A 57,000-nucleotide genomic window follows, 5' to 3' on the forward strand; every position below is an offset into this window, starting at 1 on the left:
TCGCCGCGCTTTTTTTAATATTCCGGCTTAGCTCAGTTGGTAGAGCGCGTGACTGTTAATCACGATGTCGTCAGTTCGAGTCTGACAGCCGGAGTAAGGAAGAGAGAGTCAAGCAAGGAGCTTGGCTCTTTTTGTTTTTACCAGAGGCTAATCATAGAACTTTGAGGCCAGCTTTGTTAAAATATTGCTAATAACGATTTTGATGAGGAGCTGATGATTATTAATTACTGGAATTGGTTATTGCACGCTTGGAAGAAACCGGGAGAATATGTCCACGGTAAGTCTTGGTATGGAATTTTAACTTTATTTATTGAAAATCTCTTAGTGCTTTTGGGGCTAGCCATCGGCTTAACAGGTATTGTTAATAAGTATTACAACATCAACGATATGAATTCAACTATGAACATGATGTACAGCAGTTCAGTCCTCAGAATTCATAGTCTACTAATTTATGTGATGTTATATCTGTGTTTTGCTGATTTTCTGATTATTGGCGCAGCCTATTTAGGGTACCGGTATAGTCACAATAGCGAAATAAAATTTTCTAATTACGTCAATCGGGTAGCGCAATATAGTAGTTACAACCTTTTTATCAGTTTGGTACTATTTTTATCCTTTTTAGGTATGGGATCCTTAACCTTACTGGTAGCAGTATGTTTGTGTTTATCAATATTGTTGTTAATAGTGAGTGCAAATGCTCCCATCTTGATGGATAGTGTGGGCGTGGTTCAAGATCGCTTAATTGGGACAATCTTTAGCACTACAGCAGCGGCTTTAGTGATAGTTTTGACAGTTGGCCTGGTTTTTAGCACTGCCTACAGTCAAATGTGGGGCTTTATTTCACAAATCTTAAATAGTCTGTTTGGATAGAAAAATAGCGTAAAACTAACTTGATGTAGTTTTACGCTTTTCCTTTTAGTCACAGTAATTTGGATTGATTAGTAAAGTAATTCACGACATAATCTTTAAAGGCTTTGACCTGAACTAATTGGGAACTTTCTTGGTTTTCACTGATAAAAGTACTCCTTTCAAATTTGGTGCCATCTTTAAAAGTAAGTGGTGTTTTATACCCAGAAAAATTATTTAAACAGATCTCCGGTAAAATAGACCACCCAATACCAGCTTCGACTAAATCAGCTACAGTTATAATGTTGTCAATGGTCAAATCAGTATGGATCTTAGACAAAAGATGATGTTCACTCAGCCAGCGATCTTGTTCGCTTTCTAATAGTTTATCAGTATGGTGGACGATATATGGTTGAGCGGGCAGGTCGGTCAAGGTGGTTTCCTGTCTGCATGCGAGGTAAACCGGCTCTGTCATTAGCAAAGTCCGATTTTTATTGCCCGAGTAGCGACCACGAGAAATAACCAGATCTAATTTCTCGGAATGCAGGTCATCCGCAAATCTAGGACTGTTGGCAGTTTGAACCGAGATTGCCACCTTGGGATATTTTTTTCTTAAAGCCCGCTAGAACCTGCGAAAATTGATAGCGGGCAAAATTATAAGAAACCCCAATTTTTAAACTGCCGGTAACTTCATGAGTGATTTCAGTCAACTCGCTTTGCATCAAGCCAAATTGCTGGTGAATTTGGTGAATTCGTTTCAATACAATTTCTCCAGCAGGAGTAAATTGCACACCATGGCGGGAGCGGAGCACTATTTGTACCTGTAGCTCAGCTTCGAGCGCATTTAGCCGCTTAGATAAAGCCGATTGGGTAATAAAAAAATTCTCACTAGTTGCGGTAATGTTTTTGGTTTGCTCTAAAGAAAGCAGTAATTCGATGTCTCGTTGATTCATGATATCTACCTCATAATCATTATAGTTATGGAAAACTAAATTTACCATTCCTCCGAGGAATACTTTTCAAGAAAGAAAATGCCTTTTACATCAATGATGTAAGGGCTTTAAATTGAGGTAGACAAGGAGGACGTTAACATGAGCCAAGGTAAAAAGGTTAGATTTTCTTACGAACAGTTAAATGCTTTGTGTATGGACGCATTTCAGAAATTTGGTTTTAGCGAGCATGACGCAGCAACGATTACCGACGTTTTGCTGACTGCCGATTTGTACGGTATTCAAAGCCATGGTATGCAGCGTTTGGTGCGCTACTATAAGGGGATTCAAAAGGGTACGATGAAAGTCGATGCCAAGCCTGAAATAGTATTTGAAACCCCAGTATCTGCAGTTGTTGATGGTCATGATGGCATGGGCCAACTGAATGGCGTGTTTGCAATGAATTTAGCCATCAAAAAAGCTAAAAAGAGTGGCGTCGGCATTGTTTCAGTGCGCAACTCCAATCACTATGGGATCGCCGGCTATTACGCAAAAATGGCTGCCCGCCAAAACATGATTGGTTTTTCTTCGACCAACAGTGAGGCAATCATGGTTCCAACTTATGCCAGCAAAGCCATGATCGGTTCGAACCCGCAAGCTTGGTGTGTACCGGCTGATCCCTATGATTTCTTTTTTGATGCAGCTACCTCAGTGGTAACTCGCGGAAAACTTGAAATGTACAATAAGCTGGGCGAAAAGCTGCCGGATGGCTGGGCCCTTGATGCAGAAGGCCAACCAACAAATGACGCTGGTGCCGTTTTAGCTAATATTGCTGCTCATCGCGGCGGCGGCATTATGCCGTTAGGTGGTTCAACTGAACAATTGGGCTCGCATAAAGGCTACGGCAATGGCATGGTTTCTGAATTATTTAGTTCTATCTTATCCCAAGGCTTAACCAGTAATGAGACGATGAAAGCTGGAAAAAGCGGGATCTGCCACGGCTTTATGGCAATTAATTTGGTTGCTTTTGGTGATCCTGCTGCAATTAAGGCTCATTTGTCCAATTATTTACAGTCTTTGCGTGATGCACCAAAAGCTAGTGGGCAAAGTCGAATTTATACTCATGGTGAAAAAGAAGCAGCTTTCGTCAAGGATCGTAAAGAAAATGGGATTCCCGTCATTGATAAAACCATGACTGAAGTTTATGATCTTTGCGACTACTTGCATTTGGATCCACATAAATATTTTGGTGATTATGAACCGCCAAAGGCAGGAAAAATGTTTACCGGAAATTATTAATGCAACTTTTTAGCGGCAGCGTGTAAGCGCTGCTTTTTTCTTGCTGAAAAAAACAAAAGTTAGTATTCAACTTCACAAGTTTTTGAATGAAAGCGCATATAATCAGCCATTACTTAAAATAAGTTAAATGATTAGCCCATTTTTGTTGAAAATTCAAAATATTTTAGATTTGTAAATGCTTGTTAATTGTTTCATTTGTTTGAAAAAAAGTCTGTCTATTCCAATCCATTTATTGTAAAATTAAAAGCGGATACATTTTTATCTAGAGGGGGAAAAAACATGGTAGGAATTGTATTAGCCAGCCATGGTGGTTTTGCTGACGGCATTGCAGAATCTGCACAAATGCTGTTTGGTGAACAAGAGAACTTCGCTCATGTTATCTTGAAGCCTGAAGAAGGGCCAGATGACATCCGTGGCAAGATGGAAAAAGCAATTGCTTCGTTTGATAATCAAGACGAAGTATTGTTTATTGTTGACCTCTGGGGCGGAACGCCTTTCAACCAAGCAAATGGTTTAGTTGAAAAGCACGCCGACAAGTGGGCTATTGTTAGTGGTATGAACTTACCAATGGTGGTTGAAGCACTGACTCAAAGAATGTCAGTTGATTCAGCACACAAGATTGCAACTGCAATTGTGCAACCAGCTAAGGACGGTATCAAGACCAAGCCTGAAGACTTAATGCCTAAGTCAGAAGTTAAGGCTGCCGTTCAAGGCAATAATGCACCAGCCAAGTCAATCCCAGAAGGGACTGTAATTGGTGATGGACACATCAAGTATGTTTTGGCCAGAATCGACTCTCGGTTATTGCATGGTCAAGTTGCTACTGGTTGGATTCCACAATTGAAGCCAGATCGGGTTATCGTTGTTTCTGACAAGGTAGCCAAAGATGAATTGCGTAAGGGCATGATTCGTGATGCTGCGCCTGCAGGCGTTAAGGCTCACGCTGTGCCTTTGAAGAAGATGGAACAAATCATGAAGGACCCAAGATTTGGGAATACTCATGCCATGCTTCTGTTTGAAAACCCTGAAGACTTTTTGAAGATGATTGACGCCGGACTTGATGTCAAGACACTTAATGTCGGCTCAATGTCTTACTCTGAAGGTGACGTAAACGCCAATAACGTTTTATCAATGAACCAAGAAGACGTTGATACTTTCCGTGAACTTGAAAAGAAGGGTATCAAGTTTGACGTTCGTAAAGTTCCTTCAGACAATAAGGGCGACATGGATGCCATTTTAAAGAAGGCACAACGGTTGCTCGACGAAAAGAACAAATAAAATTAGGAGTATAGAAATGAACGCTATTCAAATGATTTTGGTAGTGGTTGTTGCCTTCTTAGCTGGTATGGAAGGTATCCTTGATGAATGGGAATTTCACCAACCACTAGTTGCATGTACTTTAATCGGCCTGGTATCAGGTCACTTGTCCTTAGGCGTAATGCTGGGCGGTTCTTTACAAATGATCGCCATGGGTTGGGCTAATATCGGTGCGGCTGTTGCGCCAGACGCCGCATTAGCAGCTGTTGCTTCAGCTATCATCTTGGTTCAAGGTGGTCAAGGCGTTAGCGGTATCGGTACTGCTACCGGTATTGCCATTCCTTTGGCTGTTGCCGGCTTGTTCTTAACCATGATTGTTCGTACGATTTCAACTGCTATCGTCCACATTATGGATTCATACGCAAAGAAGGGTAACTGGCGGATGATCAATGTTTGGCAATGGATTGCTGTTTGCTTGCAAGGTTTGCGGATTGCCATCCCAGCTGCTGCATTGTTAGCTATTCCTTCTTCTGCTGTTCGTGCAGCCTTAAGCTCAATGCCATCATGGTTAACCGAAGGTATGACTATCGGTGGTGGTATGGTTGTTGCCGTAGGTTACGCTATGGTTATTAACATGATGGCTTCACGTGAAGTTTGGCCATTCTTCGCCATTGGTTTTGCTTTAGCCGCAATTAACGACTTGACTTTGATCGCCTTAGGTGCAATTGGCTTGTCATTAGCCTTAATGTACTTGGCTCTTGAAGACAAGGCTGGCAAGGGCGGTTCATCAAATAACGCAGCAAGCGGTACAGGTGATCCACTCGGCGACATTATTGATGACTATTAAAATAAGCGCTAGAGGAGGATTTTAAAATGGCTGATAAGAAAATTAGTTTAACAAAAGCCGACCGCTTCAATGTTATGTGGCACTCACAATTCCTTCAAGGTTCTTGGAACTATGAAAGAATGCAGAACGGTGGTTGGGCTTACTCATTAATCCCTGCATTGAGAAAGCTGTACTCAAACAAAGACGATATGTCAGCAGCTTTGCAAAGACACTTGGTATTCTTTAACACCCACCCATACTTGGCTTCACCAATCATTGGTGTTACCTTGGCCTTGGAAGAAGATAAGGCAAACGGTGCGCCGGTTGAAGATGAAGCTATCCAAGGTGTTAAGGTTGGTATGATGGGGCCTTTGGCCGGTGTTGGTGACCCTGTGTTCTGGTACACCGTACGTCCTATTTTAGGTGCCTTAGGTGCTTCAATGGCAATTAGCGGCAACGTTATGGGCCCAATTCTGTTCTTTGTACTTTGGAACTTAATCCGGATCGGCTTCTTGTGGTACACGCAAGAATTAGGTTACAAGGCTGGTTCTGCTATCACCAAGGACATGTCAGGTGGTCTTTTGCAAAAGGTTACCCGTGGTGCTTCAATGATGGGTATGTTCGTTTTGGGTGCCCTGATTGAACGTTGGGTATCAATTAACTTTGTACCTGTTGTTTCTAAGACTCCTATCCAAAAGGGCGGTTACATTGAATGGAGCAAGTTGCCTGATGGTGCTGCTGGTATTAAGCAAGCTTTGATCCAATACAACAATGGTAATGGCTTGTCACTTACTAAGTACAAGACTACTACTTTGCAAAATAACTTGGACCAATTGATTCCAGGTTTGGCAGCTTTGCTGTTAACTTTCCTTTGCATGTGGTTGCTTAAGAAGAAAGTTTCTCCAATTTGGATCATCATCGGTATCTTTGTTGTTGGTGTATTATTCCACTTATGGGGAATTCTTTAATCAAAAATGCCTAAATCAATTAATACCCGAGTCGATTTTGCATCCGATGCAACTTGGTTTCGTGGGATATCATCCTATGGAAAATGCATGATCGGCGATAAAGCATTTGAATTTTACAATGAACGAAACGTCGAAGATTATGTACAAATTCCTTGGACAGAAGTCACTTATGTCGTAGCTGATGTTCATTTTAAAGGTAAGTACATTCCTCGTTTTGAACTTCGTACAAAATCAAACGGATCCTTTATTTTTGCTACTAAGACGCCTAAAAAGGCACTTAGGGCAATTAGAAATTACGTTCCAGCTGATCACATGCGTAAGGCATTGACCATCGGACAAAAAATCAAACGTTTCTTCACGCGTAAAAAATAAAGGATACCAAAAAGGACGACTCGTTTGAGTCGTCCTTTTACTTTAGCTTTTTTATTAAACGAGCAAGATTAGCACTAGTTAAACTTAAATTGCTTGCAGCATGGTTAATTGCTTCCGTCAGACTGCTTGGCCCTTGCTCTACAGCAAAACAAGCATCAAGATAATCGTAAAGTTGATCCACCTGGCCCAGCTTTCCTGAAATTGCAATTACGGTAATTTTAGGATTAAGCTTTTTCGCTAGTTTTGCGGCTGCATATGGTGCCTTTCCAAATTTGGTCTGATTATCAGTTGCTCCCTCGCCAACGATTAAGAAATCAGCTGATGCAATAGCACTGGCAAAATTGATAGTATCCAGCACCACTTCAGCACCAGCTTTCATTTCAGCACCAAGAAATGCCCGGAGGGCAAAACCGCATCCTCCAGCTGCACCAGTGCCAGGTTGGGTTGAATAATCTGTCTTCAGATAATCGGCTGCTATATTGGCAAAGTTGTGCAAATTTTGGTCAAGGATTGGTAAATCCGCGGGTTTTGCTCCTTTTTGAAGACCAAAGACGTAACTGGCACCATTTTTTCCTAGGAGAGGATTGGTGACGTCAGAAGCAATAATAATTTTAACTTTGTTAATCCGTTCATCTAGCTGACCCGTGATCTGGGTTAAGTTGGCTAAGGCTGCGTTTCCTTGAGGGATGTCCTGTCTGTTTTGGTCAAGTAGGTGTAAACCAAGGGCTTGCAAGATTCCTGCCCCACCATCGTTAGTTCCGCTGCCGCCAAGAGCCACGATTATTTTGCTTACGCCTTGATTTAGGGCGGCTTTTATTAATTCACCTGTCCCATAGCTGCTGGCTGCAAAAGGTGCTCCTGAGCCGACATATTGCAAGCCACTAGCTTGTGCCATTTCAATCACTGCGGTTTTTCCCTGATCTAGTATGCCGTATTCAGCCTTGACGCTGTTTCCTAGTGGGTCGTGAACTTGGACTTGAATTCTTTGACTAGGTTGGGCTTGCAGCATAACGTCCATTGTGCCTTCGCCACCATCAGCAATCGGTAAGAGGGTATATTTCCCGGGTAATATTGGGGCCATACCGTGGTGGATTGCTTGGGCGACGGCTTGGGCTGACAGACTGCCTTTGAAGGAGTCCGGAGCAATTACGATTTTCAAAATGATCACTTCTTTCTGACTATATTCTAACTGAAATTTAGTTAGCAGCGCTTCGGAAAACGGATTCAAAATTATTAGTGCAGTGTTTCACATTATGGTAAAATATAATTATATAGATGGAGGAAGTTACAATGTTTGCTACTATTTTTTATTGGATTATTGTTGCAGCTGCAGCGCTCTGGGGAATTTGGTCCTTAGTCTGGTCAATTATCTATCTAGCTCATGGAGAAAATGGAAATTTGTGGATTTTTGCCATTATCAATGCGTTAGGTACACTTGCTTTAGGAATCTTAACGATCATCTATGGAAGCCAAGATAATCAGTGGTACTGGTTTGCCTCAAAGATTAGCAATATTGCATGGATAGTATATAGTTTCTACGGCTATATTGTATTAACCGTCTTACAATTTATTTTTGGTTTTAGCAAAAAGGCAAAGGCACAAAATTAGTAAAATAAAAAGGCCGCTCAATTCTAGCTTGGGCGGCTTTTTTTAATAGTTGCGATTTGAAATTTTATCCATAAATTTTGTTAGATTTTGATAATTTGGCAAAGAGGAAAATTCACTGAGGGATGCACGGGTCCGATTCTCGTATTCCTTTGCGAGCTGATGAGCTTGTGTCAGCCCACCCAATTTAACAACCAGCTCCCTAATCTTGTATAGGTCAACTGGCTTTAGATTACACCCTTTCCTTACCAAGTCATGCAGCACGTTGCTAGTATCTTTTTGGAGAGCAAAGATTAATGGGGCTGAATAAACGCCATCTTGAACATCCAACAAAACTGGCTTGCGAAAGTCTTCAGTTGTCGAGGCGTAATCAAGGAGATCGTCTTGAATTTGAAAAAGCATCCCTAAATTTTCGCCAAATTCTTTTGCCTGATTAGCAATTTTGTTGCCCCAATTACCTTCAAGTGCTCCTAGATTGGCGGAATATCCAAAGAGAAGGGCAGTTTTGCCTTTAATTTGTTCAAGATATTCTTCGATTGTAATGTCAAGATTATAATTCTGCCCAAATTGTGCAACTTCCCCTTGTAAAATTCCTGACATAGCTTTGCTATTTAGTTGCAGGTTTGTTAGTTTGCTGGCATTTTTACTTAATAAATTTAATGACAAAGCAAAAAGCAGATCCCCGGTGTAGACGGCCGTATGTTTGCCATATTTAGCATAAATGCTCGGCTTGCCGTGACGAATGGGAGAGTTATCGACAATATCATCGTGAATTAAAGTAGCGTTGTGCAGCATTTCAATTGATGCCGCCAAACGATAGCCTTTATTTAACGAATGTTTTTTATTTTTACCACTAAAAAAGAGTAAGAATAAGGCCGGACGGAGCATTTTGCCTTTTGCTTGAAAATGCTCACGTACGGCAATGCCCAACTGTCCAGAAACATCTTGTAGTTCTGTTTGAATGACCTGATCAACTTTATCAAGAGCGGATGCAAGCTCAGGTATGTCACTCCAAAAAGAGTCGGTGTTCATTAATAATTTTACCTTTCAAATGAAATTTGATGATCTTTGATGAATTCAGAATCGTTTAGATGACTTAAAAGCACTTTTCCGCCAAGACCTACTAGCAGTCCTGCGAGCAAACCACTGAGTGCCAAAAATGGTAAATAAAGCAGGACGCTCTTGGCACCAGATATCCAGTAGGCTACTAAAATTTGCCCAAAATTGTGGGTGATTCCACCAATCATAGAAACGCCTAAAATACTGAAAACACGGGGAGACATTTTACTAGCAAGTTTCATCATAAAGAGGCTTAAAAAGGCTCCTGCAAATGAATATATGAAAGTGGCAGCTCCACCAGTAATCAGTGATGTTAATATTAGACGCAAAAATGTTAATAATATGCAGTCGGAAAAAGGTAGGGTGAATAGTGCCATTAGGGTAATAACATTCGTTAAACCAATCTTTGCTCCGGGTAAAACGGCAATTAGCGCAGGGAACATTTGCTCAACAACGCCTAAAATAATTCCTTGGCTGCATAAAATACCTATCCAAACGTTTCTTTGCAAGTTGTGAGTATTTGTCATGGATTTACAAGTGTGTGATCAAAAGTTTTTTGGCTCTTTTTAGTGGGCTTGTCAGACACAAGTTCGATGCTAACTTTATGAGGAAGACAAATGATGCTCTCGCCAGCTTTACTTTTAAAGCCTTCCTTTACACAAACTTGGTCTCGACAATTTGCATCGTTAATTGCAATTTTATGATTTCTAATAACGATGGTATTGTACTTGTTGGCTTGTTTGATGGTATATGACAAATCCTTAGATTTGGTCAAATCAAATGTTTTAACCTTTTTACTATCGACTTTAACTATTGCATAAATATCATTGCCTTTTTTAGCTTGGGTATCTTGAATCAGATAGAAGTATGGCAATAGGCTGATAGCCAATAAGACAAAAACCGCAAAAAAATCGCCAAATTTAAATTTAAATAATTTATCGTTTGTATTCATAGTTACATTTAAAAAGGTCTTATAGCTTTTTGCCATAAGACCTTTTAATATTAATTCTTATGCCCGTTATGATCAACTAGATAAAATGGTTTTAATATCCCATAACGCCACTTGCCCAGCTTCTTTTCAAGCCATGGAACGAACCACATATCCAGGCCGAATGCTCGCCCAGAGCCGTTCATTACAGCAATTGCGGCAAAAAACATCCACACATTAACCCAGTAATTCATTCCGCTTAAACAGAAGATTGCGGTAAAGATTGCACTCATTGCACCTGCAAACCAAGTGCAGAGACCAATGACCAATAAAATACCTAAGGCAATTTCAAACACGGTCATAAATTTTTGAGCAGCCAAGGCAGCATCGTTGTTAGGGATGAGCACTTTAGTTATACTTTGCATCCAATCCGGCATCTGGTTAAACACAGGCATTGGTGAATGACCATAGTCAAAGTTCAAAGAAAAGCGGACAGCAGAGGCAGCAGAAGAAGAGCTGTTGGCAGCATTGGTAGCAGCCGAAGTGGCAGCTCCTGCTTTTTGGCTAGCTCCGGAAGTAGCAGCTTGCATTAACCATGGAAACTGCAATTGCAACTTGTTGCCAAACCATGAACCACTTCCTTGGACCTTGTACCAACAATCGATTAGCCACATCATTCCTAAATATATTCGAAGAGGTACCGTCCAAAGAACATTGCCATACCGGTTGAGATTTCCACGCCAGAGAGTCGGACGTTTGATTCGGAACCATTCATCCATAATGTAATGGAAAAGATAGTAACCAGAATAGATCTGGATGAAGTAGATCATGTCGACCAAGTCTTTCATCAAGATTGCAAAAAAGCCACTCAAATGAAAGGTGTTCATTAAACTAGCTACGCCCCAACTCGGCCCTAAAGAAACCATGAAGCCAGAGTAGGTACCCTTAAATTTGACGGGTTCGCTATTATTGATTTGAGCTAGGATATTTTTAAAAGCACATTTTCCGGCTGATTCGGCACCTTGAACAACTTGCGGTTCACCGCGTCCAGATCCATTTTCATCGTAAAAGGCAACGTCACCAATAACGTAGACGTGTGGATCTTCAGGGAGCTGCGAATATTCGTTAACAACGATTCTACCAGCCCTAGCCTGTTTGAAACCAAAGTTAGCAGCCGAGTCCTTGGCCTTAACGCCAGCAGTCCAAATTAAAGTTTTAGTTGGGAAAGTCGAACCGTCTTTTAAATCAACGTAATCTTCATGGACGCCAACAACTCCGGTGTTGGTTTTGATCACAACTCCATGTTTCTTGAAGTAGCGTTCTGCTTTTGCGGCATCTGGACGATCAAGCATATTCATAACCGTTGGTGCCATTTCCATCATGGTGATTTTTATTTCAGATGGATCAAGATTATAACGTTTAGCTAGTTCTGGTCGCCAAGAATTTAATTCTCCCGCCATTTCAGTCCCAGTAAAACCAGTACCAACGACAACAAAATTAAGATATTGAGCCCGCTTCTCTGGATCGCGCTCCCTGCTCCCCATATGAACCATTAAGTCAATGTGATCGCGCAGTACTTCTGCTTGTTCAAGACTGCCAAGCATGAAGCCATGCTCTTTTACACCAGGGGTGCCGAAGTCATTTGGTTCACTACCAATTGCAAGTACAACGTAATCATAAGGGTAGGTTCCATACTTACCGATTACTTCGTGCTTATCACGATCAATTTTGGAAATTTCATCAGTTACAACGTCAACGTTTTTACGTCGTGAAAATAGCCGTTGCAAATCGTATTGTAGACTAGTAGCATCAACCCGATTACCAGCAACTTCATGCAAGGAAGTCATCATGGTCATGTAGGGATTTTTGTCTATTAAAGTAATCTTGACATCGTTCCGCTTTTTTAACTTCTTGGCAAGGTGCTTAGTGGTATATAATCCTCCAAAGCCGCCCCCAATAACAACAATATTAGTTTTTGACATTGGGAAAACCTCTATCTATTCATGCAATATTTCACTGCTATTATACAAAAAGTAATAATGAAAGTCTATTTTTTCACAAAATGAACGCTTATAAAGCAATATTGCAAAACTAATCGAAAAATATTCTCAAATTACCAATGCAAGCGGTTTTTATATTTGTAATTGTAACATTTGTAAGGTAGATGTATAATACATTTGTGTGAATTAGATCACATTTGGAAGGAATAGAGAGAGGAATAATTATGAAGAAATCGATTTTGTGTGCTAGTGCTGCTGTACTTTCGGCGTTTTTATTGGCAGGCTGTTCAACAACTGCTTCAAATTCAAGCAACAGTTCGTCAACTTCATCTAGCAAGGTAGCTAAGTCATCATCATCTTCTTCAAGTAAGAAAGCAACTAAACAAACTGCTGGTGCTAAGATGAAGGATGGAACTTATAAATTAGTAGAAGATAATTATGATCATGGGTACAAAGTAGAAGTGTCGATCACTGTCAAGAACAACAAGATTACCAATTCTAGTTATGACCAAGTAAATAAGAAAGGCGTTTCTAAGACTAAGAATGCAGCTTACGAGAAGCAAATGAAAAAGATAAGCGGTATTGGGCCTAAAGAATACATCCCTAAGTTGGCCAAGGAATTGTCCTCAACTCAAGCTGATGCTTCTGGAATTCAAGTTGTTTCAGGGGCAACTCACTCCTCAAACACGCTGAGAAACTACTTCAACCAATTGATTCAAGCAGCTCAGAAAGGTGATACTGCCACAATTCATATCAACAATAATGGCAAGCTTAAGGACGGCACCTACAAGTTAGAGCAAACCAATTATGACCACGGCTATCGTCAAGTCTTTACGCTAACTGTAAAGAATAATAAGATTTCACATTTGGATTATGACCAAGTAAATAAGAAGGGCGTTTCAAAGGCCAAAGATGCAGCCTACGAAAAGCAAATGAAGAAGGTAAACGGCATTGGGCCGAAGGAATATATTGCGAAATTGAATAAAGAATTTAATAAATCCAAGGATGCAAATGTTCAAGTAGTTTCAGGCGCAACCCATTCTTCAAACTCATTTACAGCTTATGTTGGTCAATTGATCAATGCCGCTGAAAACGGTAATACCAAGACCATTAAAGTTGACAACATTATCTATTCTGAATAAAACAAAAGTGTTTAATTTAATTAAACCCCGAAGCTGAATAGTTTCGGGGTTTGCTTTTACAAGAAAATTAAGAGAGCAAATGAAAAAAAGACGTTTTTTATTACCATTATTATTAGGCTTGACCCTGCTGACCTTATCAGCTTGTGCTACTAAAAGCCAACCGGAACATAAAAATACCACGGCGATAACAACTACGGCTACAGAGGATACGAAGTTTTTGATGGGAACAGTTTGTACCATCAAGGTCTACAACAAGCACAAACAGCAAGCAGTTAAAGATGGTTTTGCCCGGATCAAGGAACTAGCCAAAAAGATAACGGTCAATCAAAAAGGCAGCGAAATCGATAAGGTTAATAAATATGCTGGAGTGAAACCAGTCAAGGCTTCCCGGGATATCTACCGCTTATGTAAGGAGGCCTACCACTATAGTGCTAATTCTGATGAATCATTTGATATGGCAATTGGGCCGATTACTCAGCTATGGCGGATTGGCTTTCCTGATGCACATGTACCGAAACAAAGCCAGATTACCAAGAGACTAAAATTAGTTAATTACCGTAATGTTCAATTTGACGACGTTAAGCAGACGGTGTATTTGACTAAAAAAGGGATGCAGCTTGATCTTGGCGGCATTGCCAAGGGATTTATTACCGATGAGGTAAAAAAAGTGCTAAGAAAAGATGGCGTTACTAGCGCTATTATCGATTTGGGTGGAAATGTTTATGTGCTTGGAGAGTCACCTACAAATCATTCAACTTGGACGGTGGGGGTACAAGACCCTAAACGTAGTCGTGGGGTTGCCATCGGATCAATGCCTGAAAAAAATAAGTCGATCGTCACTAGCGGAATCTATGAACGGTATTTGAAGGTTGGCAAGAAGACATATTCTCATTTGATGGACCCTAAGACAGGCTATCCGTTCCAGAATAACTTGATGGGAGTGACGATTGTAAGCTCACGTTCTACCGATGGCGATGCTTTGTCGACCGCCACATTTGATAAAGGACTTAAGGATGGCTATGCCTACATTGAAAAGAAAAAAAGAGTAGATGCAATCTTTATCACCAAAGATAAGAAAGTGTATGTCACAAGTGGCTTGCAAAAAAAGTTTAAACTGTTTAAAGATAGTGGCTACAAGTTAGCTTCAATTAAGTCAGTTGAATAATATTGCTTTTTTTGTTAAAATAGCGGGAGTTTGGAAGTGAGATTTATGGCAGTGAAAAAAGCAGCTTTAGCCTGCACTGTTTGTGGGTCGCGAAACTACTCAATCACCGCAAGCAGTAACCGGACGCAACGTTTAGAATTAAAGAAGTTTTGTAAGCATTGCGGAACACAAACTTTACACAAAGAAACGAGGTAAGAAGTTATGATCAAATTTTTCAAGAGTGTCGGGCATGAAATGAAGTTGGTGCACTGGCCAAGCTTTAAAGAAAATCGTCGCGACACTTCAATTGTCGTAACTTTTTCGATTCTTTTTGGTTTGTACCTCGGTGGTATCGACTATTTGCTTAGCTGGTTAATAGGGATGCTCTAAGATACTAGGCAACTCGAGGTCGAGCATGGTATAATACACCTAACTAGAAGAAACCTCTGTCAGAGGTTTTTTTGTTTGCCAAAAAATAAGGAGACTCATTATGGTTGAAACATCAAAGAAGCAATGGTACGTATTGCATACTTACTCTGGATACGAAGACAAGGTTAAATCAGACCTGCTTTCACGTGCTCAAAGCATGGGCATGCAAGACTATATTTTTCGGGTAGTCGTTCCAGAAGAATCAAAAGTAGAAACGGTTCGGGGGAAGAAAGAAGAAGTTGAAGAAAAAGTTTTCCCTGGATATGTTTTGGTTGAAATGGTCATGACTGACGAAAGCTGGTTCATTGTGCGGAACACCCCTAATGTTACTGGTTTTGTGGGCAGCCACGGTGGTGGTTCAAAGCCTTCACCATTATTAGATGAAGAAATTGAACGCATTTTAGCGCAACAAGGCGAACCAGCCAAGAAGCCGACTGAAAACTATGAGTTGGGTGAAGAAGTGAAGATCAGTGAAGGTGCCTTTGCCGGCATGATTGGAAAAATCACCGATATTCAACCTGATAAATACAAATTGTATGTCTCAGTTGATATGTTTGGTCGTCAAACCACCGCAGAACTTGACTATGACCAAGTTGAAAAAGTCTCTGACTAATTAAATATCTTAGTTGTATTACTTGCCCCTAGGTGGTAAGATATTTAGGTATGTTTATATTGTGGGAGGAAAAGAAAGTATCTTTTCCATTTTAACCGCATCACGGAATCAAGGAGGTATTGACCGTGGCAAAGAAAGTTCATACTGTAGTTAAATTACAAATCCCAGCTGGTGCTGCAACACCTGCACCTCCAGTTGGTCCTGCTTTAGGTCAAGCTGGTATCAACATCGTTGGTTTCACTAAGGAATTCAACGCTAGAACCGCTGATCAAAAGGGCATGATTATTCCTGTAGTCATCACGGTATATGAAGACCGTTCATTCGAATTCATTACCAAGACTCCACCAGCACCAGTATTGCTTAAGCAAGCTGCTAAGATCAAGAAGGCTTCTGGTGAACCTAACACTAACAAGGTTGGTAAGGTTACCAAGGCACAAGTTAAGGAAATCGCTGAAACTAAGATGAAGGACCTTAACGCTGCTGATATTGAAGCTGCTATGCGTATGGTAGAAGGTACCGCACGCAGCATGGGCATCGAAGTCGTTGACTAATCCCGTTATTAACTAATAACGCTAGGTGGGAGAGCAATAGAGAGGCTCGTTTGACCACATACACAAGGAGGAAAGCACATGCCTAAGCATGGTAAGAAATATTTAGAAGCTGCTAAGAAAGTTGATTCAAGCAAGTTTTACTCAGTTGCAGAAGCAATGAAACTTGTTAAGGAAACTTCATACGCAAACTTTGACGCTTCAGTTGAAGTATCATACAACTTAAGCGTTGACCCAAAGCAAGCTGACCAACAAATTCGTGGTTCACTTGTTTTGCCAAACGGTACTGGTAAGACCCAAAAGGTTATTGTTTTTGCTGAAGGCCCACAAGCTGAAGCAGCAAAGGCAGCCGGTGCTGACGAAGTTGGTTCAGATGAATTAGTTGAAAAAGTTCAAAATGGTTACCTTGACTTTGACGTTGTCGTAGCTACCCCTATGATGATGGCTAAGGTAGGTCGTTTGGGTCGGATTCTTGGGCCTAAGGGCTTAATGCCAAACCCTAAGACTGGTACTGTAACCATGGATATTGAAAAGGCTGTTAAGAACGTTAAGGCTGGTCAAGTTGAATACCGTGTTGACCGTCAAGCTGCTATCCACGCTGCTATCGGTAAGGTATCATTCACTGAAGACCAATTAGTTGAAAACTTCAACGCTTTACGTGACGCAATTGTTCGTGCACGTCCAGCAGCAGCTAAGGGTCAATACATCAAGAGCGTTGCTGTAGCTGCAACCTTTGGCCCTGGGATTAAGCTTAACCCATTAGACTTGATGTAATTCAATGATAATTAAAGGAATCGCGACTTGGTCGCGATTTTTTTTGTTTTGAGAGAATTTCTTCTTTACAAGTTAAGGGGATTCTGTTAGTATAGTTCAAGTGATAAATTCTACCTAAGACTCGGGTGATCATCACGGATCTCAATAACCCGCCGAGGCCAGAAGATTATGAAGACGATTAACGCTCCATGTCTCTTGGCATGGAGTTTTTTAGGCCTAAATAGGATTTATTATTAATTTTTATGGAGGTGAATCGATTGAGTAAAGCTGCTATTGCTGAAAAGGAAAAGCTTGTTGATGCTTTTGCTGAAGAACTTAAGGCTGCTAAAGCGATCTTGATCATCAACTACCTTGGTTTGACTGTTGAAGAAGTTACTGCTATGCGTAAGGAACTTCGTGACAACGATGTTAAGATGAAGGTTATCAAGAACACTTACTTGCGCCGCGCTGCTGCAAAGGCTGGCATCGAAGGTTTGGAAGACACTTTTGTTGGTCCAACTGCTGTTATCTACACTGACAACGCTGACGATGTTACTGAACCAGCACGTATCGTTTCTGAATATGCAGACAAGCACGAAGTAATCGAAATCAAGGGTGGTATGCTGGAAGGCAAACTTACCTCAAAGGAAGAAATCAAGGAACTCGCAGCCATTCCTGGTCGCGAAGGCTTGCTTTCAATGCTTGTTTCTGTATTGCAAGCTCCTGTACGTAACGTTGCTTACGCTGTTAAGGCTGTTGCTGATTCTAAGGACGAAGGCTCAGCTGAATAATTTTATTGTAATTTCTAATATCTAAATTTCGGAGGATACTTAAATGGCTTTAGATACTGAAAAGATTATTGAAGACTTGAAGGGTGCTACTATCCTTGAATTGAACGACTTGGTAAAGGCTATCGAAGACGAATTTGGCGTTACTGCTGCTGCTCCAGTTGCTGCTGCAGGTGCTGCTGACGGTGGTGCTGCTAAGTCATCATTTGACGTTGAATTGACTTCAGCAGGTCAAGAAAAGGTTAAGGTTATCAAGGCTGTTCGTGAAATCACTGGCCTTGGCCTTAAGGACTCAAAGGGTCTTGTTGACGCTGCTCCTAAGAACATCAAGGAAGGCGTTTCAGAAGACGAAGCTAACGACATCAAGGCTAAGCTTGAAGAAGTTGGCGCAACTGTTACTGTTAAGTAATCAGTCCTTTTATCAGAATAAAGGCGGATCAAACGATCTGCCTTTTTTCTTTGTCAAAATCTAGCCTTTAACCCTTGGGTGTGGTAACTTTAATGGGAAACACTAGTTTTTAAATCTAGATTGGAGTAAAGAAACATGAAATATTTAGTCGTTGGGGCAGGTCTTTTTGGGGCCGCATTTGCACGTGAAGCTGCCGAACACGGTCACCAAGTTAAGGTGATTGATCGGAGAAATCATATTGCTGGTAATATTTATACTGAAAAGGTTGACGGAATCGATGTTCACAAGTACGGTGCGCACATTTTCCATACTTCAAATAAAAAAGTTTGGAACTATGTAAATCGCTTTGCTGAATTTAACCGTTACACGAATTCTCCAATTGCTAACTACAACGGTGAACTCTACCACTTGCCGTTCAACATGAATACTTTCCATGAATTATGGGGGATTAAAACGCCAGCTGAAGCCCAAGAAATTATTAACAAGCAAAAAGGCGAAATGGCTGGCAAAGAGCCACAAAACTTGGAAGAACAAGCAATTTCCTTGGTAGGCCGCGATATCTACGAAAAGCTCATCAAGGGCTATACTGAAAAGCAATGGGGACGCAAGACCACGGAATTGCCAGCTTTCATTATCAAGCGTTTGCCAGTTCGTTTTTATTACGATAACAACTACTTCAATGATGATTTCCAAGGGATTCCTAAGATTGGCTATACGCAAATGGTAGCCAACATGCTTGATCATGAAAATATTTCCGTTGAACTTGAAAAAGACTATTTTGACAACCAAGCACAATATGAAGCTGATTATGACAAGATCGTCTACACTGGCATGATTGATAAGTACTTTAACTATCAATTAGGCGAATTGGAATATCGGTCATTGCGGTTTGAAACTGAAGAATTGGACCAAGAATACTACCAAGGCAACAGTGTGGTTAACTACACTGATAGCAAGACGCCATTTACGCGGATTATTGAACACAAATTATTTAACCCAGCTGCTACTAGCGACAAGACTGTGATTACGCGTGAATATCCAGCAGACTACCACAAGGGAATGGAACCATACTACCCAGTGAACGACGCTAAGAACAACGAATTGTATGCTAAATACCAAGAATTAGCAGCCAAGCAGGACAAGGTAATCTTTGGTGGCCGTTTAGGTCAATACAAGTACTACAACATGGATCAAGTTTTAGCTGCGGCCCTGGAAGCAGCTGACAAAGAATTGAACTAATTTTGATATTCATTTTAGTTATAACAAATAAAAACTTTTTTCAATTTCACTTATAAAAAGTAAGACGATATAATTAATCCTGTAGGTAAAAATAGACAGGAGGAAATTATGAATCAACATCCTGATTTTTTATTGAACAAGATTGCCAGTCCTGCTGATTTAAAGCAACTCTCGCTAGCACAGCTAACGCAACTGGCAAGTGAAATCAGAAGCTTAATTTTGGAAAAAGATTCAGTTGAAGGTGGCCACTTAGGGCCAGATTTAGGGATTGTCGAAACGGCAATTGCTTGGCATTATGTTTTTGACGCACCTAAGGATAAGATTGTTTGGGATGTCTCTCACCAGACTTATCCGCATAAAATGTTGACTGGACGGGCATATGGTTGGCTTGACCCTGATCGTTATGAGGAAGTTACGCCCTATTCTAACCCTGATGAAAGTCCTTATGATGATTTTGCCATCGGTCACACTTCGACTTCGATTGCGCTAGCTACTGGCATGGCCAAAGCACGTGACCTTGCAGGTGAAAACTACAATGTGACCGCCTTGATTGGTGATGGGTCATTAACCGGTGGCTTGGCTTTTGAAGGGTTAAATAATGCCGCGGTAGAAAAAGGCAATTTGATTGTGGTAATTAACGACAACCAAATGTCTATTGATGAAAATGTGGGCGGCGTTGTTACCAGTTTGCAGAAACTGCGGGAATCAAATGGCCAAACTGCTGAAAATCCTTTTAAGGCCTTAGGCTTTGACTATCTGTACGAGGATCAAGGCAATGATCTTGAAGCAATGATTAAGGCTTTTGAAGCAGTCAAAGATACCAAGCACCCAATTGTACTGCATATTAATACTTTAAAAGGGAAGGGCTATCAGCCAGCGGTTGAAAACAAGTATGCCCACCACTGGGTTTTGCCTTTTGATTTAAAGACTGATAAGACTACTGTTCCAAGTCCTCAAGGGCCAACTGCCGCTTCAACGGTAATCGACGTGGTGAAGGACGAACTTGAACACAAGAAGCCGCTCTTAACCATTAATGCGGCGATTCCGGGCGTTTTTGGGCTTGATGAAATCAAGAAAAATTATCCTGAACACTATTTAGATGTGGGAATTGCGGAGCAAGAGTCATTAACCTTAGCTGCTGGAGCTGCTAGAAACGGCGCTATTCCGGTAGTCTTCCAAAATTCAACCTTCTTGCAGCGGGCCTTTGACCAATTGTCGCATGATATTGCTGCCAACAACCTGCACGTCGTGATGTTGGTAGCAGGTGGCGGAATTACCACTAATTCTAAGACCCACCTGGGAGTGTTTGACCAAGTATTGGTAAGCAATCTGCCTAATTGGAAGTATTTAGCACCAACCAATTTAACGGAACTTCGGGCGATGACCAAATGGGCGATTGAACAGGCTAATGGTCCGGTAGCGATAAAGGAACCGGTTTTGCCGCTGCCGGCTGAAGGAAAAGCAGGCCATGACTATAGCCAGATTCACTATGAGATTATTCCTGGTGAAAAGGTTGCAATTCTTGCGTTAGGTGACTTTTACCAATTAGGTGAAAAAACGCAGGCTGAACTAGCCAAAGTCGGTATCAAGGCGGCCTTGGTTAACCCGCAATCAGCCAACATTTTAGATGAGGCTGCCCTTGATCGCCTTGCTCAAGATTATCAAGTCTTAGTGACGCTTGAAGATAATGCAATTGATGGTGGCTTTGGTCAAAAAGTAGCTAGTTATTTAGGCGACCAGAACATTTTGGTCAAAAACTATGCTGCTCCGCGAGAATATACTGACTTGGAAACTGCGCAAGCCATCTATCAGCGGATGCACTTGACTCCTGACCAATTAGCCAGCGACATCCAAAAGTTGCTAGGATAAAATAATTGCTTGTTTATAAGCATTAAACCGCTCATGTGAGCGGTTTTTTTTGCTTGCGTAATCTGCGGAAGTGGTTAATACTTTTGATAGAACTATTAGTAAAAACCACGAGGTGAAAAAATGAAATTTGCAATTTTTAACGTTTCTGAAAGTGAGCAACGAGTTTTAGATGAGTGGACCAAGAAAACTGGTCATGAAGTTAAAGTGGTGGCAGGCTCCTTGAACGCTAAGTCAGTTGAGGAAGTTGCTGATTGTGATGGCTTGACGATTAAGCAGACCAGTAAAATTGCCGATGAGCTCGTTTACCGCAAGCTGCATGAATTTGGCATTAAGAGCTTGAATTTACGAATCGTTGGGACCGATATTGTCGACTTCGACTTAGCTAAAAAGTATGATTTACTGGTTACTAACGTGCCGGCCTATTCACCGCGGGCAATTGCTGAAATGGCCGTAACGCAAGCCCTGTATTTGCTGCGGAAAATTGGGGAATTCCAAGCTAATATGGTTAACCAGCATGATTTTTCTTATCCTGACCGCTTGCAAAGTCATGAAATTTACACGCAAACCGTTGGTTTAGTCGGGGTGGGGCATATTGGTGCTGCTACTGCCCAAATGTTTAGTGCTTTGGGTGCCAAGGTCTTGGCCTATGATGTAGTTTACAATCCAGCTAATGAACCGTTTTTGACTTATACCGATTTGGATACCGTGTTACGCCAAAGCGATATCATTTCGCTGCATACGCCGCTTTTGCCAAGTACGCAGAAGATGATCGACGAAGCTGCCTTTAAGAAAATGAAAAATAATGCTATCCTGATCAATTGTGCTCGGGGAGGGTTAGTTGATACGCCTGCTTTAATTAAGGCGCTCAAAACCGGTGAAATTGCTGCTGCGGGCCTTGATGCTTTGGCTGGCGAAGAAAAGTACTTTGGCAAGCAGGTGCAAGCCAGTGACGTCCCTAGCGACTTTCAAGAACTTAATGCCATGCCGAATGTTTTGCTGACGCCGCACGCTGCTTTTTACACGCAAACTGCCATTCGCAACATGGTTGAAATCAGTCTGAATGATGCGCTAGCGATTCGCGAAGGAAAGCGGCCACAAAACTTGGTACATTAAAAGCAAAATTATTTTTCTGAAGAAAAATGCCAATCTGAGAATAGTCTGACCAAATTTCGGTCAGGCTATTTTGGTCTTTGCTTAAAATTATCAGCGGTTTTGCCAAACCAGGTTAATATTCGCTATAATTTGGAGAAGAAATGAGGCAAAATGATGGCAGAACAATATTTTACGCATAATCCTTCAGCCGCTCACGATGAACGGGTGATCGACTATCATCTCGAGCAAATTGACTTAAAATTTACTACTGATAGTGGCGTCTTTTCCAAAAACGGGTTGATTATGGTTCAGGGGTCTTGATTAAGACCATGAAAGATGTGGCTTTCCCAGCAAAGGGAATCCTCGATTTAGGCTGCGGCTATGGCCCCATCGGGCTGTTTGCGGCTAAATTTTGGCCAGATCAAACTGTCGAGATGGTTGACGTCAATGAACGCAGCTTGGCACTAGCTCAAAATAATGCCCGGACTAACGGGATCACTAACGTCAATATCCACCAGTCAAACGTTTATGAGCAGCTAGCTGGCAAAAGCTATGGCTTAATCCTAACTAATCCGCCAATTCGAGCTGGCAAGCAGGTGGTAAGTGCCATGCTGGCAGGAGCTAATGACCATTTGGTCGACGGCGGGATGATTTTGGTAGTGATCCAAAAGAAGCAGGGCGAACCAAGTGCGCGCAAACTCTTGACGGCTACTTTTGGAAATTGTGAAATTTTAGCCAGAGATAAGGGCTACTATATCTTAAAAGCTGTGAAGCAGGCTTAAACCAATTTTAATTAAAAAAGCCATAAAGCACGATTATACCAGTAAATTAAGCGCTTTCCTAAGACGATTTTTGGTCGTATAATATTGCCTGGAAAAGCAAAGAGCGGAGGCAATGATGATGAAAAAATTTGTGAAGAACTTAATTGCTGTTTTGTTGGTGTGTGTCGGCGTCTTCTTTATCGGTCGGATTATGGGCGATAATGAAACAGCTATTCCGGCTGGGCAAGCAGCCTTATATTTGATCGTTACCGGGATTTACTTCTATCATAATTACCGGAGCCGCGATCTTAACGCTTAAAGCAATTAGCCCTGAATTCAGTGATAAAAGCTGAGTTCAGGGCTTTTTCTGTCGTCGGTGATTGGGTATCATATTAGTAAGACTAGCCGGGAGGACATTTGATGGACAGCCAAGCGAAAAAAGATTATATGGAATTAGCTTTTGCTGAAGCAAAAAAAGCCGAGGCACAGGATGAGGTTCCCATTGGAGCCGTGATCGTTGCTCCGGATGGAAAGGTCATTGGCAGAGGCTATAATCGCCGCGAACTAGATCAGGATGCGACGCAGCATGCAGAAATCATTGCCATTCGCCAAGCTAATCAGAGTTTGGGGACTTGGCGACTAGAAGACTGCAGCTTATTTGTGACCCTTGAACCTTGCCCGATGTGTGCTGGGGCAATTATTAATGCTCGGATCAAAGATGTCTATTTTGGTGCGCTTGATCCCAAAGCCGGTGCCGTGGGCAGCGTAGTCGACTTATTTGCCGTCGAAAAATTTAACCACCACCCCCATGCCATTCGTGGTCTATATCGCGACCAGGCAAGTCAGCTGCTGAAAGCTTTTTTCCAAAAAATTCGGCAACGGCAAAAAGCAGCAAAAGCCAATAAAAAAAGTGGAAATAATTAAGTAAGTACGCTAAGATAGTTGTTGGGCAATGTTCCGCCTCTGAATTGTGTCAGGACCGGAAGGTAGCAGCACTAAGGTTGTTGGGGCATGTGCCCTTTATTAGACATTTAACAAACTCTTAGCTCTGATGAGTTAGGAGTTTTTTTACTAGAGAAAGAGCAATCATGGTTTATCAAGCGCTGTATCGAAAATGGCGGCCACGGACTTTTGACAGCGTGGTTGGCCAAACTGCAATTACAAATACGCTAAAAAATGCGATCCTCCGCCATACTGTTTCTCATGCTTTTTTGTTTGCAGGACCTCGCGGAACGGGTAAGACTTCGTGTGCGAAAATTTTTGCCAAGGCGCTGAATTGTACGAACTTGCAAGACGGTGAGCCTTGCAATGAATGTGCCAATTGCCGGGCCGCTGACCAAGGCTCCATGCCTGATATTATGGAAATCGATGCTGCCTCCAACAATGGGGTAGATGAGATTCGGAATATTCGCGACAAGGTAAAATATGCTCCGACCCAAGGCAAGTATAAAGTTTACATTATCGACGAAGTCCACATGCTGTCAATTGGCGCTTTTAATGCCTTGCTTAAGACTTTGGAAGAGCCGCCTGAGCACGTCGTCTTTATTTTAGCCACGACGGAGCTGCAAAAAGTCCCTGCAACCATAATTTCGCGGACGCAGCGGTATAACTTTAAGCGGATTAGTGCTAAAGACTTGATCGACCGCATGAAATACATCCTGAATGAAGAAAAAATCGCTTATGAAGAACCCGCCTTAGAGGTAATTGCCCAAGTTGCCGACGGGGGGATGCGGGATGCGCTCAGCATCTTGGACCAATTGCTTAGTTACGAAACAAATCAGGTCAGCTATCAGGATGCTTTGGAGATAACCGGTTTTGCCGACCAGGAAAAAGTTGAAGCGATTCTGGCGGCATTGCTGGCCCAGGATAGTGGTCAGGCTTTAAGCCAAGCGGAAGCGGTTTTGGCTGATGGTGCCAGTCCCAAAAACATCCTTGATGAAATTATTGACTTAGCTACGCAGGCTTTGTTAGCAGTTAAAACTAAAAAGGCGACTAGTCATTTTGTTACCGAAAACTTTGCGGCAACTTTAGCCAAGGCACCAGCTGACCGCTTTTTCCAAATTATTGATCAAGCTAATGCGGCGTTAAATGATTTGCGCTACACCAATCAACAAAAAATTCCCTTAGAGGTCTTTTTGGTTAAGGCTAGTCAAGCAGCCCCAACTACTGAAGCAGCCCCAGCTGCCCCGAGCAACCAGCCAGAACTGCAAAAACTCCAAAAGCAGCTGAATGATTTGACCAAAACGGTTGAACAATTAGTCGCCCAGCCCGCAAACCAACTAGGAAATGGCATCAACTTAATCGACGACCCTCGGCCGAAGACGTCGCCAAAGGCAGCTGCTGAGCCGGTTTCTGCTGCCCCTGTACGTAAACGCAAGAAAAAGACTAAGCGTGACGATAAAAAGCTGCAAGAGCAGGTTTTTCATGTTTTGGAACATGCCACTAAGGCCGATCGAGCTAAAATATTAGATATTTGGGATGACCTGAAAAGCAAATTTAAGGTTTCAGATCAGGCCTTTTTGAATATTCTTAATCCAATTACAGCAAGTTCGAGTGAAGTGTTATTGTCCTGTGAATATGAGTATTGGTTTGAAGAAGCTAGCGGCAATGCCAATTTGCTTGACCAAGTTGAACAAGAACTGGGAATTTTTACCAAACAAAATTATAAGATTGTCATTGTCCCTAAGAGCAAGTGGTTAGAATTGCGTGATGCCTTTATCAAGGACCATCGATCAGCCTTGATGCAAAAAAAGCAGGCCCAAGCAGCAATTCCGGAGGCTGAGCAGGCGCCAAATGCTGCTGACAGTCAAAAGGAACAAGAAGTCATCGACAAAGCCAAAGAAATGTTTGGCGATGCGGTAAATATTAAGGACGAGTAATTTAAGGCATTTTTTTAGCCAAAAGTCGTAAAAAACAAGTACAATTAAAAACAAATAGAATGGAGTAATTAATATGAGTAGAAGACCTAATTTTGGCGGCATGGGCGGTATGAACATGCAACAAATGATGAAACAGGCAAAGAAATTGCAAGCCCAAATGGAACAAGAACAAGCAAATATTTCTGCGCAAACTTTTGTAGGCAAGTCAGCTGATGATCTGGTAGTTGCCTCATTTTCAGGAGATCGCAAGCTGCAGGATTTAAGTATTAAGCCTGAAGCAATTGACCCTGATGACCCAGATATGCTGCAAGATTTAATCATTGATGCGGTTAATAAGGGGCTTAGCGAAATTGATCAAGCTACCCAAGCAAGTTTGGGCAAGTATACGAAGGGCATGATGTAAAGTGCAGTACCCAACACCACTGGCTCACCTAATTGAGGCTTATATGAAGTTGCCGGGAATTGGTGAAAAAACTGCGACCCGGCTGGCCTTCTATACTTTGGATATGCCAGATAAGGATGTCAGCGAGTTTGCGGAGTCTTTATCGGACGTCAAGGCTAAATTGCATCAATGTTCAATTTGTGGCAATATTACCGAATCTGATCCTTGCAGCATTTGCACTAACCAAGAGCGGGATCGGAAGACGATCATGGTGGTGGAACAGCCTAAAGATGTGATGGCCTTTGAGGAAATGGGCGAGTATGATGGCTTGTATCACGTTTTGCACGGCGTTTTATCACCAATGGATGGAATTGGACCAGAAGAAATCAATATTAAGAGTCTGATTACGCGGCTGCAAAAGCATGATGAGGTGAAAGAAATTATCCTGGCGCTCAATTCAACTCCGGAAGGAGAATCAACTGCCATGTACATCAGTAAACTATTAAAACCAGCGGGCTTAAAAATAACTCGCTTAGCAGCTGGTTTAGCAGTTGGCAGCGACATCGAGTATGCAAATTCAATTACGCTTAAACGTGCAGTACAAGGAAGGACCGAATTATAATGGCTAGACGTGCTGATAAAATTAAAGAACTTGGCGATCAAAAGCTAATTGCCTTAATTGAAAAGTTGCAAAATGAAATTTCACGGACTTCAGATTTAGATCGCACGACCTTGGATATGTCTGATGAAAATATTGTTGCTAGCAAAATCTTAAAAGCAAAGTATAATTTTGCCTATGATGAGGCTAGATATCGGCATACAAGATTTAGTGGTATCACTAATGCCATTACGCAATAAAAATCAGCTCGCCTGCGCGGGCTTTTTTTCTTGCTTGCCTTTCCTCTGTTAATATTAGCCCAAGTCCTGTAGAATAGACACGTGGAGGTAGTTATGCAGGGTTATTTTGTTAGCTTTGAAGGCCCCGATGGAGCCGGCAAAAGCACAGTTTTACAAGCAGTTTTAACGCAAATCAAAGATCAGCTTGAGCCACAATATCTTGTGACACGCGAGCCGGGCGGCTCACATATTGCTGAACAAATTCGCGATATGATCTTGGATCCAGCCAATGAAGCGATGACCGCTAAAACTGAGGCATTGTTGTATGCTGCTCAGCGTGGTCAACATGTTGAGGAAGTCGTTAAACCGGCTTTAGCAGCGGGCAAATTGGTGTTTTCAGATCGCTACGTTGATAGCTCTTTGGCCTATCAAGGGGCTGGAAGAGGACTAGGAATTGCTCAGGTAGCGGCGATCAATAATTTTGCCACTGCCGGCTTAATGCCGGATTTGACCATCTTTCTTGATTTGGACCCAGCCATTGGCTTGGCCCGCATTAAAAAGGCGCGCGCCGGTTCAGAAGATCGGCTGGAACAGGAACAATTAGCCTTTCACCAAAAAGTTTATGCCGGTTATCAAGAGATTGTCGCCCAAGATCCTGAGCGGATTAAAGTAATCAATGCCAATCAGCCCTTGGAGCGCGTAGTTGATGAAACAATTGCTTGCTTAAAACAAAATTTACCAACAATTTTTAGGTCTTAAAGATGATTGATCTGACTAAAATTGATAAAACTCAAGCGAATTTTTTACGCCATGCTTTTGAACATCAACAATTGGCTCACAGCTATTTATTTGTTGATCGAGACGAAGCCCGTGCAGTCAACACCGCCTATTGGTTAGCTTGTCTATTTAATTGCCAGGGCGAACAAAAACCTGATGGCAGTTGTCGCAATTGTCAGCAGATTTTATCCGGCAACCATCCGGATGTCCTATTAGTCCAGGCCGGTGAAAAAGCCAGCCTCGGGATTGACCAAGTTCGCCCGTTAAAGGAAGAATTAGCTAAGAGTCCGGTTGAAAGCGAATATCGCTTTTTCTTCATTCGGGATGCGGAAAAATTAACGCCCGCTGCCGCCAACGCTTTGTTAAATCTCTTGGAAGAACCAATTGCTCCAGTGGTTACGGTCTTGATTACCAACAACAGTGATCAAATCTTACCGACAATTCGTTCGCGAACCCAGATTTTAACCTTTGCTAGCGACACAGGCACCAGCAAAACCAGTCAGCTGTTAGACAACGGTTTAACCAATGAAGAAATTGCGGACTTGGGCGACACCAAGGAAATCGATCAGGCATGCAAATATTTTTATCAAGAGTGCCTAGCTCATAATCGCTTAGCCTTGGTTCGCGCCTATAAGTTGGCCCAACTTGCTAAAAGCAGCGCGCAGCAAAAGTATGTGCCAATTCGCTTAAAGCTGCTGGCTCAAAAAGATTTGGCGCAGTCGTCAACCCGCTTGGCTGCAGCCCGCATGCTTGATGGGTTGATGCTGATGGACAAGCAGCGCCTTAGTAATGTGAATTTAAAACAGACACTTGAATATCTGGCTTTACAATGGAAACGGTAGGTAATTGAAGTGGATCCTTATTCTAAGTTGCAAAAACTCCATGAAACGGTGGAGAATATGTCCAAGACAATTGCAAGTCTGGAAAACGATGTGCTGGAAACATTGAAAGAAAATACAGAGCTGAAGGTCGAAAATGAATTATTGCGCCAACAGTTAAACAAACTGCAGAACCAGGGAAAACAGGTGAAAAAGACCAAGTCTGGTTTGGAAAGTTTGCGTAAAATTTACGATTCTGGCTATCATATTTGTAATATATACTATGGTTCGCACCGGGATCCTAGTTCAGATTGCATGTTTTGTTTGGATATTTTAGAAAATTTTGGTGAAAAGCAAAAACGCTAGGAAGGAAGAATCGTGAAGCGACAAAGCAGTTACGCTGCAGATGGCGGCAAACTCTATCTGGTACCGACTCCAATTGGAAATTTGGAGGATATCACGCTCAGAGCTAAACGCATTTTAAGCGAGGCGGATTATATTGCCTGTGAAGATACGAGAACCAGTGGCATTCTTTTAGAAAAAATTGGCGTAAAAAATCGCCTCTTATCATTTCACAAATATAATTCTAAACAGAAGGCCCCAGAACTGGTGGAAATGATGCAGCAAGGAGCAGTGATTGCGGAAATTAGCGATGCAGGGATGCCGGTAATTAGCGACCCTGGCTATATTTTAGTGCAGGCGGCGATTGCTGCTGATATTCCAGTCGTACCGCTGCCCGGTGCCTCGGCCTTTGCGACGGCTTTGATTGCTTCCGGCTTTGATGCTCAGCCATTTACTTATTACGGCTTTTTGCCCCGCAAGGCAAGCGAACAGCGGCCTTATTTTGAACAAATGGCGCAGGCTCGAGCTACTTCGATTTTTTACGAATCACCCCACCGGTTGACGAAAACCTTGAATAATTTAGCTCAGGTATTGCCAGCTGATCGCCAAATTACGGCAGCCCGTGAATTAACCAAGATTCATGAAGAGTTTATTCGCGGCAGCATCAGCGAAGTGACCCAATATTTTGCTGAAAATCAACCAAGAGGCGAGTTTGTGATCCTAATCTCGCCAAATACCGAAACGGTTGCAATTAATTGGGCGGATTTATGTCAACAAGTAGATGAATTAGTCACAGGCGGCATGAGCAAAAAAGATGCTATCAAGCAAATAGCCAAAGCTCACGCCGTGTCTAAGAATGAATTGTATGACGCCTACCATCAGCAAAAGGAGCAATAGCAAGGTGGATAAAATATATCGCGAACAACAGAAAATTGAATATTATCAATGCGATGAAAACCAGCGCTTGAAATTAACCAGTTTAATCGATTTGATGATGGTTACCTCAGAACATCAATTGGCAGCTTGGGGCGCAGGAGCCGATGAGCTAGTCAAACAAGGCAAGGGATGGGTAGTAACCCAGTATCATTTTGACATTGCCCACTTGCCGACCGTTGGTCAAACCGTCACCTTCCAAACGGAAGCCGCTGGTTATAATCGCTTTTTCTCTTATCGGAACTTTACGGTAACTGATGCCGCTGGGCAGGAGCTAGTAAAAGTTACCAGTCGCTGGGTCTTGTTTGATTTAGCCAAACGGAAGCTGCTTCCTAGCGACGAAAAGCTCATGGAGCAAATTGGCGTGGCAAAGCTGCCTAAAATGCCGCGTTTTCCGCGCTTGCGGCCGCTGGACCAATACCCGGTGACCGGAGACTACCAGGTGCGGTATGATGATTTAGATTCAAACCATCATTTGACCAACAGCCATTATTTCTCTTGGCTGCTTGATGTTTACAGTCGCACTTTTTTGCGTCAGCATCAGCCTAAGACTATCGATTTGGCTTTTGACAAAGAAGTGCAATATGGTCAAACAGCTACCGTGGGACTGGAATTGACTGACTTAACCGCAAAACAGGCCATCTATTCAGAAGCTGCTACTAACGCCGTTTGTGAAATTACCTGGCAGAATGCCGACTAGCAGGAAGGATTTATCATGCAAAATGCCCAAAAATTAGAATTGCGACGCCTGGTTTTGCTGGGAATTATCGTAGCGATGAAAATTGTTTTAGGTCGCTTTACCGTTGGCCCGACTTATGTTCAAGTTGGCCTGGGCTTTATTGGCAGCGTCCTTTTAGGATATATGTTTGGCCCGGTGTGGGGCGCTATTGGCGGAGGAATTAGCGATTTAGTGTCAAGTGCGCTCTTTGGCAATACTGGTGGCTTTTTCATTGGTTTTACCATTACGGCGATGGTTGGGCCCCTAATTTATGGCTTGCTGCTTTACAAACAGCCTGTTAAAATTTGGCGCATTGTAGTTGCTACCTTGCTAGTTACGCTAATCGCTAATGTGGGTTTGAATACGCTATGGATCCACATTATGTATAATGCTCCTTTCAAACAGCTGCTGGCTGCCAGGGCATTGAAAGAGGCTATTGCACCATGGATTCAGATGGTTGTATCATACTTTGTGTTAAGATTGATCGAAAACGTCAATCAGCACCGAAAAATCTTTTAGAAAGCAAGTTATTGAATGAAAATCTTAAGTGTCTCAACTGCTACTAATCATCTAAGCGTAGCAATTAATGAAGGTTCAAAAGTTTTAGTAGAAGCTAATGAGGAGGATCAGCGCAATCACAGCGAACATCTGGATCCGCTCATTGATCAATTGCTAAAACAGACCCAGCTAAAATTAGCTGATATTGACCGTTTTGCGGTAGCAATTGGTCCTGGCTCCTATACTGGCTTAAGAATCGGCATTACGACGATTAAGATGTTTGCCAGCATTTTGAACAAAGAATGTGCTGGCGTTTCAACCTTAGCTGCTCTAGCGGCCAACGTTGCAGCCAAGGATAAGTTGGTTGTCAGCTTGATTGATGCGCGCAATGATAACTTTTTCGCAGGTGCATATCTTAACGGCGAAAATGTCATCGCTGATGGTCACTATGCTTTTGATCGCTTATTAGCAGCCATCAAACAAGTTGAAGCTGACCGCAAACTGCCATTGGTATTTGTGGGCAGCGGGTTAGACAAGATCAAGGACCGGCTTGATCAAAGCAAGTTGGATTATGAGTTTGGACAAGCAGATCAGAACCAGCCTCATGCTGGAGAAATTGGCCGCTTGGCTGAACATATTGAGCCAGTTGATCCGGATCAGCTTTTGCCACGCTACTTGCGGCGGACCCAGGCAGAAGTCGACTGGCACAAGAAGACTGGCCAACCATACGGGCCAGATAGTGCCTATGTTGAAGAAGTTTAAACAACTAGAAAAATTTTTTAAACCGGCAAGCAATATTGAAGATTTGAAGCTAGATCCTTTTGTAACGATCATCATGGATCATCGTTTGCAAATTATCCCAGCTAGTCAAAATGATTTGGCGGAATTATTGCAATTAGAGCAGAAAGTCTATCATGAACAGCCTTGGGATGCGCGGGCATTTGCCAGCGAATTGCGGAAAAAAGATACGATTTATTTGACCGTTTATGAGGCGGAGAGACTGGTGGCGCTAATTGGAGCCCGCTTTACGCCCATGGAGGCGCATATAACCAACATTATGGTTGATCCTGTTTACCAAAATATGGGGATCGGCCACTTTTTGCTGGATATCATAATGGATCGGGCCAAAGCCAATGGCTGTAAAGTAGTTAGCTTGGAAGTTAGAGCCGATAATGAAAAGGCGCAGGCTTTGTATCGCGAATATGGCTTTCAGCCAACCTTTGTGCGCAAGGATTATTACCAAAACGATCACCAAGATGCCCTGAATATGGTCAGGGACTTGCGTCCAGATAACAGAAAGAGAAAGAAGAAAAAACTTTGAGCAAAGAAAAAGATGTGCGCATTTTAGCTTATGAAAGTTCTTGTGACGAAACTTCAACTGCCGTCATCAAGAACGGCCGTGAAATTGAAAGCTTAATTGTTGCCACGCAAATCAAGAGTCACCAACGCTTTGGCGGGGTGGTACCTGAAGTTGCCAGTCGCCACCATATCGAAGTGATTTCACAGATTACTAAGGAGGCCTTGGCAGAAGCTAAGGTGACCTGGAACGATCTTGATGCCATTGCGGTTACCAGCGGTCCCGGATTAGTGGGGGCCTTGCTAATCGGCGTTAGTGCTGCTAAAGCTGCCTCAATGGCAACTGGTTTGCCGCTTATTGGCGTTGATCACATCATGGGACACATCATGGCAGCGCAATTGAAGGATGAAATTGCCTATCCGGCATTAGCTTTGCAAGTATCCGGCGGGCACACTGAGATTGTGTTGCTTAAAGATCCGGTCCATTTTGAAATTATTGGCGATACCCGCGATGATGCTGCTGGTGAAGCTTATGACAAGATTGGACGCGTATTGGGTGTAAACTACCCAGCCGGCAAGACGATTGATGCTTGGGCCCACCAAGGAAAAGATACCTTCCATTTCCCACGGGCAATGATGGAAGAAGATAATTATGATTTCTCATTCTCGGGGCTGAAGAGTGCTTTTATCAACACCTGCCACCATGCTGATCAAATTCATGAAAAGCTGGACAAGTATGATTTGGCAGCCAGCTTCCAAGCAGCGGTGGTTGATGTCCTTGCTGATAAGACCATCCGGGCAATTAAAGAATACCAACCTAAGACCTTTATTATGGGCGGCGGCGTGGCTGCCAACCAAGGCTTGCGGGAACGGATGAGTGCCGAAATTGCTAAGTTGCCTGATGCGGTCAAGCCCAAGGTGATTTTGCCAGAATTGAAACTTTGTGGTGATAATGCAGCCATGATCGGTGCAGCTGCGTACAACTTGTACCGTGATGGTCAATTCAGCGATTTGACCCTGAATGCTGATCCGTCAATGGAATTGCCGTATGCGGATAGCATGTTGAACTAAGAATACACAAAAAAACTGATTTGCAAAAAGCAAATCAGTTTTTTTATTCGAAATCATCTAAAGCAATCATCGCGTCTTCCCAAGCTTCGTTTGCCTGGTCCAGTTCGTTTTGGACTTTAGTCAAATCTTCTTGCAAAGGCCCCAATTTATCAAAATTAGAGGCAATTTCGGGATTGGCCATTTCAGTCTGAATTTGACTGACTTGTTCTTCTAATTGCCCGATCTTCTTTTCCCAGTCGTTAACTGCGCGCTGCAGCTTGCGTTTTTGGGAATCGTGGGCTTTTTGCTCTTGATATGAAAGCTTTTGCTGACTAACTTCTTTGACCGGCTCAGCGGCTTCTGGCGTCAGACTAGCTGCCTCTTTGGCTTTTTCATTCAGATAATATGAGTAGTTGCCCTCATACAATTTGGCATGGCCATTTTCGACCACCAGAATCTTGTTGGCAAGCTGATTGATGAAGTAACGGTCGTGGGAAACAAAGAGCAGGGTGCCATCGTAGTCCTCAAGCGCTTGTTCCAAGACTTCCTTAGCTTCCAAATCCAAGTGGTTGGTTGGTTCGTCCATCAGCAGGAAATTGTCATGTTCCAGTGATAAGACGGTTAAGGTCAAACGCGCCTTTTGCCCACCAGACAGCTGGCCAACGGTTTTATCGATGTCTTTAGCCGTAAATAAAAAGCTGGCTAAAATTGAGCGGACATCTTTTTCCGGCATGGTCTTATGCCGATCCCAGACGGTATCGATGACCGTTTTCTTCTGGTCCAAGCCTTGCAATTCTTGATCGTAGTAGCCGATATCAAGGGATGCGCCGTATTTCAAGGAACCGCCTTTTGGCGCTAATTCTTTCATTACCGTCTTAAGCAAGGTCGACTTGCCGATCCCGTTAGGCCCGATTACGGCTACGCGGTCGCCTTTATTAATCTGGAAAGAAATATCTTTGACCATGGTCTTTTCTGGGTAGCCGATCGTTAGGTCGTTAGCAATTAAGACTTCCTTACCAGATGGTCGTTCCGCGGCAAAGTGGATCCGCACCTTATTGCCATGTTTTGGCGGATCAATCCGTTCCAGCTTTTCCAACTTCTTGCGCCGGCTTTGTGCTCGTTTAGTCGTGGTTGCTCTAACCAGGTTCTTTTGAATGAACTCTTCGTCTTTCTTGATTTCTTCTTGCTGTTTTTCATAGGCAGCTTGCTGCGCTTCATCGCGCATTTGGCGCTGCTTGACATAGGCTGAATAATTTCCGGGGAAACTGGTTAGCTGGCCATAGTTCAATTCAAAAATTTCCGTAGCTAAATTGTCCAAGAAGTATTGATCGTGGGACACAACCAAAATGGCGCCAGGATAATTTTTCAAAAAACTTTCCAGCCAGTCCAAAGTGTCAAGATCCAGATAGTTGGTCGGTTCATCCAAAAGCAGGAGCCCTGGCTTTTTAAGCAGCAGCTTGACCAAGGCTAGCCGCGTTTTTTCACCGCCAGAGAGGCTGCCAACTTGCTTTTGCCAGGTGCTTTCTGGGAACTTAAAACCATTTAAAACGCTTTTGATGTCGCTTTGGTAGGTATAACCGCCGTCTTGTTCAAATTGAAATTGTAATTGATCATAGCGCTTGAGCAGACTACTGTCTTCAGGGTTGTCCGCAATCTGTTCCTGCATGGCGGTCATTCTTTGGCCCATTTGAATAAGGGGCGTGAAGACGTCTTCCATGGCAGTCCAGATGGTTTGGTCTTCGGGTAAAGCATTTTCCTGGGCAATATATCCCACTTCAACATTCTTGTTGACGGTAAATTCGCCGTGCGTTGCTTCAAGTTGGCCGGTCATAATCCTGAGCAGGGTAGTTTTACCGATCCCATTAGGGCCAACGAGACCAATTCGCGCATTGTTTTCAATTGAAAAGTTAATATTTTTAAATAAAGTGTTGGCACCGAATTGTTGTTCGATTTCGTGCCCTTGTGCAATAATCATATTTTTTCTCACCTTTAGTTATTCTACCATAGCGATTATCAAGTCTTGTTCAAATTGCTGGTAATTTTGCTTTTTGTGATTTTGTGAAGTGATGGGTTGATTACTACTGTAGATTTTTATATGATATATGTGCATGATTGAACAATCATTTGATGGAGGCTATTATGGAAAAAATTAAAATTCCTAAGGCGACAGCCAAGCGATTACCCCTCTACTATCGCTATTTAATTATCTTAAATGAAGAGGGGAAAGAAAAAGTTTCATCCACCGAACTGTCAGAAGCAGTCCAAGTCGATAGTGCGTCAATTAGACGTGACTTTTCCTACTTTGGCGCTTTAGGCAAACGGGGATACGGCTATGATGTAAAAAGTCTCTTGAGCTTTTTCAAAAAGATTTTAAACCAAGATACCTTAACCAACGTGGCTTTAGTTGGGGTTGGTAACTTAGGGCGAGCTTTGCTCAATTACAACTTTAAGCGCAGCAATAATATCCGAATTTCTTGTGCTTTTGATATCAATCAAGATATTACTGGACGAATTTTGAGCGGCGTGCCGGTATATGATATGAGCGAACTCAAGCAGCAGCTGAGCGACCAGCAAATTTCGATTGCTATTTTAACTGTGCCGTCAGAACAGGCCCAAGCTACCGCCAACCAAATGTTCGAAGCAGGAATCAAAGGGGTAATGAACTTTACGCCGATCAGAATTTCGGCTCCTTCGACCGTTCGGGTTCAAAATGTTGACTTGGCAACAGAATTGCAAACTCTGATCTATTTCTTGGAATCTGATGAAGCTGCCAAGGAAAGCAACGAAGAATAAGCCAAAATCAAATCAACTAGACTTAAAAACGCATGACTTTCAAAGTCATGCGTTTCTTTTTATGCAACTTGGGTTGTTTGACTGCTTTTTAAGGAAACCGGAAGAATGTAGCTAGTCTCTTCAAGGGCCGCCTCTGGCTGGGCAATTCGTTCCAGCAGTACTCTGACTAACGCTTCTGCCAAATCGCCAATGGGCTGGATGATTGTCGATAATTCTGGGTGGTAGGTCTGAATCAAAGTAGTTCCGTCGAAGCCGATTACTTTAAGGTCTTGGGGTACTTTTAGGCCCATATTGCGGGCTTCATTTAAGACTAAGAGGGCGGTTAAATCGTCAGAACAAACCACTCCGTCCGGCTGATCGATTTCCAGCATTTTATGGATGGTGAGTTGTTTAAGCAAAACGGAATCAGAGAAGGCAATTGACCGCACCTGACTTTCCCGCTTTAGGCTAGCCATGAGGTCGCAGTAGGCTTGCAGCCTTAGATCGGTCGGATTGCCTTTTTGATTGCTGTTGCCCATGAAAAAGATTTTTTGACAGCCAGCCTTTACTAATTCTTCGGTTGCCATCTGGCTGCCATGGTAATTATCTGAACTGATGATTGGCACTTGGTCGGATAGTTTCCGGTCAAATGAAACAATTGGCAAGCCCAGTTTGTTATATTCTTCAATTCCCAGATTGTGGGCGCCGGCAATGATTCCGTCAACTTGGTTAGCCATCAACATTTTGATGTATTCGCGTTCTTTTTCCTTATCACGCCCCGCATTGCAAATGATTGCCTTGTAGCCCCGAGTAAAAAGTTTAGTCTCGATCTGTTCTGTTAATTCGCCAAAAAACGGATTGGCAATCCCAGGGAAAATTAAGCCAACCAATTGCAGCTTTTTTCCTTGCAAGGACCGAGCCAGAGAATTAGGTTGATAGTTTAACTCTTTCATGGCTTGGAAAACTTTTGCTTTGGTAGCTTCGCTTAAATATCCATGGTTGTTGATTACGCGGGAGGCCGTAGTCACAGAGACGCCTGCTAGTTTGGCCACATCAGCTAGTTTGGCTTTCATACTTTCCCTTTCTAGATTGGACGCATATCCCAGTAGTGGCCGCGATAGTTGACCGGTTGATCAAAAGCAATGCGGCTGGCTGCTGGTGAAGTAAAGTAGCGACCTGTCAGGACCTGCTCACCATCGTTGACAAAGACTTCAATTAATGAGTGGTCAACAAAAATTCTTAGTTTTGCTGCTTGCTGGGCTGGCAAACGACTGGAGCGGATCAGACCATATTTTTCATTAAAAGGCTGACTCGTTTGGCTCCGGTCCAAAGCCAGGTACCCGGCTGCAGTATCAAAAGTTAATTTTACCCCATGTTTAAGGTCTTTGTCAGTCTGCAGGTAAAGATTGCCTTGCTGGTTGGGGGCAATGGTTAATTCAAGTTCATACTGATTATCAGTGACTGCACAAATTTCAGGAGTATTTTCCAGACTTTGTTCAAATTCATGCAAACTGGCAATTCCGCTAACTGGCGTTTGGTAAAGCCGGCCGTCTTTAAGATGCAGCTCTTTAACTTGGCTTAAGCAGTTAGCCCAATTTTCATCATCTGTCGGGTAGGAAATGTCGGGCAAGCCTACCCAGCTGATGGCATAAGCTGTCCCATCTTGGTCATTGAAGGCTTGCGTTGCATAAACGTCAAAGCCCCCATCCAGGTTATACAAAGGAGAAGGATTGACTGCTTCTAAAGTATCCCAATTGATATCGTCGAAGATGACATACATATTAGGGTAAATATTTTGGTAGTCGCTCACTTCCTGGCTCAGTCCTTGAGGACAGAAGATCAGCACATACTTGCCGTCAACCTTAACTAGGTTAGGGCATTCAACCATGTAACCCAGCTTTTCATCAGTAAAATGCAAAAAACCTGCTTTCTCCCAATTTAACAGATCCTTTGATTGATACAGCATCACCTGCCCGGTTTGATCGCTCGCCGTCTGAGCTCCCAAGACGGCATAGAATTTGCCATTAGCCTTGATGACCTGCGGGTCGCGGAAGTGTTCGGAAATTCCTGCCGGATTTTTGAAAAGAGGCTGGGGCAGTTTAGTTACTTTGCCGGTTTTATCCATCCAGGCTCCTAGTTGATAAGGGATGCGTTCCCAATCTTCAGTGCGGTGGTTGCCGGTATACATTAAGAAGAGTTTGTCTCCTTGTTGGATGGCCGAACCAGAATAGGCGCCGTGCGAATCATAGGTGGTGTCGGGGGCAATTGCTAAACCTTGTTCTTGCCAATTTACCATATCTGGTGAGGTCATGTGCATCCAGCTCTTTAAACCGTGAACTGCACCAAAGGGAAATGATTGGTAGAAAACGTGGTAAGCACCGTTAAAATAGGAAAAACCATTGGGGTCGTTTAATAAGCCGCTTTTTGGGCGAATATGGTAGCGCAGCTGATATTGAGAACGGTCAGCTTGGGCCTGGAGTTTAAGTAATCTTTCGGCACTCCATTGATCATAAGGTAAATATCTTTTTGCTCTTGTCCATTCCATAATTTATTTTTCTCCTTATTGTAAGCGTTATCTTTATAATAGCTAATTTTAGTTAATTAAGTCAGCCATGTCAAACGAATAACAGCTACAAACACTATGATAGCAACGGAATTAGCTAATAATAAAATTTTTATGTTAAACGATTGACATATTTCAAGAATGCGCTATCATAGTTTTAGAAAGTTTAAAGCGGTTTCATCGAGGAGGACAATATGGACCACAAAAAAGTCGCTCAACGAGTAATTGGGTATGTGGGACGCGATAACATTATCGCTGGTGCCCACTGTGCCACTCGTTTGCGTTTAGTATTAAAAGATGATCAAAAAATCGACCAAAACGGTTTGGACAATGATCCTGATGTTAAAGGGACATTCAGAGCCGATGGGCAATATCAGGTTATTATCGGGCCTGGGGATGTTAATGACGTTTATGATGAATTCATCAAACTTACCGGCTTAAAGGAAGTTTCAACTGATGATCTGAAGAAGGTCGCTAGCCAAGGCAAGAAGTTTAACCCGGTGATGGCCTTCATCAAGCTTTTGTCAGACATTTTCGTACCGATTATTCCAGCCTTGGTTGCGGGCGGTTTGTTAATGGCTTTGAACAATTTCCTGACTTCACCAGGTTTGTTTGGCTCCAAAGCCTTAGTTAGCGGACATCCAAACTTGGCAGCCATTTCGGCAATTATCCAAGTTATGTCGGCAGCCCCATTTATCTTTATGCCAATCTTGGTTGGGATGTCAGCAGCTAAACGATTTGGTGCCAACCAATTCTTAGGTGCGGCTGTCGGGATGATTATGACCACCCCAGGTTTGTTGGGAGCTACGCACTATTGGACGCTGTTTGGTTATAAAATTCCACAAACCAGCTACCAATACCAAGTTATTCCCGTCTTGGTAGCCGTTTGGGTGTTGTCAATTTTGGAAAAGAATTTCCACAAGTGGCTGCCATCAGCTGTTGACTTTACCTTTACGCCACTGCTTTCATTAATGATTACCGGTTTCTTAACTTATGCGGTGATTGGACCGGTCTTCAAGGGCGTATCAGATGGCGTTACTGATGCTATCGTATGGCTTTACAACACCACCGGTGCATTAGGCATGGGCGTCTTCGGTTTGACTTACTCAGCAATCGTTACTACCGGTTTGCACCAAAGTTTCCCAGCAGTGGAAACGCAATTAATTGCCGCCTTCAGCAAGGGCCAAGGTGCGGGTGACTTTATCTTCGTTACTGCATGTATGGCTAACGTTGCCCAAGGTGCTGCCACGGCCGCAATTTACTTCTTAACTAAGGACAAGAAGGTTAAGAGTTTAGCTTCATCATCAAGTATTTCAGCTTTCTTAGGGATTACTGAACCAGCTTTGTTTGGGGTTAACTTAAAGTACCGCTTCCCATTCTTCTGTGCCTTGATCGGATCAGGCATTGGGGCAGCTTTTGCTGGCTTGACTCACGTAACTGCTGCTTCCATGGGTTCAGCTGGTTGGCTTGGCTTTTTGTCAATGTACGCTAAGAGTATTCCAATGTGGGCAGTAGCTGAAATTATTTCAATGGCAATTGCCTTTACTTTAACCTTTATCTACGGCAAGAAGAACTTGCATGAAGGTGCTAGCGTCCAAACTGCCACAGTAGCTGACGCCACTACGCAAGCTGAAGCCTCAGCTAAAGCCGAAGCAGTCGCTCAAGAACAATTGAGCTTAAAAGATGAAGTTGTTGCTTCACCAGTTGATGGTCAACCAGAAAGTTTGACCAAAGTAAACGACCAGGTATTTTCAACTAAATTAATGGGTGATGGGGCAGCCATTGTTCCTAGTGATGGGACAATCTACGCACCGGTTAGCGGCGAAGTGACCATTGCCTATGAAACCAAACATGCCTACGGCATTAAGTCTGATGATGGGGCAGAAGTCCTGATTCACATTGGCTTAGACACGGTTAATTTGCAAGGCGAACATTTTGAAAGCTTTGTCAAGCAAGGTCAACGTGTAAATAAGGGTGACAAGTTAGGGACAGTTGATTTAGCTGCAGTTAAGGCAGCTGGCTATGACACAACGGTGATGGTGGTAATCACTAACACTGCCAACTGCGCTAGCGTGTCACGGATTACCGATGCAGGTCAAAAGCATGGCGATAACTTAATTGCTTTGACGGCACACAATTAAGCAACTTATTTCCCCTCTGTTTATTAAAAAGCTAAACGGTCAAACGAATTTCGTTTGGCCGTTTTTGTTTACCGCTTAGTTCGGCTTTTTAACCGCTTGAACCAAAGGGATAGCTTTTATCGTTTTTTCAAGGTTAAATAGAATTAACAAGTAAAGGTGGTGAGATTGATGAAGGTGAAATTGGAGATCGATCCTGATCAAAGTGAAAATGAGGTTATTATCAAGGCAGCTAAAATTACTCCTGAAATTGAACGGCTTTATCGCAGATTGCAGGAAAATTCAGCTCAGGATGATCAGATTACCGGCTATCGGGGCAGTACCGCGTATTATTTAAAGATTTCCGACATTTTGTTTTTTGAAACTGAGGCTAAGCAGGTAATGGCTCATACTAAAAAGCATTCCTATGCGGTGAAGTACAAACTTTATGAGCTGGAAAATTTATTAGGCGGTCAATTCATGCGGGTGTCTAAATCTACGATCTTAAACTTGGATCAGATTTATGCCTTAACTAGATCGATTTCCAATTGCCAGATTCAATTTCAAAATTCTTATAAGACAGTTTATGTCTCAAGACGATACTACCGAGAATTAAGAACCAAGTTAGATGAAAGAAGGGCTCAATGATGAGAGCAAAAACAAAAGTTAAATTAAATCGGTCGCTGCTCGGTCTAGGCTTTATTGCAGCAGCGGTCTTTTTAGTAATGGATCAGCTGCACCTGTTTCCTTTTACCTTGGGATTTTGGTCGATCTTTTGGACGGTCATTTTTGGGGCAGCATTGATTACCGCCATTGTCAACCGCAGAATTTACAGCAGCATTTTTTCGGCAGCCTTTTTGCTGATTATTTATGCTAAGCCTTTGCACATTCAGGCTTTGGCCCCTTGGACCATTTTACTGGCAGCGATCTTGTTATCCTTGGGAATCAGGCTGCTGTATAAAAAAAGCTTTTCCCCAACTATTGTAGTTAACGGCCAAAAGGTTGACGTTAACTGGTCAGACTTAAAGCATGGCCGCTTGTTTAAGGGTCGAAAAAATATTATGGATGACACTAGTTTTGGCGTAGACAGCGACAATGTGGTAATTAGCTCCAGCATGTCGGATGTTTCACGCTATGTGCACTCGCAAAATTTGCGCACCATTACGATTGATTCCTCAATGAGCGACATTAATGTTTATCTCGATGATGCCAAGGCAGCTGGCGATGAAGTGATTGTGAACTTCAATTCATCGATGGGGGATGTAAATCTCTATATTCCTAAAAACTGGCAGGTCGATAATCAGTTAGCTGGATCTCTGGGCGATGTGGAAGCTGATTATGTTGCAGGAGACGGCCCAAGGCTAGTTCTTAAAGGCCGTGCCAGCATGAGCGATATTACAATTAAACACGTTTAACAAATAATTAGCACTTTTTGCTTAAAAGTGCTAATTTTTGCTTGCAAATGCTTTTTAAAAAGGTTACTATTTACATTGTAAGTTAGCACTTGGCAAATAAGAGTGCTAATGGATAAACTAGCAAATAACTTTTAACTCACAAGAAAGATATTTAGGAGGGATTAACGTGTTACAACCAATCGGTGATCGCGTAGTCGTTAAAGTCAAGAAGGAAGAGGAAGAAACGGTCGGTGGCATCGTTCTTGCTTCTAACGCAAAAGAAAAGCCAACTCAAGGTGAAGTAGTTGCCGTCGGTGCTGGTGCATATGCTGAAAATGGCGACAAGCTGCCAATGACGGTTAAGACCGGCGATGTAGTATTGTACGACAAGTACTCTGGCACTAACGTTACCTACGAAGGTGAAAAATACTTAGTCCTTCACGAAAAAGACATTTTAGCAATTATCAAGTAATCAGGGGGCATTTTAGATGGCAAAAGACATTAAATTCTCAGAAGATGCAAGAAGTCGTTTGGTTGATGGTGTTAACAAGCTAGCTGACACAGTAAAGACTACCATTGGTCCTAAGGGTCGCAACGTCGTTTTGGAACAAACTTACGGCAACCCTGAAATTACTAACGACGGTGTCACAATCGCTAAGGCAATTGAACTTAAGGATCACTACGAAAACCTGGGTGCTAAATTAGTTGCTGAAGCTGCCCAAAAGACTAACGACATTGCTGGTGACGGCACGACAACTGCTACTGTTTTGACCCAAGCAATTGTTAAGGAAGGCATGAAGAACGTTACTGCTGGTGCTAACCCAGTTGGCATTCGTCGCGGGATTGAAAAGGCTACTAGTGCTGCCGTTGATGAATTGCACAAGATCAGCCACAAGGTTTCTTCAAAGGACCAAATTGCCCAAGTTGCTTCAGTTTCATCAGCTTCTAAAGAAGTTGGTGAATTGATCGCTGACGCAATGGAAAAGGTTGGTCACGACGGTGTTATTACTATCGAAGACTCACGTGGTATTGACACTGAATTGTCAGTTGTTGAAGGGATGCAATTTGACCGCGGTTACTTGTCACAATACATGGTAACTGACAACGACAAGATGGAAGCTGACCTTGACAACCCATACATCTTGATCACTGACAAGAAGATTTCTAACATTAACGATATTTTGCCATTGCTGCAAGAAATCGTGCAACAAGGTAAGGCATTGTTAATCATTGCTGACGATGTTGACGGTGAAGCTTTGCCAACTTTGGTATTGAACAAGATGCGTGGTACTTTCAACGTTGTTGCGGTTAAGGCTCCTGGCTTTGGCGACAGCCGGAAGGAACAATTGCAAGATATCGCTGCTTTGACTGGCGGTACAGTAATTACTTCAGACCTTGGTTTGGAACTTAAGGACACTAAGATTGATCAATTAGGTTCAGCTCGCCGGGTAACGGTAACCAAGGACTCAACGACGATTGTTGACGGTGCTGGCAGCGATGGCGACATCAAGGAACGCGAAGACTTAATCAGAAAGCAAATTGAAACTACAACTTCTGACTACGACAAGAAGAAGCTGCAAGAACGTCTTGCTAAGTTAACCGGTGGTGTTGCTGTCATTCACGTCGGTGCTGCTACTGAAACTGAATTGAAGGAACGTCGTTACCGGATCGAAGACGCTTTGAACGCTACTCGCGCAGCCGTTGAAGAAGGCTACGTTGCTGGTGGTGGTACAGCTTTAGTAAATGCCCAAAAGGCAGTTAGCGAAGTTAAGGGTGAAACTGCTGATGAACAAACTGGGATCAACATTGTTGCCCGTGCTTTGACTGCACCAGTTCATCAAATTGCTGAAAACGCTGGTACCGACGGTTCAGTTATCGTTGACCACTTGCAACACGAAAAGCCAGAAATTGGTTACAACGCAGCTACTGGCGAATGGGAAAACATGGTTAAGGCCGGGATCATTGACCCAACCAAGGTTACCCGTTCAGCATTGCAAAACGCCGCTTCAATCGCAGCCTTGCTCTTGACGACTGAAGCAGTTGTAGCTGACATTCCAGAAGATAAGCCAGCAGCTCCACAAGCTGGTGCACAACCTGGCATGATGTAAAATAATCGAAATTTTTCTTATTAGTACACTAAAGAAGCGACAGCCTAGTCGCTTCTTTTTCGTTTTCTGGTCTATGTCGTATAATGTTAACTAGACATATTTGACAGAAAGAGATATCCATGGCGAACGCAAAATCAAGTACTCCAATGATGGAGCAGTACTATGAAATCAAAGAGCAATATCCTGACGCATTCCTATTTTATCGTGTCGGGGATTTCTATGAACTTTTTGAGGATGACGCGGTCAAAGGGGCGCAGCTGCTGGAACTGACCCTGACGCACCGCTCAAATAAGAGTAAAAACCCAATTCCCATGGCTGGGGTGCCTCACCAAGCTGTGGACACTTATGTGAATACTTTAGTCGATAAAGGATACAAAGTTGCCTTATGTGAACAACTTGAAGATCCGGCGACAGCTAAAACGACGGTTAAGCGAGGCGTGATCCAGCTGGTCACCCCTGGGACGATGATGAACGAGAACCCGAACGCTGCTAGCGACGCCAACTATTTGACTAGCGTGGTCAAAGACAAGCAGGGCTTTGGTTTAGCTTACAGCGACTTATCCACAGGTGAAGTCTATGCGACCCACTTGAAGCAGTTTTCCGCTGTTGAAAATGAACTCTTGTCCTTAAGAACGCGCGAAATGGTCTACGGCGGCGATTTGACTGACAGTGAGCGCGACTTTTTAAACAAGGCCAACATTATCGTTTCCCAGCCAGCTGAAGTTGATGAAGCCCGAGCAGAAATTTCTTACGTGACGCAAAATTTAACGCGCAAGTCTGAAAAAGCGGCAGCCGTGCAGCTAGTCGGTTATTTGCTGGCAACGCAAAAACGCAGTTTGGCCCATTTGCAGATTGCCAGAAGCTATGAGGTAAATCAGTACCTGCAATTGTCGCACACCGTCCAGTCAAATCTTGAACTGGAAAGTTCAGCGAAAACCGGCAAAAAGCTGGGCTCGCTTTTCTGGGTCCTTGATAAAACCCATACGGCAATGGGTGGCCGCTTGTTGAAACAGTGGATTAGCCGGCCGCTTTTATCTTTGAATGAAATTAACGCCCGCCAAGAAATGGTGCAAGCTTTCTTGGATAGCTATTTCGTGCGGGAAAATGTGATCGATGCCCTCAAGGGGGTCTATGACTTGGAACGGCTGACCGGGCGGATTGCTTTTGGCAATGTTAATGCCCGCGAAATGCTGCAGCTGTCTAAGTCCCTGAGTGCGGTTCCGGTAATTTTGCAAGCTTTGACCGACTCAGGCGTTGATGTTTTGACAGATTATGCCAAGCAGGTTGACCCGTTAACTGAGGCTTGCCAAAAGATTACTCATACTTTGGTGCCAGATCCGCCAATTCTGACAACTGAAGGCGGCTTGATTCAAGAAGGTGTTGATGACCAGCTTGATCGCTACCGGGAAGCCATGAACAACGGCAAGCAGTGGATGGCGCAGATGGAAGCCGAAGAGCGACAAAAGACCGGGATTGATAACCTGAAGGTCGGATATAACAAGGTATTTGGCTACTATCTGCAGGTTACCAACGGCAACAAGGACAAAGTGCCGCTTGATCGCTATCAACGCAAGCAGACCTTGACGAATGCCGAACGCTACATTACGCCGGAATTGAAAGAACATGAAAATCTGATTTTGGAAGCACAAACCCGCTCGACCACCTTGGAACACCAGATTTTTATTGATTTGCGTGATGATATCAAGCAGTACATTCCAGCCTTGCAAAAGTTGGGCAATCAATTGGCTGCTTTGGATGTCTATTGTTCTTTGGCTAGCGTCAGCGAAGAAAATAATTATTGCCGGCCGCAGATGCATGATGACAATCAAGATATCCTGATTAAGGCTGGCCGGCATCCCGTTGTGGAAAAAGTCCTGTCGGCTGGCAGCTATATTCCCAATGATGTGGAAATGCATGAGGATACCGATATTTTCTTAATTACTGGCCCTAATATGTCAGGGAAGTCTACTTATATGCGGCAGCTAGCCTTAATTGCGATTATGGCGCAGATTGGTTCCTTTGTACCGGCTGATAGTGCGGAATTGCCGATCTTTGATCAAGTTTTTACTAGAATTGGGGCAGCTGATGATTTGATCAGTGGCCAGTCAACTTTTATGGTTGAAATGAGTGAGGCTAATGACGCCTTGCAGCATGCTACCAAGCGTTCCTTGGTTTTGTTTGATGAAATTGGCCGCGGAACGGCCACCTATGATGGGATGGCCTTGGCCGGGGCGATTGTTAAATATCTGCATGATAAAGTAGGGGCCAAAACCTTATTTGCGACCCACTATCATGAACTGACCGATTTGGAAGAGACTTTGCCCAAATTGCACAATATCCATGTCGGCGCGAGCGAACAGGACGGCAAGCTGATCTTTTTGCACAAAATTTTGCCCGGACCAGCTGATCAAAGTTACGGCATTCACGTAGCGCAATTAGCTGGTTTGCCATCACGCGTCTTGCGCGATGCTCGCAAAATGCTTAAACGCTTGGAAGCCCAAGGTGCCAGCAGCTTAGGCCCAGCCAGTCAGCAATTGGATTTGTTTGCTGAACCTCCTGCCCAAGAAGCGCCAGCGGCTAATGAACCTGATCCCCTGACAGAAAAAGGGTTGGATATTTTGGACCAAATTAGCGATTTAGTTGGCCAATGGCAGCAAGAATTGAAGGATCAAGACGATGAGTAAGATTCATGAACTGTCAGAAAATTTAAGCAATCAAATTGCCGCTGGGGAAGTGATTGAACGTCCTGCCAGCGTCGTCAAAGAATTAGTGGAAAACGCCATTGATGCCGGGGCCGATCGGATTCGGGTTGATTTTACCGATGCAGGTTTGCGGCAAATTGTGGTTCAAGATAACGGCAGCGGGATTGCCCGTGATGAAATTGATCTGGCTTTTACCCGCCATGCAACTAGCAAGATTCAAACCGAACGAGATTTATTTAATGTTGGTACTTTAGGCTTTCGGGGTGAAGCCTTAGCCTCGATTGCGGCGGTAGCGCGCGTCGAAATTTTGACGGCAGTTAAAGGACAGGTGGGCGTGGTCGCTGATTTTAGCGGCGGCGTGAAAAAACGCCAAGAAGATGCTGCTGCCAAAGAAGGGACGCAGATTACCGTCAGTGATTTGTTTTACAACACGCCGGCCCGGCTCAAATATTTAAAAAGTCCGCGGACTGAGACGATGCGCATTGTTGACATTATCAATCGCATTGCCTTGGGGCATGCTGAAATTTCATTTATTTTAGCTAATAACGGCAAAGTGTTGCTGCATACACCGGGAAATGGCAAATTAAAGCAAACGGTCGCTAATATTTATGGCCGAAAACTGGCTGAGGGGATGCTGGAGTTTGCTGCCAGCGACCCTGATTTTGCGATCTCTGGCTTGACTACTAAGCCGGAGGTAACGCGCTCAAGTCGCAATTTCATCTCATTATTGCTAAATGGACGCTACATTCGCAACAATCAGTTGAATAACGCTATTATGGATGCATATGGGGCAAAATTAGCGGCCAAACATTATCCCGTGACGATTTTGAAGATTGAAACCGATCCGTTGTTAGTCGATGTCAATGTTCATCCGACTAAACAAGAAGTTCGCTTATCCAAAGAAAAGGAACTTAGTCGCTTGATTACTAGTACTTTGGGAGCTTGTCTCTTAAAAGCGAGCCAGCCGGCTAGCGGGTTAGGTAATTTAGTTGAAGCCAAAACCCCTGACTTGCAGGACCAATTAGCCTTTAACTTGAATGAACAAGTGGTTGATACCAAACGGCCGATTCCTAAGCCCCTGATCGAGGAACCCAAGCCGGACCAGGCTGAGCAAAATTATGTTTCCATGAATCAAGTCCTAAATAATGACCGCTATGTCTTAACGGCCAGTTGGGATGAAAATGTGCTGAAGCAGCAACAATTAGCACCTTTTTCTAATAAGCAGGCAAAAACTGATCTGCTGGGGCAAGGCGAGCGTAATTTACACCAGCAGCTGCCCGAATTAACCTATGCTGGTCAAACCGACAAGCTGCTGTTAGCAATGCATGGTCATGATCTTTATTTGATCGATATTGCTGCTGCGCTGCGGGCTAAGCGCTATGAAGAAATTTATCAAGAAATTGCTGACCATCAAAGCGCCCAACAAGTACTTTTAACGCCATTAGTGTTAGAATTTAACAATCTAGATTATTTAGCCTTGAAAGATCAACTAGCGGAAATTGCCAAATTAGGGATTATGCTGGAGAATTTTGGACAAGATGCTTTTATTGTGCGCTCGCGACCTAGTTTTATTCATGGCGACTTGGAAACCAGCCTGCGCAGTTTGCTGGATATTTTTATTAATCAAGGCCATGATGCGACTAAATTGATTGCGCGCCTAGCTGCGGATGAAGCCGGGCGGATGAAGGTGTCTAGTCAATTGTCACCAGCTGAGTGTCGAAAATTGCTGCTTGATTTAGCTGCTTTAAGCGATCCATATCACGATCCTAAAGGCAATTTAGTGATCGTGCGTTTGCGCGAAGCTGATCTTAGAAAGATGTTTAAACGAAATTAGGGATAACCATGTACGAATATTTCGAAGGAACCATTACTAAAATTGCCCCTGACTATCTTGCCATTGACGTGGGCGGAGTCGGCTATAAAGTTTATTCGCCAACGCCTTTTGCCTACCATCTTGGACAAAAGACCAAAGTCTATATTGAGCAGGTCGTGCGCGACAACGATATCAGCCTTTACGGTTTTGACAGCGAAGAAGGCAAGGGCTTATTTTTAAAATTATTAAGCGTCTCGGGCATTGGCCCCAAGAGTGCCATGGCTATTATGGCCGCTGAAGACAGCACTTCACTTGCTGAAGCCATTGAACAAGGCGAAGTTAAATATCTTACCCGCTTCCCAGGCGTCGGCAAAAAGACGGCTTCGCAAATTGTCTTGGACTTAAAGGGCAAGTTAGGCGACTATGTCCAAAAGCTGGATCGCCAGGTCGATGCCGAAATTTCGCCGGCTTTGAACGATGCCTTGTTGGCCTTGCTGGCCTTAGGCTATACTCAAAAAGAAGTTGATCGCATAACTCCCAAATTGGCTGATGAGCATTTAGATTCAGCTGACCAATATATCAAGAAGGGGTTATCATTATTATTGAAAAAATAAGCAAGGAAGTGAATTAAGTGGCAGAACACGATGAAATTACGGATAACACTGCTAATGAGGCCGATCAAGCGATGGAATTGACGCTGCGACCACAGCGTCTTAGCCAATATCTTGGTCAAGAACGGGTGAAAAAGGAATTAGCAGTCTATATTAAAGCGGCCCAACAACGGGATGAAGCCTTGGACCATGTTTTGCTGTATGGACCGCCGGGTTTAGGAAAAACCACGCTAGCTTTTGTCATTGCTAACGAACTGGGCGTCAAGCTGAAAAGTACTAGCGGTCCGGCGATTGAAAAAGCTGGCGACTTGGTAGCCTTGTTGTCAGATTTGGATCCGGGGGATGTGCTTTTTATTGACGAAATTCACCGCCTGGCTAAACCAGTTGAAGAAGTGCTTTATTCCGCCATGGAGGACTACTATATTGATATTGTGATCGGTGAAGGCCAAACTACGCATGCCGTTCACGTTCCGCTGCCGCCGTTCACCTTAATTGGTGCCACCACTTTGGCCGGACAATTGTCTGCTCCTTTGCGCGATCGGTTTGGCATTGTCGAGCACATGCAATACTATACAGTAAGTGAACTAGAACAAATTATTCAGCGGTCCAGTCAGGTTTTTAATACTAAGATTGAAGACCAAGCTGCTCATGAATTGGCTCGTCGTTCACGGGGAACGCCCCGAGTAGCCAACCGGCTATTGAAGCGGGTGCGTGATTTTGCCGAGGTCAAAGGCGAAACCGCAATTTCTTTGGCGACGACCGAACACGCTTTGACACAATTAGAAGTCGATAATGAAGGGTTAAACCAAACGGACCGCAAATTATTACGGACCATGATTGAAGGCTATCATGGTGGCCCAGTGGGCATTCGGACCCTAGCAGCCAATGTGGGAGAAGATATCGAGACCATTGAAGCCCTATATGAGCCTTACTTATTGCAGAACGGCTTTATTGTCATGACGCCACGCGGGCGGATGGTAACAGAAAAAGCCTACTTGCAATTAGGATTGCCCCTTCCGCACAGTAATGAGTGACAAGCGGGCAAAAATTCGGTATCATATTCCTAATGTTGATAGTAAAAAAAATATGAGGTGAAGAGATTGACAACTTTATTATTAGCGGCAAAAAATACGTCTGCTAGCACTGGTTCAAACTGGTCGATGATTCTTCTGTTGATCGTTTTTGCTGCGTTTATGTATTTCTTTATGCTTCGTCCCCAAAAGAAGCAACAACAAAAACGCATGGAAATGATGGACCAATTAAAGAAGGGCGATCGGGTTATCTTGGTTGACGGCTTGTATGGCAAGGTTGACTCAATCAACAATGCCGATAAAACGGTCGTAATTGATGCTGACGGCATTTATTTAACTTTTAGCCGCATGGCTATTCGGCAAGTTTTGCCAAGCGATGATGCGCCTGCTGAAACTACTGAAAATAGTGAAACAGCTGAAAGCAGCGAAACGTCTGAAACGTCTGAAACTACTAGTGAAGAAACAGCAGCTGAAACTGATGAAAGCAAAGCAGCTGATGATTCTAAGTCTGCAGAATAAAAAAAGCGCAAATGGCGCTTTTTTCTTTTGCTGTTCAAAATGATGTGTTTTAATTTATTTTGAGAACAGGAAACCAATGGAGGCAATTATGAAAAATATCCCTGCAGTTATGATTATTTTTGGTGGCAGCGGTGACTTAGCCCACCGAAAACTATACCCAGCTTTGTTTAACTTGTATGAGCAAGGCATTATTCATGATCATTTTGCAGTAATTGGAACGGCTCGGCGGCCATGGTCGCATGAATACTTGCAAAGTCAAGTACGCGAAGCTGTTCATGAAACTCATGACGAAGTAAATGAGGCTGACTTAGAAGAATTTTCGCATCACTTCTACTACCAAAGTCATGATGTCACAAACGTTGAACACTACTTTACCTTAAAAGAACTGGCAGCTGATTTGGATCAAAAATACGGTGCTAAAGGCAATCGCTTGTTCTACATGGCCATGGCTCCGCGCTTTTTTGGCACCATTGCTACCCACATTAATGATCAACATTTGACTGGGGACGGGTTCAACCGAATCGTCGTCGAAAAGCCTTTTGGCCGGTCCTTAGCAACCGCCACCGAATTAAACCAACAAATTACTGCTAGCTTTAGTGAGGACCAAATTTTCCGCATTGACCACTATTTAGGCAAGGAAATGGTCCAAAACATTATGCCGCTGCGTTTTACCAACCCGCTCTTAGCAGCAGTATGGAATAAAGCACATATCCAAAATATTCAGGTTACTTTGGCTGAACGGCTGGGCGTAGAAGCTCGGGGCGGCTACTATGAAACCTCTGGGGCCTTGCGCGACATGGTCCAAAACCATATTTTTCAAATTGTTACCTTGTTGGCGATGCCGACGCCAAGCGATATCACAGCTAAGGCAATTCACCAAGCTAAGCAGGAATTACTGGATTCGCTCCATATTCCGACTGCTGAAGATGTTGCCAAACACTTTGTCCGCGGCCAGTATGCTGCTAGCGACGACACCTTTGCTTACAAAGAAGAACCTAATGTCGATCCTAATTCAACGACCGAAACCTATGCTGCCGGCGAAATGAAATTTGGGGCAGGTCCTTTGCAAGGAGTTCCGATTTACTTTAGAACGGGCAAGCAATTTAAGGAAAAAATGAGCCGGATTGACGTGGTCTTTAAACATGAACCAAATCCTTATGGTCAAACCCACGCCAACAAACTGACCATCGAAATTGATCCTGAAAGCCAGATACGGTTGCTTTTAAACGGTAAGACCATTGAAGGCGATGCAATTCGGCAAGAAAAATTCTGTTTTGGCCTGACTGAAGCAGAAGCTGCGGTAGTGCCAGATGGCTACGAACGGCTGCTGCGCGACGTCTTTTTAAACAACTCCATCAACTTTACTCACTGGGGTGAATTGAAGCGCTACTGGGAATTTATCGATGCCGTTGAAGAAGCTTGGCAAGCCGAAAATGAAACTGGTCACCCGGTAATTGAACAATATGCTCCTTACCGCATGGGAGCTAAAAGTGCCGACAAGATCTTTGAAAGTCCTGCTGGCCACTGGATTTATGGTTAGCGAAAATTTATTGCCGCAAAATGACATCCATCGCCGAATTATTCATCTCGACATGGATGCTTTTTACGCTTCGGTGGAAATGCGCGACCATCCCGAACTGGCAAATAAGGCGGTGGTGGTAGCACATGATCCGCGTAAACATGGTGGTCACGGCGTGATCACCACAGCGAACTATTTGGCCCGGCAATATGGCGTGGGCAGTGCCATGCCAGCAATTGAAGCGGTGCGAAAAGTACCCAAGGACTTGCTGGTTTTTATTGATCCTAATTTTGAAAAATATCGGGCGACTTCTGCGCAAGTGCATGAGATTATGCACCGCGTCACCGATATTATCGAACCGATTTCGCTTGATGAAGCTTATTTGGATGTGACTAAAAATAAGCTGGGAAACTATTCCGCCATTCAGTTAGCTAGTTATCTGCAGCAGCAAGTCTATCAAACGACCCATCTGACCTCGTCTTTTGGGGTTTCATACAATAAGTTTTTAGCCAAAATCGGGTCTGACTATGCTAAGCCTTTTGGCCGAACGGTGATTTTGCCAGGGGATGCCATGGAATTTTTAGCGCAACTAGATATTGGCACTTTTCCCGGGATTGGCAAAAAGACCAAGCCCGTCATGCAGGCGATGGGGATTAACACCGGCAAGGACTTGCAAGAAAAAAGCGTTGAATGGCTGATCGATCATTTTCAAAGGCAAGGCTATGTCATTGCCATGCATTCGCGAGGAATTGACCTGTCGCCGGTGGTGGCGAGCCGGCAGCGGAAATCTATTGGCAAAGAGCGGACTTTTGAGCCCAGTTTGCATGATGAACAAGCAGCCTTGAGTTTTTTAAGACAAATTAGTCGGCAGCTTGCTGACAGTTTAGCTAAGCGACATTTAACGGCCGGCTGCGTCGTGCTTAAAATTCGCGATCGCAATTTTCAAACTATTACCAGACGCAGCTTGCTGAAAGCACCAACTCAAGAAGCTGAAACCATTTTTGCCGAAGGACGGGAACTACTCATGCATGTACCTGAGTTTTTAGAAGCGGGAACTCGCCTGCTGGGGTTATCAGTCACTAATTTGCAAGCCGTGAACTATGAAGAAATTGACTTGTTTGATACGGATTTAGGCGGATAGGAGGGCGCTTGCGCCGGTTTTCTGTTAAACTGTAGGGTAGAGTTTTTACGAGGAGCTATTAAATATGAACACGTTCGACGAAATCTACGAAAAAATCAAAGCTTATGACACCATTATCTTGCACCGGCACCAAAGTCCGGACCCAGATGCAATTGGCTCGCAGGCGGGCCTGGCTCGGTCATTGCGGGCTGCTTTTCCTAGCAAAAAGGTCCTGTGTGCTGGCGGACCAGAAGGCGACTTAGCCTGGATTAATACGATGGACGACGTTAAGGACGAAGATTATCAAGGCGCTTTGGTAATTACTACCGATACTGCCAACACTCCGCGAATTTCTGACCAGCGTTATGATCAGGGTGATTTTTTAATCAAGATTGACCACCACCCAGATCGTGATCCTTATGGCGATATGCGCTACGTTGATGAAGATGCCCCAGCCGCTAGCCAAGTAGTCGCAGACTTCATTTTGGCGGAAAAGCTGCCTTTGACTAAGGAAGTTGCTGAAGCCTTGTACGCTGGCATTTTGGGTGATACTGGCCGTTTCATGTATCCTGAAACCAACGCGCACACCTTCAAAATTGCCGCTATTTTGGCCGACACCGGTATCAGCATCACTGATATTGCTAGAAATATTGCTGATGTGACCTTTAACCAAGCTAAATTGCAGGCACTTGCCATGGACAAGATGGAAGTTGACCCTAGCGGAGCCGCAATGACGGTTTTGATGCAAGCTGATTTGCAGAAGTTAAACTTGGGATTTGAAGAAGCGTCAGTTGCTGTGGGCACGCCTGGTCGCATTAAGGATATCCAAGCTTGGAATGTGTTTGTCCAAAAGCCAGATGGCACTTACCGGGTACACTACCGGTCAAAGGGCCCAGTCATTAATCAATTAGCAGAAAACCACGGCGGTGGTGGCCACGCCTTGGCTAGTGGTGCTAATGCAGCAAATATGGACGAAGTAAAACAAATCTTTGCTGAATTAGTTGAAGTAACTAAGAAATATTCGGAGGAACATGAATAATATTTTTCAAGACGGCTTGCGCCCAGAATTAGTAACTGGTTTGCAAAAAATCGGCTTTACCAAGCCAATTGAGGTGCAGGAGGCAGTAATTCCTAAACTTCTTGCTAATACTAGTTGTGTTGTGCAAGCAGCAACTGGGAGCGGCAAAACGCACGCTTTCTTAATTCCGATCATCAATGCCATTAATATCGACCAGCATTATGTGCAGGCAGTGATTACGGCACCTAGCCGAGAATTAGCAGATCAATTGTACCAAGTGGCTAAAAGTCTGCGTCAGGCTAGCGGACTGGATTTTGCCATTGCGCATTTAGCAGGCGGGACCGATCGGCAGCGGCAAATGGACCGTTTTGCCCAAACCAAACCGCAATTGGTAATTGCTACTCCAGGACGGCTGCTTGATTTTGTGGAAAAGAAAATTTTTGCTGTTGATCAAGTTAAGTACTTTATCATTGATGAAGCAGATATGACCCTGGACTTGGGCTTTTTGACTGATATTGACAAGGTCATGGCAAAAGTGGGCAAGGAAACGGTACTTGCGGCCTTTTCTGCGACCATTCCCGTTAAACTGGCTAATTTCCTGCGCAAGTACATGGCTAAACCAGAAGAAATTATCATCGATAATCCGGCAGTTATCGCACCAACGATCAAGAACGACTTGCTCGATATCGGCAGTCGTGACCGGAAGGCCGTATTGTATCAGCTGTTAACCATGGGGCAACCATATTTGGCCTTGGTTTTTGCTAATACCAAGCAAAAAGTGGATGAAATCTATCGCTATTTGCAAGATCAAGGGCTAAAAGTTGCGCGCATTCACGGCGGGATTACAGAGCGCGAACGCCGGCGGACCGTGCGCCAAGTTGAACAGGGACAATTCCAATACGTCGTTGCGAGTGACCTGGCGGCTAGAGGCCTTGATATTGCAGGGGTTAGCCTGGTCATTAACTATGAAATTCCCAAAGACTTGGAATTTGTCATCCACCGCATTGGCCGTACCGGACGTAACGGCTTGCCAGGCCATGCCATTACTTTGATGCGCGAAGAAGAACTGAATCGGATTGGCGAACTCGAAAAAATGGGCATTCATTTCGACTTTGTTGATTTGAAGCGCGGCGAGTTAGTGCCGCGTAAACACCACCATAGCCGTGAAGATCGGCGGGCTGCTAACAAAAAGCTCGATCCAAAACTGATCGGCATGGTGAAGAAGCAAAAGCGCAAGCGCAAACCGGGTTACAAGAAAAAGATTCGTGAAGCAATTCGCCGAGATGAAGCTCAAAAGCGCAAGCTGGAGCAGCGGCATCAAGCGAGAGCTGAAAAACGTCGACGCAAGCGGAAGCGTGAACAAGGGCGTTGACAAATCGGTCGCTTGTAGCTACAATTTGAGTCATTAAGACATACTGGTCAGTCGAACTTTTCACAGAGAGGGCGCGTGGTGAGAATCGCCTAAAGTCAGCTGATTAAGTGCTACTTATGCATCAAACAAGAATAACAAAGAGGTAACAAACACTGTTGCAATCAAGGTGGTACCGCGCATGGAGCGTCCTTGAAAGTGCAATGGTGTTTTTATGTTGAGGAGTTTTTTACAATTATGAAGAAACTAACCAGTTCAGAATTTCGGCAAATGTTCTTGGACTTCTTCCATGAACACGGCCACATGATTCTGCAATCACAAAGCTTAATTCCACAAGATGACCCAACCTTGCTGTGGATTAACTCTGGGGTTGCTACGATGAAGAAGTACTTTGATGGTTCAGTCGTACCAAAGAATCACCGGATTACCAGTTCACAAAAGTCAATCCGGACCAACGATATCGAAAATGTTGGTAAGACTGCCCGTCACCAAACTTTCTTTGAAATGCTCGGCAACTTTTCTGTTGGTGATTACTTTAAAGAAGATGCCATTAACTGGGCATGGGAATTTTTGACCAGTCCAAAATGGCTGGCCTTGCCTAAAGAAAAACTTTACTGCACGGTTTATCCAAAAGACACTGATGCATATAACTTTTGGGTAAAGGCCGGGATGCCGGAAGACCATATTGTTAAACTGGAAGACAACTTCTGGGACATTGGTGAAGGTCCATGTGGTCCTGACTCAGAAATTTTCTACGACCGTGGTCAAGAAAACAACGACGTTAGTGAAGATGATCCTGAAAACTTCCCTGGCGGTGAAAATGCTCGCTACTTGGAAATTTGGAACATCGTTTTCTCACAATACAATCACTTGCCAAATGGCCAATATGTTGATCAACCGCACAAGAACATCGATACGGGGATGGGCTTAGAACGGGT

The 57,000-nt window shown here is 43.4% G+C and carries 60 protein-coding genes, 1 tRNA gene, 1 other RNA gene, 1 pseudogene and 1 other annotated feature (1 of these 64 only partly in view); of the genes and pseudogenes, 53 read left to right on the top strand and 10 right to left on the bottom strand.

Translation table 11 applies throughout. From position 1 onward, the window contains the following. Positions 1 to 21: 21 nt before the first annotated feature. Both KI210_RS05785 and KI210_RS05790 read left to right on the top strand, forming a co-directional pair. A tRNA-Asn gene (locus tag KI210_RS05785) sits at positions 22 to 94 on the top strand. A 119-nt stretch (positions 95 to 213) separates the two neighbouring features. After that, the gene (locus KI210_RS05790) at positions 214 to 870 is read left to right on the top strand and encodes a hypothetical protein (RefSeq protein WP_212780958.1); all 657 of its coding nucleotides are present in this window, start codon (positions 214 to 216) and stop codon (positions 868 to 870) included. Positions 871 to 919: 49 nt separating this feature from the next. Here KI210_RS05790 and KI210_RS05795 read toward each other — a convergent pair whose 3' ends face one another. Both KI210_RS05795 and KI210_RS05800 read right to left on the bottom strand, forming a co-directional pair. Beyond that, entirely contained in the window at positions 920 to 1,441 is a 522-nt protein-coding gene (locus KI210_RS05795; protein WP_212780959.1) for a substrate-binding domain-containing protein, read from the bottom strand. Further along, positions 1,407 to 1,799, bottom strand: a complete 393-nt coding sequence (locus KI210_RS05800) for a LysR family transcriptional regulator (protein WP_212780960.1) — start codon at positions 1,797 to 1,799, stop codon at positions 1,407 to 1,409. Before KI210_RS05800 ends, KI210_RS05795 begins: the two co-directional genes overlap by 35 nt. A gap of 138 nt (positions 1,800 to 1,937) precedes the next feature. On the opposite strand from KI210_RS05800, the gene KI210_RS05805 reads away from it, so the two are divergent. The 5 genes from KI210_RS05805 (at position 1,938) to KI210_RS05825 (ending at position 6,497) form a co-directional block, all read left to right on the top strand. Continuing rightward, positions 1,938 to 3,074, top strand: a complete 1,137-nt coding sequence (locus KI210_RS05805; protein ID WP_212780961.1) for an Ldh family oxidoreductase — start codon at positions 1,938 to 1,940, stop codon at positions 3,072 to 3,074. Between the two features lie 279 nt (positions 3,075 to 3,353). Then, the gene (locus tag KI210_RS05810) at positions 3,354 to 4,352 is read left to right on the top strand and encodes a mannose/fructose/sorbose PTS transporter subunit IIA (protein ID WP_212780962.1); all 999 of its coding nucleotides are present in this window, start codon (positions 3,354 to 3,356) and stop codon (positions 4,350 to 4,352) included. Positions 4,353 to 4,368: 16 nt separating this feature from the next. After that, positions 4,369 to 5,178, top strand: coding sequence for a PTS mannose/fructose/sorbose transporter subunit IIC (locus KI210_RS05815; RefSeq protein WP_212780963.1), 810 nt, complete (start codon positions 4,369 to 4,371; stop codon positions 5,176 to 5,178). Positions 5,179 to 5,204: 26 nt separating this feature from the next. After that, a complete protein-coding gene (locus tag KI210_RS05820) occupies positions 5,205 to 6,125 on the top strand; it encodes a PTS system mannose/fructose/sorbose family transporter subunit IID (RefSeq protein WP_212780964.1) in 921 nt (306 codons plus the stop codon). A 6-nt stretch (positions 6,126 to 6,131) separates the two neighbouring features. Next, positions 6,132 to 6,497 carry a DUF956 family protein gene (locus KI210_RS05825; RefSeq protein ID WP_212780965.1) on the top strand — a complete coding sequence of 122 codons (366 nt, stop codon included), beginning with the start codon at positions 6,132 to 6,134 and terminating at the stop codon, positions 6,495 to 6,497. Positions 6,498 to 6,534: 37 nt separating this feature from the next. On the opposite strand, the gene KI210_RS05830 is transcribed toward KI210_RS05825, so the two are convergent. Then, a complete protein-coding gene (locus KI210_RS05830) occupies positions 6,535 to 7,665 on the bottom strand; it encodes a glycerate kinase (RefSeq protein ID WP_246487331.1) in 1,131 nt (376 codons plus the stop codon). A gap of 122 nt (positions 7,666 to 7,787) precedes the next feature. Here KI210_RS05830 and KI210_RS05835 point away from each other — a divergent pair, with 122 nt between their 5' ends. Continuing rightward, positions 7,788 to 8,105, top strand: a complete 318-nt coding sequence (locus KI210_RS05835; RefSeq protein WP_212780967.1) for a hypothetical protein — start codon at positions 7,788 to 7,790, stop codon at positions 8,103 to 8,105. 42 nt (positions 8,106 to 8,147) lie between these two features. Here KI210_RS05835 and KI210_RS05840 read toward each other — a convergent pair whose 3' ends face one another. The 4 genes from KI210_RS05840 to KI210_RS05855 are packed head-to-tail and all read right to left on the bottom strand — an operon-like array spanning position 8,148 to position 12,071. After that, on the bottom strand, positions 8,148 to 9,134 hold the full coding sequence (locus tag KI210_RS05840) for a polyprenyl synthetase family protein (protein WP_212780968.1): 987 nt from the start codon (positions 9,132 to 9,134) through the stop codon (positions 8,148 to 8,150). A gap of 8 nt (positions 9,135 to 9,142) precedes the next feature. Beyond that, on the bottom strand, positions 9,143 to 9,670 hold the full coding sequence (locus KI210_RS05845; protein WP_246487332.1) for a Gx transporter family protein: 528 nt from the start codon (positions 9,668 to 9,670) through the stop codon (positions 9,143 to 9,145). A 14-nt stretch (positions 9,671 to 9,684) separates the two neighbouring features. Then, complete coding sequence (locus tag KI210_RS05850; protein ID WP_212780970.1) at positions 9,685 to 10,149, bottom strand: NusG domain II-containing protein; 465 nt, start codon at positions 10,147 to 10,149, stop codon at positions 9,685 to 9,687. A gap of 14 nt (positions 10,150 to 10,163) precedes the next feature. Continuing rightward, positions 10,164 to 12,071 carry an FAD-dependent oxidoreductase gene (locus KI210_RS05855; RefSeq protein WP_212780971.1) on the bottom strand — a complete coding sequence of 636 codons (1,908 nt, stop codon included), beginning with the start codon at positions 12,069 to 12,071 and terminating at the stop codon, positions 10,164 to 10,166. Positions 12,072 to 12,313: 242 nt separating this feature from the next. Here KI210_RS05855 and pplA point away from each other — a divergent pair, with 242 nt between their 5' ends. From pplA to tsaD, 29 genes and pseudogenes are all read left to right on the top strand, one after another. Beyond that, on the top strand, positions 12,314 to 13,231 hold the full coding sequence (pplA, locus tag KI210_RS05860; protein ID WP_212780972.1) for an extracellular electron transfer flavoprotein PplA: 918 nt from the start codon (positions 12,314 to 12,316) through the stop codon (positions 13,229 to 13,231). A gap of 79 nt (positions 13,232 to 13,310) precedes the next feature. Then, positions 13,311 to 14,396 carry an FAD:protein FMN transferase gene (locus KI210_RS05865; protein ID WP_212780973.1) on the top strand — a complete coding sequence of 362 codons (1,086 nt, stop codon included), beginning with the start codon at positions 13,311 to 13,313 and terminating at the stop codon, positions 14,394 to 14,396. A 45-nt stretch (positions 14,397 to 14,441) separates the two neighbouring features. Further along, positions 14,442 to 14,591 (top strand): 50S ribosomal protein L33, encoded by a 150-nt coding sequence (gene rpmG, locus KI210_RS05870; protein WP_212780974.1) that lies wholly within the window; start codon positions 14,442 to 14,444, stop codon positions 14,589 to 14,591. A gap of 6 nt (positions 14,592 to 14,597) precedes the next feature. After that, positions 14,598 to 14,765, top strand: coding sequence for a preprotein translocase subunit SecE (gene secE / locus KI210_RS05875; protein WP_212780975.1), 168 nt, complete (start codon positions 14,598 to 14,600; stop codon positions 14,763 to 14,765). Between the two features lie 100 nt (positions 14,766 to 14,865). Further along, the gene (gene nusG / locus KI210_RS05880; RefSeq protein WP_212780976.1) at positions 14,866 to 15,417 is read left to right on the top strand and encodes a transcription termination/antitermination protein NusG; all 552 of its coding nucleotides are present in this window, start codon (positions 14,866 to 14,868) and stop codon (positions 15,415 to 15,417) included. A gap of 125 nt (positions 15,418 to 15,542) precedes the next feature. Further along, positions 15,543 to 15,968 (top strand): 50S ribosomal protein L11, encoded by a 426-nt coding sequence (rplK, locus tag KI210_RS05885; protein ID WP_212780977.1) that lies wholly within the window; start codon positions 15,543 to 15,545, stop codon positions 15,966 to 15,968. A gap of 78 nt (positions 15,969 to 16,046) precedes the next feature. After that, the gene (gene rplA / locus KI210_RS05890; protein WP_212780978.1) at positions 16,047 to 16,739 is read left to right on the top strand and encodes a 50S ribosomal protein L1; all 693 of its coding nucleotides are present in this window, start codon (positions 16,047 to 16,049) and stop codon (positions 16,737 to 16,739) included. Positions 16,740 to 16,834: 95 nt separating this feature from the next. Beyond that, positions 16,835 to 16,961 (top strand) — a sequence feature (ribosomal protein L10 leader region). 35 nt (positions 16,962 to 16,996) lie between these two features. Then, the gene (gene rplJ / locus KI210_RS05895) at positions 16,997 to 17,509 is read left to right on the top strand and encodes a 50S ribosomal protein L10 (protein WP_212780979.1); all 513 of its coding nucleotides are present in this window, start codon (positions 16,997 to 16,999) and stop codon (positions 17,507 to 17,509) included. 43 nt (positions 17,510 to 17,552) lie between these two features. Beyond that, positions 17,553 to 17,915: a 50S ribosomal protein L7/L12 gene (gene rplL, locus KI210_RS05900; protein ID WP_212780980.1), complete on the top strand. Its 363-nt coding sequence runs from the start codon at positions 17,553 to 17,555 to the stop codon at positions 17,913 to 17,915. A 135-nt stretch (positions 17,916 to 18,050) separates the two neighbouring features. Further along, a complete protein-coding gene (glf, locus tag KI210_RS05905) occupies positions 18,051 to 19,154 on the top strand; it encodes a UDP-galactopyranose mutase (protein ID WP_212780981.1) in 1,104 nt (367 codons plus the stop codon). 108 nt (positions 19,155 to 19,262) lie between these two features. Continuing rightward, entirely contained in the window at positions 19,263 to 21,023 is a 1,761-nt protein-coding gene (locus tag KI210_RS05910; protein WP_212780982.1) for a 1-deoxy-D-xylulose-5-phosphate synthase, read from the top strand. A 120-nt stretch (positions 21,024 to 21,143) separates the two neighbouring features. Beyond that, positions 21,144 to 22,136: a D-2-hydroxyacid dehydrogenase gene (locus KI210_RS05915; RefSeq protein ID WP_212780983.1), complete on the top strand. Its 993-nt coding sequence runs from the start codon at positions 21,144 to 21,146 to the stop codon at positions 22,134 to 22,136. A gap of 150 nt (positions 22,137 to 22,286) precedes the next feature. Further along, positions 22,287 to 22,897, top strand: a pseudogene (locus tag KI210_RS05920) (class I SAM-dependent methyltransferase). Between the two features lie 118 nt (positions 22,898 to 23,015). Beyond that, positions 23,016 to 23,195 carry a hypothetical protein gene (locus tag KI210_RS05925; protein ID WP_212780984.1) on the top strand — a complete coding sequence of 60 codons (180 nt, stop codon included), beginning with the start codon at positions 23,016 to 23,018 and terminating at the stop codon, positions 23,193 to 23,195. A 101-nt stretch (positions 23,196 to 23,296) separates the two neighbouring features. Further along, complete coding sequence (gene tadA, locus KI210_RS05930) at positions 23,297 to 23,800, top strand: tRNA adenosine(34) deaminase TadA (protein ID WP_371870188.1); 504 nt, start codon at positions 23,297 to 23,299, stop codon at positions 23,798 to 23,800. A 12-nt stretch (positions 23,801 to 23,812) separates the two neighbouring features. Further along, an RNA gene (ffs, locus tag KI210_RS05935) (signal recognition particle sRNA small type) lies at positions 23,813 to 23,908 on the top strand. Positions 23,909 to 23,964: 56 nt separating this feature from the next. Next, positions 23,965 to 25,755 (top strand): DNA polymerase III subunit gamma/tau, encoded by a 1,791-nt coding sequence (gene dnaX / locus KI210_RS05940; protein ID WP_212780986.1) that lies wholly within the window; start codon positions 23,965 to 23,967, stop codon positions 25,753 to 25,755. Between the two features lie 73 nt (positions 25,756 to 25,828). Next, a complete protein-coding gene (locus KI210_RS05945) occupies positions 25,829 to 26,158 on the top strand; it encodes a YbaB/EbfC family nucleoid-associated protein (RefSeq protein ID WP_212780987.1) in 330 nt (109 codons plus the stop codon). A 1-nt stretch (position 26,159) separates the two neighbouring features. Then, positions 26,160 to 26,759 (top strand): recombination mediator RecR, encoded by a 600-nt coding sequence (gene recR, locus KI210_RS05950; RefSeq protein WP_212780988.1) that lies wholly within the window; start codon positions 26,160 to 26,162, stop codon positions 26,757 to 26,759. Continuing rightward, the gene (locus KI210_RS05955) at positions 26,759 to 26,995 is read left to right on the top strand and encodes a YaaL family protein (RefSeq protein WP_212780989.1); all 237 of its coding nucleotides are present in this window, start codon (positions 26,759 to 26,761) and stop codon (positions 26,993 to 26,995) included. The genes recR and KI210_RS05955 overlap by 1 nt, the downstream gene beginning before the upstream one ends. Positions 26,996 to 27,088: 93 nt before the next feature. Next, positions 27,089 to 27,733 (top strand): dTMP kinase, encoded by a 645-nt coding sequence (gene tmk, locus KI210_RS05960; protein ID WP_212780990.1) that lies wholly within the window; start codon positions 27,089 to 27,091, stop codon positions 27,731 to 27,733. A 2-nt stretch (positions 27,734 to 27,735) separates the two neighbouring features. Continuing rightward, complete coding sequence (locus tag KI210_RS05965) at positions 27,736 to 28,593, top strand: DNA polymerase III subunit (protein ID WP_212780991.1); 858 nt, start codon at positions 27,736 to 27,738, stop codon at positions 28,591 to 28,593. Positions 28,594 to 28,602: 9 nt separating this feature from the next. Further along, complete coding sequence (gene yabA, locus KI210_RS05970) at positions 28,603 to 28,935, top strand: DNA replication initiation control protein YabA (RefSeq protein ID WP_212780992.1); 333 nt, start codon at positions 28,603 to 28,605, stop codon at positions 28,933 to 28,935. 12 nt (positions 28,936 to 28,947) lie between these two features. Next, positions 28,948 to 29,808: a 16S rRNA (cytidine(1402)-2'-O)-methyltransferase gene (gene rsmI, locus KI210_RS05975; protein ID WP_212780993.1), complete on the top strand. Its 861-nt coding sequence runs from the start codon at positions 28,948 to 28,950 to the stop codon at positions 29,806 to 29,808. 4 nt (positions 29,809 to 29,812) lie between these two features. Beyond that, positions 29,813 to 30,544, top strand: coding sequence for an acyl-[acyl-carrier-protein] thioesterase (locus KI210_RS05980; RefSeq protein WP_246487333.1), 732 nt, complete (start codon positions 29,813 to 29,815; stop codon positions 30,542 to 30,544). A gap of 15 nt (positions 30,545 to 30,559) precedes the next feature. Beyond that, positions 30,560 to 31,081 carry a folate family ECF transporter S component gene (locus KI210_RS05985; RefSeq protein ID WP_212780995.1) on the top strand — a complete coding sequence of 174 codons (522 nt, stop codon included), beginning with the start codon at positions 30,560 to 30,562 and terminating at the stop codon, positions 31,079 to 31,081. Between the two features lie 15 nt (positions 31,082 to 31,096). Then, complete coding sequence (gene tsaB / locus KI210_RS05990; RefSeq protein ID WP_212780996.1) at positions 31,097 to 31,822, top strand: tRNA (adenosine(37)-N6)-threonylcarbamoyltransferase complex dimerization subunit type 1 TsaB; 726 nt, start codon at positions 31,097 to 31,099, stop codon at positions 31,820 to 31,822. Further along, entirely contained in the window at positions 31,806 to 32,381 is a 576-nt protein-coding gene (rimI, locus tag KI210_RS05995; RefSeq protein ID WP_212780997.1) for a ribosomal protein S18-alanine N-acetyltransferase, read from the top strand. Before tsaB ends, rimI begins: the two co-directional genes overlap by 17 nt. Beyond that, positions 32,378 to 33,427 (top strand): tRNA (adenosine(37)-N6)-threonylcarbamoyltransferase complex transferase subunit TsaD, encoded by a 1,050-nt coding sequence (tsaD, locus tag KI210_RS06000; protein ID WP_212780998.1) that lies wholly within the window; start codon positions 32,378 to 32,380, stop codon positions 33,425 to 33,427. Before rimI ends, tsaD begins: the two co-directional genes overlap by 4 nt. 43 nt (positions 33,428 to 33,470) lie before the next feature. Here the strand turns inward: tsaD and KI210_RS06005 are convergent, their stop codons facing one another. After that, entirely contained in the window at positions 33,471 to 35,381 is a 1,911-nt protein-coding gene (locus tag KI210_RS06005; RefSeq protein ID WP_212780999.1) for an ABC transporter ATP-binding protein, read from the bottom strand. 164 nt (positions 35,382 to 35,545) lie between these two features. Between KI210_RS06005 and KI210_RS06010 the strand changes: the two genes are divergently transcribed. Next, positions 35,546 to 36,199: a redox-sensing transcriptional repressor Rex gene (locus KI210_RS06010; RefSeq protein ID WP_212781000.1), complete on the top strand. Its 654-nt coding sequence runs from the start codon at positions 35,546 to 35,548 to the stop codon at positions 36,197 to 36,199. 59 nt (positions 36,200 to 36,258) lie between these two features. Here the strand turns inward: KI210_RS06010 and KI210_RS06015 are convergent, their stop codons facing one another. Further along, positions 36,259 to 37,251 (bottom strand): LacI family DNA-binding transcriptional regulator, encoded by a 993-nt coding sequence (locus tag KI210_RS06015; protein WP_212781001.1) that lies wholly within the window; start codon positions 37,249 to 37,251, stop codon positions 36,259 to 36,261. 11 nt (positions 37,252 to 37,262) lie between these two features. Then, positions 37,263 to 38,723: a sucrose-6-phosphate hydrolase gene (locus KI210_RS06020; protein WP_212781002.1), complete on the bottom strand. Its 1,461-nt coding sequence runs from the start codon at positions 38,721 to 38,723 to the stop codon at positions 37,263 to 37,265. A 212-nt stretch (positions 38,724 to 38,935) separates the two neighbouring features. Here KI210_RS06020 and KI210_RS06025 point away from each other — a divergent pair, with 212 nt between their 5' ends. The 15 genes from KI210_RS06025 to alaS form a co-directional block, all read left to right on the top strand. Then, positions 38,936 to 40,882, top strand: coding sequence for a sucrose-specific PTS transporter subunit IIBC (locus KI210_RS06025; protein ID WP_212781003.1), 1,947 nt, complete (start codon positions 38,936 to 38,938; stop codon positions 40,880 to 40,882). Positions 40,883 to 41,050: 168 nt separating this feature from the next. Further along, positions 41,051 to 41,506, top strand: coding sequence for a LytTR family DNA-binding domain-containing protein (locus KI210_RS06030; protein WP_212781004.1), 456 nt, complete (start codon positions 41,051 to 41,053; stop codon positions 41,504 to 41,506). Further along, positions 41,506 to 42,273, top strand: coding sequence for a LiaF transmembrane domain-containing protein (locus KI210_RS06035; RefSeq protein WP_212781005.1), 768 nt, complete (start codon positions 41,506 to 41,508; stop codon positions 42,271 to 42,273). The genes KI210_RS06030 and KI210_RS06035 overlap by 1 nt, the downstream gene beginning before the upstream one ends. Positions 42,274 to 42,439: 166 nt before the next feature. Further along, positions 42,440 to 42,724: a co-chaperone GroES gene (groES, locus tag KI210_RS06040; RefSeq protein WP_212781006.1), complete on the top strand. Its 285-nt coding sequence runs from the start codon at positions 42,440 to 42,442 to the stop codon at positions 42,722 to 42,724. 16 nt (positions 42,725 to 42,740) lie between these two features. Then, positions 42,741 to 44,360, top strand: a complete 1,620-nt coding sequence (gene groL / locus KI210_RS06045) for a chaperonin GroEL (RefSeq protein ID WP_212781007.1) — start codon at positions 42,741 to 42,743, stop codon at positions 44,358 to 44,360. Positions 44,361 to 44,506: 146 nt separating this feature from the next. Next, positions 44,507 to 47,044, top strand: a complete 2,538-nt coding sequence (gene mutS, locus KI210_RS06050) for a DNA mismatch repair protein MutS (RefSeq protein WP_212781036.1) — start codon at positions 44,507 to 44,509, stop codon at positions 47,042 to 47,044. Next, positions 47,037 to 48,896: a DNA mismatch repair endonuclease MutL gene (gene mutL, locus KI210_RS06055; RefSeq protein WP_212781008.1), complete on the top strand. Its 1,860-nt coding sequence runs from the start codon at positions 47,037 to 47,039 to the stop codon at positions 48,894 to 48,896. Before mutS ends, mutL begins: the two co-directional genes overlap by 8 nt. Before the next feature lie 8 nt (positions 48,897 to 48,904). Beyond that, positions 48,905 to 49,489 (top strand): Holliday junction branch migration protein RuvA, encoded by a 585-nt coding sequence (ruvA, locus tag KI210_RS06060; protein WP_212781009.1) that lies wholly within the window; start codon positions 48,905 to 48,907, stop codon positions 49,487 to 49,489. Positions 49,490 to 49,506: 17 nt separating this feature from the next. Then, the gene (ruvB, locus tag KI210_RS06065; RefSeq protein WP_212781010.1) at positions 49,507 to 50,520 is read left to right on the top strand and encodes a Holliday junction branch migration DNA helicase RuvB; all 1,014 of its coding nucleotides are present in this window, start codon (positions 49,507 to 49,509) and stop codon (positions 50,518 to 50,520) included. A 57-nt stretch (positions 50,521 to 50,577) separates the two neighbouring features. Beyond that, positions 50,578 to 51,036, top strand: a complete 459-nt coding sequence (gene yajC / locus KI210_RS06070; RefSeq protein ID WP_371870189.1) for a preprotein translocase subunit YajC — start codon at positions 50,578 to 50,580, stop codon at positions 51,034 to 51,036. Positions 51,037 to 51,124: 88 nt separating this feature from the next. Continuing rightward, positions 51,125 to 52,576 carry a glucose-6-phosphate dehydrogenase gene (gene zwf / locus KI210_RS06075; protein ID WP_212781011.1) on the top strand — a complete coding sequence of 484 codons (1,452 nt, stop codon included), beginning with the start codon at positions 51,125 to 51,127 and terminating at the stop codon, positions 52,574 to 52,576. Then, positions 52,569 to 53,696 carry a DNA polymerase IV gene (gene dinB / locus KI210_RS06080; RefSeq protein WP_212781038.1) on the top strand — a complete coding sequence of 376 codons (1,128 nt, stop codon included), beginning with the start codon at positions 52,569 to 52,571 and terminating at the stop codon, positions 53,694 to 53,696. The genes zwf and dinB overlap by 8 nt, the downstream gene beginning before the upstream one ends. Before the next feature lie 64 nt (positions 53,697 to 53,760). After that, positions 53,761 to 54,714 carry a DHH family phosphoesterase gene (locus KI210_RS06085; RefSeq protein WP_212781012.1) on the top strand — a complete coding sequence of 318 codons (954 nt, stop codon included), beginning with the start codon at positions 53,761 to 53,763 and terminating at the stop codon, positions 54,712 to 54,714. Continuing rightward, entirely contained in the window at positions 54,707 to 56,065 is a 1,359-nt protein-coding gene (locus KI210_RS06090; protein WP_212781013.1) for a DEAD/DEAH box helicase, read from the top strand. Before KI210_RS06085 ends, KI210_RS06090 begins: the two co-directional genes overlap by 8 nt. 234 nt (positions 56,066 to 56,299) lie before the next feature. Continuing rightward, positions 56,300 to 57,000, top strand: the start of a protein-coding gene (gene alaS / locus KI210_RS06095; RefSeq protein ID WP_212781014.1) for an alanine--tRNA ligase. Its footprint extends 1,936 nt past the window's final position; the window shows 701 of its 2,637 coding nt (coding positions 1-701); it begins with the start codon at positions 56,300 to 56,302; the stop codon falls past the right edge of the window.

Source organism: Lactobacillus corticis (assembly GCF_018327645.1).
Taxonomy (GTDB): domain Bacteria; phylum Bacillota; class Bacilli; order Lactobacillales; family Lactobacillaceae; genus Lactobacillus; species Lactobacillus corticis.

Excerpts from the sequence above, each read along its gene's own strand:
- KI210_RS05790 (WP_212780958.1), top strand. The coding sequence starts at position 214 with ATGATTATTAATTACTGGAATTGGTTATTGCACGCTTGGAAGAAACCG.
- KI210_RS05800 (WP_212780960.1), bottom strand. The coding sequence starts at position 1,799 with ATGAATCAACGAGACATCGAATTACTGCTTTCTTTAGAGCAAACCAAA.
- KI210_RS05805 (WP_212780961.1), top strand. The coding sequence starts at position 1,938 with ATGAGCCAAGGTAAAAAGGTTAGATTTTCTTACGAACAGTTAAATGCT.
- KI210_RS05810 (WP_212780962.1), top strand. The coding sequence starts at position 3,354 with ATGGTAGGAATTGTATTAGCCAGCCATGGTGGTTTTGCTGACGGCATT.
- KI210_RS05815 (WP_212780963.1), top strand. The coding sequence starts at position 4,369 with ATGAACGCTATTCAAATGATTTTGGTAGTGGTTGTTGCCTTCTTAGCT.
- KI210_RS05820 (WP_212780964.1), top strand. The coding sequence starts at position 5,205 with ATGGCTGATAAGAAAATTAGTTTAACAAAAGCCGACCGCTTCAATGTT.
- KI210_RS05825 (WP_212780965.1), top strand. The coding sequence starts at position 6,132 with ATGCCTAAATCAATTAATACCCGAGTCGATTTTGCATCCGATGCAACT.
- KI210_RS05835 (WP_212780967.1), top strand. The coding sequence starts at position 7,788 with ATGTTTGCTACTATTTTTTATTGGATTATTGTTGCAGCTGCAGCGCTC.
- KI210_RS05840 (WP_212780968.1), bottom strand. The coding sequence starts at position 9,134 with ATGAACACCGACTCTTTTTGGAGTGACATACCTGAGCTTGCATCCGCT.
- KI210_RS05850 (WP_212780970.1), bottom strand. The coding sequence starts at position 10,149 with ATGGCAAAAAGCTATAAGACCTTTTTAAATGTAACTATGAATACAAAC.
- KI210_RS05855 (WP_212780971.1), bottom strand. The coding sequence starts at position 12,071 with ATGTCAAAAACTAATATTGTTGTTATTGGGGGCGGCTTTGGAGGATTA.
- pplA (WP_212780972.1), top strand. The coding sequence starts at position 12,314 with ATGAAGAAATCGATTTTGTGTGCTAGTGCTGCTGTACTTTCGGCGTTT.
- KI210_RS05865 (WP_212780973.1), top strand. The coding sequence starts at position 13,311 with ATGAAAAAAAGACGTTTTTTATTACCATTATTATTAGGCTTGACCCTG.
- rpmG (WP_212780974.1), top strand. The coding sequence starts at position 14,442 with ATGGCAGTGAAAAAAGCAGCTTTAGCCTGCACTGTTTGTGGGTCGCGA.
- secE (WP_212780975.1), top strand. The coding sequence starts at position 14,598 with ATGATCAAATTTTTCAAGAGTGTCGGGCATGAAATGAAGTTGGTGCAC.
- nusG (WP_212780976.1), top strand. The coding sequence starts at position 14,866 with ATGGTTGAAACATCAAAGAAGCAATGGTACGTATTGCATACTTACTCT.
- rplA (WP_212780978.1), top strand. The coding sequence starts at position 16,047 with ATGCCTAAGCATGGTAAGAAATATTTAGAAGCTGCTAAGAAAGTTGAT.
- rplL (WP_212780980.1), top strand. The coding sequence starts at position 17,553 with ATGGCTTTAGATACTGAAAAGATTATTGAAGACTTGAAGGGTGCTACT.
- glf (WP_212780981.1), top strand. The coding sequence starts at position 18,051 with ATGAAATATTTAGTCGTTGGGGCAGGTCTTTTTGGGGCCGCATTTGCA.
- KI210_RS05910 (WP_212780982.1), top strand. The coding sequence starts at position 19,263 with ATGAATCAACATCCTGATTTTTTATTGAACAAGATTGCCAGTCCTGCT.
- KI210_RS05915 (WP_212780983.1), top strand. The coding sequence starts at position 21,144 with ATGAAATTTGCAATTTTTAACGTTTCTGAAAGTGAGCAACGAGTTTTA.
- KI210_RS05925 (WP_212780984.1), top strand. The coding sequence starts at position 23,016 with ATGAAAAAATTTGTGAAGAACTTAATTGCTGTTTTGTTGGTGTGTGTC.
- tadA (WP_371870188.1), top strand. The coding sequence starts at position 23,297 with ATGGACAGCCAAGCGAAAAAAGATTATATGGAATTAGCTTTTGCTGAA.
- dnaX (WP_212780986.1), top strand. The coding sequence starts at position 23,965 with ATGGTTTATCAAGCGCTGTATCGAAAATGGCGGCCACGGACTTTTGAC.
- KI210_RS05945 (WP_212780987.1), top strand. The coding sequence starts at position 25,829 with ATGAGTAGAAGACCTAATTTTGGCGGCATGGGCGGTATGAACATGCAA.
- KI210_RS05955 (WP_212780989.1), top strand. The coding sequence starts at position 26,759 with ATGGCTAGACGTGCTGATAAAATTAAAGAACTTGGCGATCAAAAGCTA.
- tmk (WP_212780990.1), top strand. The coding sequence starts at position 27,089 with ATGCAGGGTTATTTTGTTAGCTTTGAAGGCCCCGATGGAGCCGGCAAA.
- KI210_RS05965 (WP_212780991.1), top strand. The coding sequence starts at position 27,736 with ATGATTGATCTGACTAAAATTGATAAAACTCAAGCGAATTTTTTACGC.
- KI210_RS05985 (WP_212780995.1), top strand. The coding sequence starts at position 30,560 with ATGCAAAATGCCCAAAAATTAGAATTGCGACGCCTGGTTTTGCTGGGA.
- tsaB (WP_212780996.1), top strand. The coding sequence starts at position 31,097 with ATGAAAATCTTAAGTGTCTCAACTGCTACTAATCATCTAAGCGTAGCA.
- rimI (WP_212780997.1), top strand. The coding sequence starts at position 31,806 with ATGTTGAAGAAGTTTAAACAACTAGAAAAATTTTTTAAACCGGCAAGC.
- KI210_RS06005 (WP_212780999.1), bottom strand. The coding sequence starts at position 35,381 with ATGATTATTGCACAAGGGCACGAAATCGAACAACAATTCGGTGCCAAC.
- KI210_RS06010 (WP_212781000.1), top strand. The coding sequence starts at position 35,546 with ATGGAAAAAATTAAAATTCCTAAGGCGACAGCCAAGCGATTACCCCTC.
- KI210_RS06015 (WP_212781001.1), bottom strand. The coding sequence starts at position 37,251 with ATGAAAGCCAAACTAGCTGATGTGGCCAAACTAGCAGGCGTCTCTGTG.
- KI210_RS06020 (WP_212781002.1), bottom strand. The coding sequence starts at position 38,723 with ATGGAATGGACAAGAGCAAAAAGATATTTACCTTATGATCAATGGAGT.
- KI210_RS06025 (WP_212781003.1), top strand. The coding sequence starts at position 38,936 with ATGGACCACAAAAAAGTCGCTCAACGAGTAATTGGGTATGTGGGACGC.
- KI210_RS06030 (WP_212781004.1), top strand. The coding sequence starts at position 41,051 with ATGAAGGTGAAATTGGAGATCGATCCTGATCAAAGTGAAAATGAGGTT.
- KI210_RS06035 (WP_212781005.1), top strand. The coding sequence starts at position 41,506 with ATGAGAGCAAAAACAAAAGTTAAATTAAATCGGTCGCTGCTCGGTCTA.
- groL (WP_212781007.1), top strand. The coding sequence starts at position 42,741 with ATGGCAAAAGACATTAAATTCTCAGAAGATGCAAGAAGTCGTTTGGTT.
- mutS (WP_212781036.1), top strand. The coding sequence starts at position 44,507 with ATGATGGAGCAGTACTATGAAATCAAAGAGCAATATCCTGACGCATTC.
- mutL (WP_212781008.1), top strand. The coding sequence starts at position 47,037 with ATGAGTAAGATTCATGAACTGTCAGAAAATTTAAGCAATCAAATTGCC.
- ruvA (WP_212781009.1), top strand. The coding sequence starts at position 48,905 with ATGTACGAATATTTCGAAGGAACCATTACTAAAATTGCCCCTGACTAT.
- zwf (WP_212781011.1), top strand. The coding sequence starts at position 51,125 with ATGAAAAATATCCCTGCAGTTATGATTATTTTTGGTGGCAGCGGTGAC.
- dinB (WP_212781038.1), top strand. The coding sequence starts at position 52,569 with ATGGTTAGCGAAAATTTATTGCCGCAAAATGACATCCATCGCCGAATT.
- KI210_RS06085 (WP_212781012.1), top strand. The coding sequence starts at position 53,761 with ATGAACACGTTCGACGAAATCTACGAAAAAATCAAAGCTTATGACACC.
- KI210_RS06090 (WP_212781013.1), top strand. The coding sequence starts at position 54,707 with ATGAATAATATTTTTCAAGACGGCTTGCGCCCAGAATTAGTAACTGGT.